Genomic DNA, 57671 nt, shown 5'->3' with positions numbered 1-57671 from the left:
CACTTACATAAATTTTAACTGGCCATTTTACTACTAATAATAAAACATATTTATAAATGCCGTGCTTCACTTCAGCAACTCGACCAAGACCTAATATTAATCCCCAAAGTGTACCAAACACCACACAAACTATCGTACAGGTGATAGTCATTATTGCTCCATCAATAAACAGAGGCAAATAATCACTAATCACTTCCCAATTAAACTGCATAAATAAAATGATCCTGTAATTGTCGATTAATTAATGGGTAGAGTTGGTACATTTTCATCAAACCATTTAGCATAAATGGTTGCATAAGTACCATTGGCAATAATTTTTTTAAGACCCTCGTTAATACTATTAAGTAATTTATCATTACCTTTAGCAACAGCTATACCAAAATATTGAGGCTCGAAATTTTGATCAGCAATTAGATTGAAATCTTTTCCGGGATGCATTTTAATATAGAACTTAACCACCCCAACATCACTAACCGCAGCATCAATCCCTTCTTCATAAAGATCTTGTAATAAAAGAGGCGTATTATCAAAACGCTTTATCGCTTTGCTATTCATTCCTAAAACTTTTGAAACAACCACATCTGCTGTACTACCATTTACAACGCCTACTGTTTTGGTTTTTAAATCTTCCAATGAAGTAATACTGGAGTGTGCTTGCGTTACAACAACTTGTTCAGCAGGAAAGTAAGGTAACGAGAAATCAACCGATTTTTTGCGTTTATCGGTAATAGTAATACCTGAAATAATAATGTCTCGTTCACCATTGCTCAAACTGGCAAAAATACTGTCCCAAGGTGTATTAATCAATTTGATATTAAAATTTTCCACATTAGCAATTGCTTGGATGATATCAATATCAAATCCTTCTAACTGGCGTTGAGTATTTTCATATTCAAACGGACGATATGTACCACCCGCACCGACGACATAAGTTATATCTTTATCAGCATAACTAAAATGACTAGTGAGTAATAAAAAAGTGGATAAAATTAACGAAAAACAAGACTTAATCATGGTTATTCCTATCTTTAAATAAATGTGAAAACCATAATAGCTTTTGAGAGAAATAAAGCAAATTAATATTAGGATTTTATTATACTATTTACTTTTTAAAGTGCATTAAATGATTAAAAAGTAGAAGGGAATCTTAGCGTGAGATCTTTTTTAAACTCAACAATAAAAAATCAGGACTTTACTTAGCACTTTGTAAAGTTACTATCTCGGAGTTTTATTGCTTCATTGTTTGGATAAAAAAGGTTAATATCGAGGATGCAATAAGTAATATCACTATAAACATAAATGAATTATTATAGCTTCATTATAACTTCCTCCAGATTGGTCAGCTATAAAGCCGATTAATTTCTTATGTATAATTATAATATTATCTCTAACAAGCTGACACCAAGGGTGCTAAGCTTTTCAGTGTTCTAAAACACTATGCTTTGCCATGTAATTTTGCGATCAATAACGTTTTATGTTACGCAATGTGTTACACTATGGTTACATCCATCGCTTAGGTTGCAATGGATGTAAGGTTAACTCAAATAGATGAGCGTTTATTATCAATAGTACAATTTTACTTTTGATAAATATCCCAAGCAGCTTGTAATCCAGCGCCTTGAACGGTTTTAAAACCAACACGATTTAATACCGCTTCAAAGGCGGTTAATGTTTGTAAAACACACGGTTTTCTAGCGTTATAACCCATGGAGCCAATACGCCAAACATTACCTTTAAGAGGACCAAAAGATGCACCTATTTCAATACCAAAATCATTAAGCATTAAGTTACGCACTTCTTGATCGTTAATATGTTCTGGACGTATCACCCCAACCACATTATTCATTTTATGGTTAATATCGCCAAACAATTCAAGTCCCATTGCTTGTAAACCAGCCACCATAGCCGCACCATTTATGCGATGACGTTCTATAACATTATCCAAACCTTCTTGTAATACAATGCGAGCACACTCTCTAGCAGCATAAAGCATAGAAGTAGCTTCAGTATGATGGTTAATTCGTTCTGATCCCCAATAACGAATGATCATATCAATATCGAAATAGTTGGAATAAATCATTTCATCACTGCCACTACTATCGCCTTCAGCGCGAATACCAAGTTCAACACATTTGCGTGCTTGGATGATTTCAACCATTTTTGGACTTAACGTTAAAGGAGCCACACCCGGAGGTCCACTCAAACATTTTTGCAAACTAACAGATACCCCATCAAGTTGCCATTTATCAACTTCTAAAACGTTACCGACAATTGAAGCGGTTGCATCTACGTAAGACAGCACACCATGTCTACGACAAATTTCACCAATTTTATCTAATGGTTGAAGTAATGTAGTTGATGTATCACCTTGCACACAAAGTAGCAAACGTGGCTTAATTTTTTTAATGGCATCTTCAATTACATTAGGATCGAATATTTCACCCCATGGTACTTCGATAGTATGCACATCAGCTCGGCAGCGGTGAGCGATTTCACAAAGTAATAAACCAAATCGACCAAATATTGGCACTAACACTTTATCACCAGGACGAATAGTTGACACAAGAACGGCTTCAATCCCTGCTCTAGCTGTACCATCAATAACAAAAGTTTGTTCATTTTTGGTTTTAAAAATGTCACGATAAAGCGCCATCGTTTGGTTCATATAATCAGTCATAACAGGATCGAATTGACCAATTAAAGGCGCAGCCATTGCTCGCGTTACACGTGGATCAGCATTAATTGGACCCGGTCCCATCAATAATCGTGCTGGCGGATTAATTTGATCATATTTGTCTAAATCTAACATGTGATTTTCCTTTAGTTATTTCTTGTTTATTTGTTAACAATCACGTTTAGTTGTGATGAATTATTTATCTTTTTATATCAATATTTTTTAAGAAACTATTGGCTAATGGATGGTGAAATTTAAATAAATTAACAATTTCACTCATCACTTTTCCCATATGTGACTTTTTCCAAGCTAAGGATAGAGGCGATGGTTTACGTTCATTAATCACTTGGCATTCAATTAAATCACCCGAATCCAAATAGTTTTGACAAACCGAACGCGGTAAAAAACCTATCCCCAGTCCTTTTAAATGACACGATAATTTGGTTGTGATGTTAGGCACAATAATTTCGGATTGGCTTGGCAGTAACCATGCTACGCGTTTATTCATATGAACTGATGTATCTTCTATATTGATTGCGGGATATTTGCGTAACGTTTCGTTCGATAACGGCCCTTCTAAATGAGTGATAGGATGATTTTTTGCGGCGACAAAAACCCAATTAATTTCACCTAATGGGAAAATATTAATCATATTATCTAATGACTCCGTTCCCGTTGCGCCAATAGCAAGATGATATTCACCATGCAATAACGAATCCCAAACGCCCATATATACCTGCCGATTAAATGTAAAATTAGTAAATGGAAATTTTTCTTGCAAATAACTCAACAGATCAGTGACAGCATCAACATCATAGAGCAAATTATTGATGGTCAGATTGATTTTGCGTTCAACACCATCGCGGATTTGATGCAGTTCTTCTGGCATGGTGGTTAACCATAGTAGCCATTGGCTACAATGTTCATAAAGATGTTGACCGGCAAGTGTTAACGATACAGTACGTGTTGTGCGTTCAAACAATTGAGTATTAAGATCAGTTTCCAATGATTTGATGCGATAGCTAATGGCAGCGGGTGTTTTAAATAACAATTTGGCTGCTTTGGAAAAACTTTTACACTCAGCAACTTTTGTGAAAGTTCGCATAGTTTCTGTATCTAACATTATTCAGTCCTTTATAACAAAACGATCAATACCCAACCAAATCCCCAATAAAAGATCGGCGCCCGATGTGTGTCCATAATTTAAAAGATTATGAATAGCACAATGGTCATAGTTATGCTGATTAAGCCGTTCAATAACATCCAAAACAGATAATGAGAATTGACCTTGTAACGCATATTTTAAAAACGTAGCACTAATTGTTGTTGTCAACGTCTCTAACGGTAAAGCCAGCATTGCTGTTTTTAATTGTTGTATTTTGGGCTTAAAACGATGATCACTGACCAGTACCGCAATCATCCCAACTATAATATCATCAAAGCTAGGCGTTAAGCCGGGACCTAAACCAATAAATTGAGTAATATCCGCATGTTGCCCCAACATTAACTGATTCAACCTTTCACACAAAATCACCAGTTCTGGCGCGGGTTTATCGACAACATTTTCTCTAAGAAAACCAAATAAACCCGTTGGATAATCTAGCTGCATGAATCGTTGCCTAATCGCGGTTTTATCTAATTGGGTGTGTAATCTGCACTTTACCGTCATATTGCAAATATGTGTGTTATAACTTAACAGAACATCACCCAGTATTAAATCACCATTAGTCTGTTGTATTATGGTTAAATGACCATTAGCTAGCCTAGATTTAATTACATCAAAATCATTAGTCTTAAGAACCCAGCCCATAGGCGATAAGCCACTGCCATAACGATGTAAAGTGAGCAATTGTTGCTCTTGATTAATTAAATTAATGGTATGTTGATGCAAACTAAATAGTGATAAGTTGCTTTTTACGGTTGGTGCATGAGCACTAATAATTAAAGGTTTAATTTGCAGTAAGCCATTTTGGGTTAATGACAAGCAATACTGCCGATCCGTATCGGCAGCAAATGACGTTGCTGTAAGTGAAGTACTTATCGCTTTTTTTAGTAATTCATTTTCTGCATAACTACATTTCATAAATTAAACTTTAAGTTTTTTAGCTAATGCCTCAAGTGCTTTTTCAAAACAGGCTAATGGAGCACGTACCGTTCCTGCACCAATTTGACCCACACCTGCCTGTTTGTGGGCAATACCCGTATTAATCAAAGGAGTGATTCCCGTTTCAACAACACGGCGAACATCAAGCCCCAAACAACATCCTTGGAAGTTCCAAGATGGAATTTGTAACAGCATGTTATGGTCAAGATAGATTTCACTCATCTCTTCAGATACTTCATATGCAACATCCGCGCCACCAGCACCCACGAAGCGAGTTACCCCGGGCGCTGCTACCATGGCAGCACCACCGATCCCAAAGGTTTCAGTAATCGCACTATCACCAATATCTGGATTGGCTTCGTTTTGTGAATAACCCGTGAAAAATAGTCCTTGCGGAGTATTAACTGGGGCTGTAAACCATTCATCACCTAAGCCACTCACTTTAATACCAAAGTCTTTACCATTACGTGTCATAACAGTAACAATAGTACCTTCTTGAATTTTTGCTGCACTGTCCATAACCGATTTACAATACGCCATCGCTAGGTTTAAAAAGAATTGATCAGTGACACTTAAAAAGTCGAAAATTTTCGCCATTTCTGTTTTATTGCGATCAAGTAGAACTAATTTGGGTGACAAGGTTCTAAGCAATAAAGCTGAAGCTGCAATATTACGTTGGTGAAACTCATCACCCATAGTAATGGCTTGCGCCATTAATGCGGTAAGATCAATACCATTTTCAAATAATTTAAGGGCATCATTCAATACTGGTCCTAAGGACTCTTTCATCCAATGATGACGATTAAGCACTTCCTCACCATAGGCACCAAAGCGCATGACTTTACCAATGCCCTCGTTTAAATTGCAGTATGCTCGATTACCATGAGTGATGTTTTCGACAACCAACATTGGCATATTTGCCGAAGTTATCCCTCCCATTGGTCCAACTGCATTAAAGCTGTGACATGGAATGAATTCAACCTTACCATTTGCTAGTAAATCTAAAGCCTGTTTTTCATCGCTCGCCCAATTTTCAAACAAACATGCACCAATGCAAGCCCCCTGCATTGGACCAGTCATATCTTGCCAAGTAATGGGAGGGCCTGCATGTAATAATTTATAACCTTGTGCTAAAGTTGGTACAGCTTCTTTCGCAGCAACTACCCCAATCCAATGTGGTCTAGCGGCTCTAATTCGCTCAATAATGGCTTGGTTTGCTTCATTAATTGCTCTATTCATACGTCAAAACCTCTTAATTTAATTTTTTTAAAATAGCCGCTAATTTTTGATTTCCGCCAGCTATTGGTGCCCATTGATAATGCACAACAGGCACATTGGATGATTGAAGATCTTCCGCAAAACTGCGCAGTCCAGCATTGATTACACTTATATGATTAAGCAATGGATATGTTTTAAGTGAACCCGTTGATTTTGTTGGCGTAATTAATTTTTTAGCTAATAATACCGCTTCTGGCAAGTTGTCCATTACCACAATGTTATTTTCAGTTAAGGCATCAATTTGTTGGCTACGGCATTGTGGATCTTGCTGTGAGCCGGTTACTGTTGCAATAGCGATTAATGGATTATCGCTTGAACGCTGTGCGCAGGCCGCTTTATAACCGGCAATCATTGATTCAGCAGGATTAGGATTAGCACCATAACCAATCACCAAATCGAGTAATACTACGCCAACTGTCTTTAGTGCCCCTAACTTACTAATTTCTTGTTCACGAATTGATGGGTCGATCATTGGATGAGGACGCCCAACAGTATAAAAATCATCACCAAGATCAATAATTTTATGACCATTTTCGTCAAGCATTATGCCTTTATCATGATTTTCATTGATTGATAAATGCAACTCCTGTGCAAGTAACATCGCGGCTTCTGACGCCAACGTTCCACCGGTATAAAGTCCTGAAATCGTTTGCTTGGTTACTTTTGGTAATGCGTGTGCTGCCACTTCTACTTTGGCTAGCAAACAAGCTAAACGTGCTGCTTGATCTAATGTTTTAGCAAAATAGATATTCTCATCTTGTACTTTGTCGATAGTTGATCCTAAAAACAGCGCCACGATAGGCTTATTAATCAGCTTCATGGCAGTAATAACTTTTTCTCGCACACTTTCAGCAGGTGGTTTTGAAATAAAAGTAATGACTTGACTTTGCTCATCTGCAGCGAGCATCTTTAATGCAGTCAGAGCACTTATTCCCCCTACCTCTTGTGATAAATCGCGCCCGCCCAAACCAATAGCTTGCGTAATACCTTGGTTTAATAAAGCAATTTGAGAGATGACTTCTTGAATACCTGTACCCGATGCACCAATTACACCAATATTCCCCTTGGGAATTACATTTGCAAAAGCTAGCGGTGCACCAGCAATAATAGCCGTACCACAATCAGGCCCCATTACAATCAAATCTTTACTCGAAGCCTTAGTTTTTAGGCGAATTTCATCATTCACAGGCACATTATCTGAAAATATCATGACATTTTTATTATCATCTATGGCTTGTTCGGCAAGTTCTGCTGCGTATTCACCAGCAATCGATATCAGAACCAAATTAGCATCAGGTAATTTTTGGGTCGCACTAGCATAACGCCTTGCTTTAAGTAATTTACTGCCACCTTGTTGTTGCTGGGCGATATTTTTTAAAGCATCTTCAAGCTCTGTACTGATTAAATCCACAACATTAATTGAATCGTTATGCGTTTTAATAGCAACGCAAATATCATTGGGTGTTGCATCATTAAACTTATCACTCCAAAAACCCGTTGCTGTAAGCAAGGATTTATTGGCTGGAGTCCCCATCATGACAGAAACCTCATCAACTTCATCAAGATTACTCAGTTTTTTTGAAATTAACATTAAACTGACTGAATCTTGAAAGCTCCCTTTTTTTATGAAAGATTGAATCATGAGAATTGCCTCTCAATTATTTAGTAATTATTTATTTTTAAATATGCAATAAATCTAAAATGATAGATATCGATTACAAATGGTATTTACTATACGCCGATAGATCGTTATACCTTTATCTATCAAATTTAAAATCACACGCTATTTATATATTACGAAAAAAACTGCGAATAAATAGGTTAGATGTCACAATTCAATAACTTATTATCAGAAAAAATTTACATAAAAATCATAATGATACTTGATTATTAAAAAATTTTTTATAATAGTAACTTATTAATTTAATTAAATTTTATAAAACTAAAAAAGAGTGTTTGATCACATTATTATTTGCTATTAATAGTATGTTACTTAGCAAACATAACCAGAATAATTCTTAAGAATAGAAAGATTAAAAACAGGTAGATGCTTATGAAAATCTTATATGATGATGTGGCAAACGCAGTGGAATGGATATCAAGTTTTGGGGGACTAGAACAAGGTGGAACCACACGTTTACTTTATACGCCTCAATGGCTGGCAGCACAAAATGCATTGAAAGAACGCATGACCAATATCGGTATGCAAAGCTATTTTGATGATGTTGGCAATTTATATGGTCGCTTTGAAGGTAGTAAATATAAAGATCAGATCATTATGTCAGGTTCGCATGTTGATACAGTTGTCAATGGTGGAAAGTTAGATGGGCAACTCGGTATTATTGCCGCCTTACTTGCCATGCAATACCTAAAAGAAAACTATGGTCAACCTCTTCGTACACTTGAGATTATCTCAATGGCTGAAGAAGAAGGCAGCCGTTTTCCATATGTATTTTGGGGCAGTAAAAATGTTTTTGCGATTGCAAACAAAAAAGATGTTGAAAATATCACTGATGTGGAAGGCGTCAGATTTGTTGATGCCATGCAAGCCTGCGGATTTCAATTCAGTACTCAACCTGCACGCAGCGATATCAAAGCTTTTCTAGAAATTCATATAGAGCAAGGCGGCGTACTTGAAAAAGAACAAAAAAGCATTGGAGTTGTGACCAGTATTGTCGGTCAGCGCCGTTATAACATCAGACTGATTGGAGAAGCCAACCATGCAGGCACGACTCCAATGGGATACCGTAAAGATGCGGTGTATGCCTTTAGTCGTATATGTCATGAATCCATTAATAAAGCACTAAAAATAGGTGATCCACTCGTGCTTACTTTTGGTCATGTTGAACCAAAACCCAATGTGGTTAACGTTGTACCAGGTGAAGTGCTATTTACCATGGATTGTCGCCATACCAATAAATCCGAATTAATTGGATTTACTGAAGAAATCGAAGCCGATATGGTGCGTATTGCCAAAGAGCTAGGGCTTGAAATTGAAATAAATTGCTGGATGGATGAAGATCCCATTCCAATGAACGACAAATTAATCCATATGTTAGAAGACATCTGCAAAGAAGAAAAGCTCAGCTATCGTGTAATGCACAGCGGTGCAGGTCATGATTCACAAATTTTTGCGCCACGAGTACCTACCGCCATGCTGTTTGTACCAAGTATCAAAGGCATTAGCCATAATACCGCCGAAGATACCAAAACTGAAGATTTAGTCGAAGGTATCAAAGCGTTAACCTATGCCCTTTATAAATTAGCTTACCAAGAGTAATGAGGAGTTGACATGACAACCGTTGACACAACAGCCAAAACAGGTGGTATCCAATTCTGGCATAAAATCGTGGTATTATTATGCCTTGGTTGGACAGTGATGTGGATCTATCGTCCTGTTCTAACCGCTATCTTTCCAGAAGTTCAACAAACTATAGGTCCGCAATCCAATACTGAGTTAGGTTTAATTGCTAGTTGCTATTTTTTTGCTTATACCGCTATGCAAATCCCAGCAGGGATGTTAGTTGATAAGTTTGGTAAAAAAGCAGTGGTGATTCCTGGTTTCTTATTATTTACCATCGCCGCTTTAATCATTGGTAATGCACATTCTATTATGATGATTTATGTTGGTAGTTTATTAGCTGGCTTAGGTTGTGGCTCTTATTATGGTTCGGCTTGGTCACTTTCAGCTGAAAATATCCCATCTGAACATCGTGGCTTTGCTTCAGCTATAATCAATACTGGCTCAGCTTTAGGGATGGGTATAAGTTTACTGGCAACCAGCTTTTTAGTTAAATCATGGGGTATGCCATGGGAATACATGCTCTATATTATTGCTGCGCTGTTACTTTGTTTAGTTGCAGGCTTTGCTATTATCATCAAAGAACAACCAAAGCTTAAACAAGCAGTTCAAAATGACACAACGAATAACCAAACGACAACATCGCCAATTAAATCTGACCAAAAACATAGTTTCTTTAGTATTGAAATGATTGCCTCTTACATTATGTATTTTGCAACATGTTATGGCTACTACATGATTGTCAGTTGGTTACCAAACTTTTTAGAAACTGAACGCGGCTTTACGGGGGGGAGTATTGGCTCAGCATCATCATTGGTCGCTTTTGCAGCTATTCCGGGAGCATTAATCATCAGTAAAATATCCGATAAATTTAGAAGTAAACGTCTATTGTTTATTATCGTATTAGAACTGATTGCTGCTGGAACCTTATTTATTACCGTACAATCTGCAACCATCACTTTTTTACTTGCGGGATTAATCTTTTATGGGTTATTTGGCAAACTGACTGTCGAACCAATATTGATTTCACATGTTGCCGAAACCGCACCAAAAACCAATTATGGTACCTCCTTTGGTGTCTTTAATTTCTTTGGCATGAGTTCGTCAGTGATTGCACCACCGCTAACGGGTTATTTAGCCGATCTTACTGGCACTAAAATCACTGGTTTTTACGTCGCCATAGTTATATTGATCGTTGCTACGCTGATCTTCACGCTGATTAACTCGAAAAAAAAGGCTAACAACCAATAAACACCATTACCGGTCAGATGCCTATGACCGGTTAAACCAATATAAAAAATGACTGCTTTTTACAAGTTGGGATTGCTATTACCTAAATAACGATAAACAGATAGTTTAATAACCAAAAAGTTACGTAAAAACAGCAGTATGTTACAAGGAGAATAAAAATGGGGTATATCAATAATAATACTGGTTATCCAAAAGATCTGCTTGCATCCAGAGCCATTATTAAACGCCATAACTACGCATTGATACCGCCAGATGGGTTAGTCAAAAATATCATTCCAGGTTTTGAAAACTGTGATATCACAATTCTATCCACACCCAAATTAGGGGCATCATTTGTCGATTACCTTGTCACTATGTATCAAGACGGCAAAAATCAACAAGGTTTTGGTGGTAAAGATATCGAAGTATTTGTCTATGTGATCAGTGGCGAAGTAACGGCAAAAGCTGACGATCAAGTCTTTAGTCTAAAAACGGGTGGTTATGTTTATTGTCCAGCAGGAATTAAATTGTATTTGCAAAATGACACTGTTTTATCTCGATTATTTTTGTATAAACGTCGTTATATACCGCTCTCTGGTTATCAAGCACGTATAGTAAGCAATCATGTCGAAAAACTAGATTGTATCTGTTATGAAGATATGGATAACGTCTTTGTGCAAGATCTCCTGCCTAAAGAACTTGGTTTTGACATGAACTTTCATATATTAACTTTCAAACCTGGTGCGAGCCATGGTTATATTGAAACCCATGTCCAAGAACATGGCGCGTATTTGCTTAGTGGCGAAGGCATGTATTTGCTTGATAATGAGTGGATACCTGTCAAAAAAGATGATTATATTTTTATGGGCGCTTATGCACTGCAAGCTTGTTATTCGGTTGGTAAAGAACCATTGAGCTATATCTATTCTAAAGATTGCCATCGAGATATTGAAATATAAACAAAATACAAGACACTAAAAAACATTATCAAGGAAACAAAATGGAACTTATTGTCATTGCGTTAGGTGGTAATGCCATTGCCAAACGCAATCAACCTTTAACCGTCGATAATCAATATGAAAATATTGATGCAACAACAAAAATTATTGCCAAACTTGCGGGTAAATACCGCTTAGTTGTCGTACATGGTAATGGACCACAAGTAGGATTATTGGCTTTGCAAAATCAAGCTTATTCTCAAGTACCAGCCTATCCCCTAGATATTTTAGTTGCCCAAACCCAAGGCATGCTAGGTTATATGATTGGGCGAAGTTTGCAACAACACAACAATATTAATAAAGTTGTGACGGTATTAACACAAGTCGAAGTGGATGAGCATGATCCCTCGTTTAGTCAACCAACTAAATATATCGGGCCTGTTTATCAATCCGATCAACAGCAACAATTACAAGCACAATATGGTTGGACATTTAAAAGAGATGGTCAATATATTCGCCGAGTTGTTCCATCACCAAAACCAAAAACAATACTCGAAATTGACACCATACAACAACTGCTGACCGATGATGCCATTGTGATATGTAACGGTGGTGGTGGTATACCAGTAATTAAAGATGTGAATGGTTACAAAGGTGTTGAAGCAGTGATCGATAAAGATCACTCAGCTGCAATACTTGCAACTCAGCTTAAAGCCGATCATCTGATGATCTTAACAGATGCCGATGCCATTTATGAAAACTGGGGCACACCTGATCAAACCGCATTACGCCATGTCACCCCTGAACGACTAAAACCGTTAGCGGTTGACGATGGTGCAATGGGTCCAAAAGTAAAATCGGTAATCGAATTTGTCGAAAAGACCGGCAACAGGGCTTATATTGGTACATTAACCGATATTGAAGCGTTATTAGATACCACTAAAGGCACCATTGTCAGCCCATCAAATCAACAAAGTAATGAGTGAATAGACATATCTGCAAAAGATAGGAGTTTTAATATGAGAGTTGATAGACAAACCTTACATCATTTAATCGCCAAAAAATTACATAAAGCGGGTTTAACAAGCGAACACGCGGATATTGCTGCTGATGCCCTAACTTTCGCTGATGCTCGTGGCATCCATTCGCATGGCGCGGTGCGCGTTGAATATTATGCTGAACGTATTGCCAAAGGTGGAATGACACATAACCCTAATGTCACGTACCAAGAGACAGGCCCAGCCAGTGGCATATTAGATTTTGACAATGGTTGTGGTTTAGTGGCTGCTAAAGTAGGTATGGATAAAGCGATTGCTATGGCGAAAAAAAATGGTATTGCAGTGGTAGGTATTCGTCGCATGTCACACAGTGGTTCACTTTGTTATTTTACCGAAATGGCCGCTGAACAAAATTTAATTGCGGTATCGATGTGCCAATCCGATCCAATGGCGGTACCTTATGGCGGCGCAGAAGAATTTTTTGGTACGAACCCTATCGCCTTTGCGGCTCCAACAGAAGATAATCGTCTTGTTTCGTTTGATATGGCTACTACAGTACAAGCTTGGGGAAAAATATTGTATGCCAAATCCAAAGGTGTGCCAATTCCACCGACTTGGGCAGTTGACGAACAAGGTGAACCAACAACCGATCCACACAAAGTCAACGCTCTATTACCAATAGCGGATGCCAAAGGTTATGGGCTAATGATGATGGTGGATGTGTTGTCAGGCATTTTATTAGGTGTACCATTTGGCAAAAACGTCTCATCCATGTATGCCGACTTGTCCAAAGGACGCGATCTTGGACATTTGCATATTGTTATCAACCCCGATTATTTTATCGGTCTTGAAACGTTCAAAAAGAACATGTCAGCCATGCTGGATCAACTAAAACACGTTAAACCCGCCAAAGGAAATAGTGAAGTCTTTTTTTCTGGTGAACGTGGCAAAAAACGTGAAGCGGATTACTTAAAAAATGGGATAGAAATTGTAGATGAAATTTACAACTACTTAATAAGTGATACTATCCACCATAATCGATATGATCACAAAAATAAGTTTGCAGAATAAAAAATCCCCCTGAGTAGGCATGAGATATGAAGATTGACTGGCCAGAACTTTCTTAATAAAGAATCCCTGTGCATACAGGGAACACATATTCCACAGATTCATTTAGATAAACTGGAACGGTTTATCCCTGTGCATACAGGGAACACCAGTAATTGCAGTGTTATCAGTTAAATCTTGCCGGTTTATCCCTGTGCATACAGGGAACACTATAACAGTTTGTCTTAAACCTTGTTTCCTGACGGTTTATCCCTGTGCATACAGGGAACACATTTTGAGGCATGTCATCAATTACTGATTTCTCGGTTTATCCCTGTGCATACAGGGAACACACAATGATTCAAATAATGAATACTGGTAATTACGGTTTATCCCTGTGCATACAGGGAACACAGCATTAGTTGCGCTCATTTCATTAATGAAATCGGTTTATCCCTGTGCATACAGGGAACACTAGCTGACGTTAAAAACCACGAATTAACTATTCGGTTTATCCCTGTGCATACAGGGAACACGGTGTGATCATTGAGCATATGGAAACATCTAAGCGGTTTATCCCTGTGCATACAGGGAACACCCGTCAGATATAAATACATCGTAACGTTTTTCCGGTTTATCCCTGTGCATACAGGGAACACGGTTAATTCGAATTTCTCGCGTTTTAGACGCTCGGTTTATCCCTGTGCATACAGGGAACACCCCAATTATAACATACTGTTTTATAATTAAAATATTAACCACCAAATTTCTACCAATTTTTTAGGCTATTTTTTATCAAAATTAGAATTTATAACACTATGTTTTTATTTAATTAATTAAAATTGATGGAAATTAAAATTTGATTCTACGGAATTCTACCGATAAATTTATATTTTTCATTAAATTAAATAAATGGTAAACAATGAAATATAGAATTGCAATTATTTGAATAGCAAAAAATTCTATGTAATATTGACGCATCCCCGATTTATCCCTGTGCATACAGGGAACACCTATCCAACAATAAAAGATAAATTAGTTATTGCGGTTTATCCCTGTGCATACAGGGAACACAATTAGATAAAAATAAAAAAGGAGAATATTCCGCGGTTTATCCCTGTGCATACAGGGAACACTAATGTCTTTTTCTGTTTTATCTGTCATATCTCGGTTTATCCCTGTGCATACAGGGAACACATTGTAAATTTTTATGCATTTTCGGCCGCGTACGGTTTATCCCTGTGCATACAGGGAACACTAAAGAAATGCCAAACATAAGTTATAATGTTACGGTTTATCCCTGTGCATACAGGGAACACCAAAAATGGACAATCCTCTTATTATCCATTCTCGGTTTATCCCTGTGCATACAGGGAACACGCATTCTATTGCAACCCAACTTAAGCAGTGAACGGTTTATCCCTGTGCATACAGGGAACACAATGACCTAAAACCATGTCCCGTCATCCTGCCCGGTTTATCCCTGTGCATACAGGGAACACCCCAATTATAACATACTGTTTTATAATTAAAATATTGACCACCAAATTTTTACCGATTTTTTAGGCTATTTTTTACCAAAATCTGTATTTATAACACTATGTTTTTATTTAATTAATTAAAATTGATGGGAATTAAAATTCGATTCTACGGAATTCTACCAATAGATTTATATTTTTCATGTAATTAAATAAATGGTAAACAATGAAATATAGAATTGCGATTATTTGTATAGTAAAAAATGCTATGTAATATTGACGCATCCCCCGATTTATCCCTGTGTGTAGGGAACATCAGACATGTGACGATGGGGGAATAACATGGCGCGGTTTATCCCTGTGAATACAGGGAACACACAAACATCTGGTGATGTATTTGTATTGATGCCGGTTTATCCCTGTGCATACAGGGAACACGTTTAGATCGCCAACGGGTATTAATTGAATCGCCGGTTTATCCCTGTGCATACAGGGAACACCAATTATAACATACTGTTTTATAATTAAAATATTTACCAACAAATTTCTACCGATTTTTTAGGCTATTTTTTACCAAAATCTGTATTTATAACACTATGTTTTTATTTAATTAATTAAAATTGATGAAAATTAAAATTAGATTCTACGGAATTCTACCAATAAATTTATATTTTTCATATAATTACAAATTGGCAAACAATGAAATATAGAATTGCGATTATTTGAATAGCAAAAAATGCTATGTAATATTGACGCATCCCCGATTTATCCCTGTGTGTAGGGAACATCAGGCATGGGACGATGGGGGAATAGCATGGCGCGGTTTATCCCTGTGAATACAGGGAATACAAAAAACCGTATATTATTATAGATAAGTGATAAATTAATGCATATGCCAAGAACCTAAATTAAGTTAATTTACAAATAAAGCTGTTTTATCTATATGGAAATAAGAAATACTTTTCTAGACTAATCTAACCTAGAAATTAGTCTGTTTATAATTAACCGTTTCAAGCTTTTCTATGGATTAGGCATTGTAAATACTTTGCATACTTCATTATATTTTTCTGTGTATTCTTTTAAGAAAGACAGCACAGGGTAAAAAGTCTCACGCACATAATCTGGATCATCATTATCTAATTCTATTTCATCTAACTTACCAGGATTTTTAATATCAAATTCTTTAAGTGCCAAGTAACTACATTCTAAAATATCTTTTGGAGTGTCCTCTTCCTTTAGTTGACTCATGTTATTCATTGTCATTTCAAAATACTTCTGGAAATAACTGTCAGCAGTCACACAATCTTTTAACACAGGAAATTTAACATTATCTTTTGTACCTAAACAGATCAGGTCTAATTTACTTCCCTTTTTGATATTCGCAGCATCATCTTTATTTTTTAATTCGATGGAAACTAATTCAGATTGACTATCACCATTTACAACAATATACGGATTGCCATTTAAATCCGTTTTTACTTCTGATGCTTGTGTTTTAATATTAACCAGTTGTTTATCGTATTTTTTTTCGTATTTAGTCTGATCTTTACTGAATTCTCCATTTAGAATTGATGCAGATACCCATAATATTTCATCGCCAATCATTGATTCATTGGGTGTTCTAAAAGCAGCAATATCTTCATTTATAAACCCCTCAATAAATTTTTTTGCATTATCATTAGCAAATGCGTTGAAACCGATCAAAGTTAATATTGAAATAGCAATTAAATTTTTCATTCCTTACTTCCATTGATTTTTAAATAATAACAGATGATAAAATAATTAAATTTTTTTCATACTTTAAATTTTATTTTGGGTAATAGTATTTTATTTAGATAATTTGGGCAATAAAAAACCACCAAAGCAGTTAAGTGAATAAATTATTAATTCCTTTTGAAAAGAAGACTTTTCATAAACTATTTTATGGAAAGAGATCGTAATATTCAGTTATAAACAAAAACAAACTCTGTAATCGTTATTTAGCATTATCAGTGAAATAACTAGGTATTTATGAGGTTAATTGCTTCTTCATATTAATAAGTGAAAATTCATTTACTTTATACTTTTACCATGCAATCCTTAAAAAACTCATTAATCAGTCAAATCTGTGTCGTATAAATAATACTTAAAATCCATCCTATTCTTAGAAAATTAACAACTTCTAATCTAATATGATTTATCCCTGTGTGTACAGGGAACACGATTTTTTCAGCTTCAGATGATTCAGTTACTAGCGGTTTATCCCTGTGCATACAGGGAACATGCAATATGCGGATTAAAAATATATTTTAATTTCGGTTTATCCCTGTGCATACAGGGAACATGGTTCAAGTCCAGTAGGGGCCACCATTAACAGCGGTTTATCCCTGTGCATACAGGGAACATTAATTGCAAACATTTGTAAATCTATTCATACGCGGTTTATCCCTGTGCATACAGGGAACATAGCACAGGCAGAATTATAGAGGGAGCAGACAACGGTTTATCCCTGTGCATACAGGGAACATACCAATTATAACATACTGTTTTATAATTAAAATATTGGTCACCAAATTTCTACCGATTTTTTAGGCTATTTTTTACCAAAATCTATATTTATAACACTATGTTTTTATTTAATTAATTAAAATTGATGGAAATTGAAATTAGATTCTACGGAATTCTACCGATAAATTTATATTTTTCATGTAGTTAAAAAACAGTAATTTTTATTGAGATGTTTTTAATACTTTACTGTTATCAAAATAACTCTACTTTTTAAGTTGTTTGCTGATTTAGCTTGGTTATAAAATTTTCACAAATTAATCTCAAGTACTCGTTTTTTGTAAGTGCATTTCTGTAATTTGGAGTAATCGAATATTTTTTTTTGAATTGAAATAATTTTATAAGCGCTGTTATTTATGATCTATTACTCAATATGAAAAGTAAACATTTATGTTAGCTCAACATGGTATTTTGTTTATAAACATGAATTTAAAATAAATTGTTTATTGATTTTTTATACTAAAACGTATAGTTAACCTGAAACTTTTTGACAAAGTTTAGACTTGTTTTTTTAGGGAATTCATATTACAAATTTAATTTAAATAAGATTTAAAAACGATAATAATCATAATAAGCTTTTTAATTTTTGCCATTCATTCTTAAATTCAAACTTAAAATAGACAGCAAAAATATGCATTTTGATTTTATTAATAAAACGATTTTCATGTTTTTTGATGTTATTAACCGCATGAATTATAGAAGTTGAATCAAAAGCCATACAATAAGAAGTGATAACATTATAATGGCAAATAGGAGCAATATAATTAAATAAAACATATTCAACGTGCTTTATGGGGAATTGTCTAGCTACTGAGGCAATGTTTTCATAGTTAATATTACTTGCCGCGAAAAGATCTGAAAGAGCTACATAAAGATCTTCTTCATCTAACGTATGTTCCACCTAGTAAACTCCTCTATTTCATCATCAAGGCTATCTGCGACTGCTGAACCAATCATTGATCCTCCAATACTGCCAGCTAAAACAACAGCAATAGCACAAATTGGAGCGCCTGGACCACATATTGTTGATGCACCTAACCCTGCCAACCAGCCTCCTGCCATCGCTCCCCCAATTCCCATTCCTTGCTTTATAGTTTCTTTCGGTTTATTTTCAGCATTAATAATTTCATAGGTAGCAAGCGATGCCGTCACTAAAATACCAACTTTACCTATAATTTTTAATCGTTTATTTATTGTTGTAAACTTTGGATAATCACGACCAGAAGATTCAATCAGTTCATAGTACACACGACTTCGTTGTTTAGATGAAAGATTTTTAAAGTTTAATTTAAACTTTTCCTGTGAATATTTTTCTAATAAATCTTCAAATGATTTAGGTTTTAATTTATGTTTTTCAGCTATCGCTAATCCAGAGGCTGATGTGTATTTTCTATGCTCTGCCATAATTTGATTTCTCATTTCGTAACAAAATGTAGCAGCCTCTTTCACTGATACTTTCTTTGCGTCAACTAATCCTTTAATTTCTACGCTCATTCTTTTTATATTACTTGCATAACTCTCTCTTACTTTTGCATCGTTGATTACATCTTTTGCAAATTTCATTGCAGTATCATTTAGTGCAAACAAAGCATTGTCTAATATTTGATTTGGATCTTCGATTAAATTGTCAGTTTCCGTAGGAAATTGACCTCCCACCATAAGTGTAACCACCATAATTATCAACCTATTATTGTTTTTAATAAATTTTCAGTTATGCTTGATATATTATTATCATCCCCTAAATTCTCTAAGCTTTCTATCTCTATTCTTGCACTATCACATTGCGTATCAATAGTTAGTCTTGCTTTATTATTTTGATCAAAAGTTCCTTTTAATAATTGACCATTATTTAAAGTAACAATGAAGTTCAAACCAGAATAATCTCTATTTGAAGCTATTTGAAATCCAATCCAGTTATCAGCTATTTTTTGGTTGATTTCTTGTTTATTTATAATGGAATTTGGTTGAGATAAATTCGATAGACTATTATTAGAGATATTAATATACATAGTACTTTTTAATGCAATAATTCTATGATTACCAACTGGAGAACATCTACACGCAACAATACAACCATCATAAGCAACGGGTTTTCCGTCGATAACAAAATCGTTTGCTCCCTCTATGATTCTGCCTGTACTTCTACATTTAGGGCAAGATGCTAAATCACCCAATAAGGCGATACCATCAATACCACAATAACCGTTCCCTGAGGCTGTAATAATCCTTCCGTCATAATTGGTTACATCACCCAAAACAGCTATTTGTTGAATCATGCTATATTCTCAAGTGCTTTATATTCATTTTTAATATGGAAATATTTTATACAATATAACTATATAAATCCTATTTTTTATATTAATGAATGTAAATAGATATTTGGTTATGAACGGATATCTGAGAAAGTAAGAGTTTTGACGAATCACATTTGTGCGCCTGTAATTCTTTAATGGTGATAAAGCATAACCGTTTTAATACTGGCGATTCTGTTTTTTCTCGCAAATCATTAAACGGGTCTATGGCAATGGCTAATGTTTGTTTACAAATACGAAACAACTGTAACTCAGTAAGGTTAAAGTTCATGTCTACAATTGATTAATCTCTGTGAATACAGGGTTCATGATGAATCAGCTTAAATCCTTGCGCGAGCAATCGGTTTATCCCTGTGTATACAGGGAACACTCCCGAACCGCCTCCTGAACCTAAAAAACCGTCGGTTTATCCCTGTGTATACAGGGAACACATATCACTCCAAGTTGTATTTTTTTCTTTTAGCGGTTTATCCCTGTGTATACAGGGAACACGCATTATTTTTAATTTCTCTGACATAATTAATCGGTTTATCCCTGTGTATACAGGGAACACCCGCGCTATTATCGGTGATAGTCAGAGTAACGCGGTTTATCCCTGTGTATACAGGGAACACATGTGTCTAATTCTTTTTCCATTTTAATCACCTCGGTTTATCCCTGTGTATACAGGGAACACGGAATTACCCAACCTGTCATTATTTTTTTTGCCGGTTTATCCCTGTGTATACAGGGAACACGTGATAGTTTTAAACATTTATTTGAACAATTATGGTTTATCCCTGTGTATACAGGGAACACAATGCGAGATTTAGGCTATAGTACTAATGACACGGTTTATCCCTGTGTATACAGGGAACACAGCTATATAACGCTCCCTCAGCTAATGTTTGTCGGTTTATCCCTGTGTATACAGGGAACACGCCCTCTTCATACGTCATAGCGCCACTGTCTACGGTTTATCCCTGTGTATACAGGGAACACCCCAATTATAACATACTGTTTTATAATTAAAATATTGGTAACCAAATTTCTACCGATTTTTTAGGCTATTTTTTACCAAAATCTATATTTATAACACTATGTTTTTATTTAATTAATTAAAATTGATGGAAATTAAAATTCGATTCTACGGAATTATACCAATAAATTCATATTTTTCATGCAATTAAATAAATGGTAAACAATGAAATATAGAATTGCGATTATTTGAATAGTAAAAAATGCTATGTAATATTGACGCATCGCCGATTTATCCCTGTGTGTACAGGGAACACAGCAAAACATTAATATTGATTCTAGAATTTATCGGTTTATCCCTGTGTGTACAGGGAACACAATAATATTAACTTTTTTATTACTAGAATTTTCGGTTTATCCCTGTGTGTACAGGGAACACAGAGGGTGAAAAAATTGACGTTTCGACTCTATCGGTTTATCCCTGTGTGTACAGGGAACATGTTTCAAGCTTCTCTTTAGCCTCTCGGTGAGACGGTTTATCCCTGTGCATACAGGGAACACACCAATTATAACATACTGTTTTATAATTAAAATATTGACCACCAAATTTCTACCGATTTTTTAGGCTATTTTTTATCAAAATCATTATTTTATAACACTATGTTTTTATTTAATTAATTAAAATTGATGAAAATTAAAAATCGATTCTACAGAATTCTACCGATAAATTTATATTTTTCATGTAGTTAAAAAACAGTAATTTTTATTGAGATGTTTTTAATACTTTACTGTTATCAAAATAACTCTACTTTTTAAGTTATTTGCTGATTTAGCTTGGTTTTAAAATTTTCACAAATTAATCTCAAGTACTCGTTTTTTGTAGGTACATTTCTATGATTTTGAGTAATCCAATATATTTTTTTGAATGAAAATAATTTTATAAGCACTGTTATTTATGATCTATTACTCAATATGAAAAGTAAACATTTATGTTAGCTCAACATGGTATTTTGTTTATCACCATAGAGTTAAAATAAATTATTTATTGATTTTTATACTGAAACGTATAGTTAACCTGAAACTTTTTGACAAAATATTATCCCTGTGTTTATAGGGAACTCATATTATCAATTTGATTCAAATAAGATTTAAAAACGATAATAATCATAATAAGCTTTTTAATTTTTGCCATGCATAGTTAAATCTAACCTTAAGATAAAAAGCTAAAATGCGCATTTTAATTTTACTAATGGGGCGATTTTCTTTTTTTTTGATATCATCAATTGCACTTAATAATTCATCTTCATCAAAAAAGTAGTAGACAGATGGAACTGGTGTGAGCGCATTGTGGTAACAATAAGGTGCGACATAATTAAATAAAGCATGTTCAACATAGGATGTTGGAAATAATTTTGCTACAGGGGCTATATGGTTGTAATCTACTTCATTATCTACAAATAGATCTGAAAGAGCAATATAAAGATCTTCTTCATTTAAAGTATGTTCCACTTTGTAAACTCCTCTATTTCATCATCAAGACTATCTGCGACTACAGAACCAATAATCTATCCTCCAAAATTTAATCCTGTATATACAGAGACACTTGCTATCGTTCATTCAATCCGTAAAAAGCCCCGGTTTATCCCTGTGCATACAGGGAAAACACAAAGCCGACATATATAATCAATCTTATTAATTTAAACTTTAAATAAACAATTTAATTTTTTAAAGCTATAAAATTATTCAACTTTTTTATAAACTCTTCCTTTGTTGTCTACAAGGTCTTTGTTTTCTTTAAATTCACCTAAATAAGTTTCGTGTGAATCAAAAAGTTGATTACTATTTTTTATTTTTACAACAATTGTAGCTGGCTTACCTGTATTAAGGACTTTATCAAGTTCATTAGGCTCTTCAGTGAGTTTATACTCAACATCATTTATTTTTTCTAGTTTTATAACTCTTAGGGTTGTTTTTTGTGGTACATACTTCCCTTGAAAATTGGTTTTTTCATTACATGCAGCTAGCATAAAAAATAAAACAAAACAAAATATTATCTTTTTCATTGTTACTTTATCCCTTCTTTTAATTTAAACTTTAAATAAACAATTTAATTTTTTGGCGCTTTAAAATTATTCAACTTTTTTATAAACTCTTCCTCTGTTGTCCACAAAGTCTTTGTTTTCTTTAAATTCACCTAAATAAGTTTCTTTTGAATCAAAAAGTTGATTACTATTTTTTATTTTTACGGCATGTATACATTTCTTACCGTAACATTTAGTAGTAGCTTTATAATCAACATCGTTTACTTTTTCTAATACTAGCCACAGTTCACCTTTAGTTTCTATTTCTTCATATTTTCCTTGAAAATTAGTTTTTTCACCGCATGCGGCTAACATAAAAAATAAAACAAAACAGAATATTATCTTTTTCATCATTACTTTACCTCTTCTTTTTTATAAACTCTTGTGTTATCTGTTCTAACGTCTCGTTATTTAAATGCCTATCAAGAATAAAATTGATAATTTCACTAACTCTTACTATTCTTCTGCACTTATTACTTATATTTAAAGCGATTGTTGTTGCTATTTTGGTTTATCTCTGTGTATCTCCTTACTCTTAAAAGACTTTAAAAGGCCGGTTTATTCCTGTTTATAAAGGGAACATGATAGTGTATACGTTATATGTTGTACCGCTAACCGGCTTATCCTTATGTATACAGGGAAACGTATTATAACTTATTGTTTATTAATTAAAATGATTTGTTGAAAATTTCCATCAACTTTTTTGCTGTTTTTTTATATAATTTTATTGAGATGTTTTTGATGCTTTGTTGTTATTAAAATTACTCTATTTTTAGAGTGATTTGTTTGTATATCTTAGTTACAAAATTTTCATAATTTATGATTCATATACTCGTTTTTAGTTAACATGATTTCAGCAATCTTAAAGTAATCAACTATATTTTTTTAGTAAAAACCATTATGTAAGGCTGTTATTTCATATCTATTACTTAATTTTAAAAGTAAATACTTATATTGACCTAATATTATGTTTTCTTTATAAACATAAAGTTAATTTAAATTTTTTATTGTTTTTATACTGAAACGTATAGTTAACCTGAAACTTTTTGACAAAATAGAAATACCTATCATTTGTTAGTAAACTGACTATAAATTGTTGATCACTATTGTCACTATTTGTGATTTGGCTGATTGTGTCTTGCAAATTTTTATTTTCTAGTTTAATTTACCTGCACAAATTACAAATAATTAGAGATGAAACATGCAGATATCATTTAAAGAACAACAGCAGCGAATTAGCTTTGTAAAACAATTTTTTGCCGATAAGTTAGCGGAAAATTTATCATTAATCGAAGTTCAAGCCCCTCTACTGAGTAAAGTTGGTGATGGTGTTCAAGATAATTTATCCGGAACTGAAAATGCAGTGCAAGTTAAAGTAAAAACGATTAATGATGCCCAATTTGAGGTGGTGCATTCACTTGCTAAATGGAAACGTAAAATTTTAAGTGCTCACCATTTTGCTGTTGGTGAAGGCTTATATGCTAACATGAAAGCACTGCGTCCTGATGAAGATCGCTTATCGCCTATTCATTCTGTCTACGTTGATCAATGGGATTGGGAAAAAGTAATTCGACCAGAAGATCGTAATCTAACTTATTTAAAACAGACGGTTGAAAAAATTTATTCAGCCATTAAAGCGACTGAAAAAGCAGTATCCGAAAAATATCATCTTTCCCGTTTTTTACCTGAATCAATTACCTTTATGGACAGTGAGCAACTGTTAAAACGTTATCCAAATTTATCCCCTAAAGAGCGTGAAAATGCGATAACTAAGGAACTTGGCGCTGTATTTTTAATTGGTATTGGCGGTAAGTTGGCAAATAACGAAAAACATGATGTGCGTGCTCCAGATTATGATGATTGGAGTAGCGATAATGAAATGGGTTCTAAAGGGTTAAATGGTGATATTTTAGTTTGGAATCCTGTTTTAAACAGTGCCTTTGAAATTTCATCTATGGGTATTCGTGTCGACCCTGAAACATTAAAACGTCAATTGAAAATCACTGGTGATGAAGATCGTTTGCAATTTGCTTGGCACCAAGCTTTAGTCAATGGAGAACTATTACAAACCATAGGTGGTGGAATTGGTCAATCCCGTTTAGTTATGTTACTTCTACAACAAAAGCATATTGGTCAAGTTCAAGCTAGCGTTTGGGATGATTCAACCAAACAAAATTATTCAGAATTGCTTTAGTTAGCAGTCAACATACTTTACCTTAAATGGTAAAGTATGATTTTTACTAAAAACTTCTATCTAATCCCATTTGCCAAAAATTAGCTTCAAGTTGAGTAGCCTGCTTAAATATTGTCGTTAACTGTTCAAATCGGCTCGTATCGATATTTATTAAACGTTGATCAATCCATGCAATTTCATTTTGCATTGTCTGTTGAAACGCCTTACTTCCATACATTTTAATCCAACTGGTATATGGGTTATTTTTAGCATCATACCAAAGTTGTTTTCTCAACCATTTGGCAATCATACCATAACCGATTAAACAAGGAGACAATACAATATGTAAGTCTAAAATATCACCTTGCAATCCAACATCAAGCACATACTGCGTGTATGCCTTATTTGCTTTGGCTTCGGTTAGCGTGTTGAGTTCATTTTCATTTATTCGCCATCTTTTACAATATTCAATATGTAAATCGAGTTCGACTTCAACAATCGTTTTTAAGCTATTTAAGGATTGCTTAATTTCTAAAATATCATGACTTTTATAAACAGCAAGTCCCCAAACGCGTGAAAAATTGATTAAAAATAGATAGTCTTGTTTTAAATAGTGCTGGAAACAGGCTATATCTAATATTCCTTTACCTAATCGTTGAATAAATTCATGTTGAATATAGTGATCCCAATCAGTTTGACAGGATTGGATAAGTGAGTAAAACGATGACATAACAGCTCCTTTCTTTTACAACTCAGCTACTGATGAGTAAAGCAGACTTGCAGAAAAAGCCTGTTTTAACTCCTTTTCTTCGGTATTAAACGAATCAGGTTCTGCTGGTATAATTTCAGCCTATAGCACCCCTATTAAATAGATATCCAGAATAATAAACAAAACTTTTACATGAGTAATTATTTATTATTAGGTTTTACTTGCTATTTATTCATTTATTTTTAACTAAAAATTAATCTTTATTTTTCTTATTGCCGTTGAGTAAGCTTATTCAGTCACGTTGCAGATATTACTTATTGAGCCTACTCAATCTATTTTATTAAAAGTGGTTATCTGTTTTCTGACTCAATTTGGGGTTCCTGATTTTCTGTAGCGAGTGGAGCTGCTTCTTGTTGCTCTGATGTATCAGATTGAGTTTTTGGGTTCTGGTTTTGGGTTGTTGGTGTTTGTTCGGTTGTTTCAGTCGCTACGGGTATATCTTTAAAGCGTACATAAACAATCTTTTGTTGACCACGATCACAAGATCCGACAATTTTACCTTCAGTTTGTTGATCGGCTTGTTCGACTGGAATGAGTTTCAATTGGAATTTAGAAGGATCAACACCATTATTTTTTATTTTTTCAGCTATATTGTTACTAATGTCCTCACAATTAGACGCTACAGCCATCATTGGTAAACTTAATAAAAGAACCAAGACTAACTTTTTCATTTCCTTTCCTTTTAGTATAAAACTACTAACATTATAAAACTATTGGTGAATCTGTCTACATCTGTTGTAAGTAATTACTTCATAAAAGTGAATGAAGATAAACCGAATTTAGGAAAAAATGAAATAATGATTACTGGTGTTGGTTTTCCAATAATTTTAATCGATTCAGAATCCAAGAACGAATATCGTTTAATTCATCTTCCGATAAACTATTCACAAAATCTCTTTTTTCATGCAATTTTTTACGGTCAGCTTCAGTTAATACTACTCCTTCTAAATTTAACAATACTTCTTTACGGTATACGGAGTAGATAAATTCTTTTATTAAGTCATCTGAAAAATTTATCTCAGTCATAATATTCATTCCTTTTGTCTCATCATTACCTACTTCACAACTATTTAATCAAAATGGCTGGTCTTTTCAGGTAAGTATCATCAACTACATCGGATAAAAATGCCATCTTTTCTAAACTTCAAATCATTATCAAAATATCACTGGCATTTTTACTATAATATTATATTAAAGCCTTTACAATGGACAAATATCACTCATTCATAAAAATTTTTTAATTTTATATCGCCAAAATTATTCACTATACTATTTGATAAGTATTTAACAAACCTGTTGATAACTCTTTACTAAATTGATTTATATTATTATTTTTGCTAGGTTAAAAATTAACCAGTTCATTTTTTAATTTTATTCCCTTAAAAAAAGCAAGTGTTTTTTTACTTTTTTCTTGTACAAAAAAAGCTTTTTATCGTCTAAATTTCAACAAAAAAGCAACAGCCCAATATTAATATTGTGATTGTTGCTTTAACATGATTGGTATTTAAAACGCAGTAAAATTCCAAATAGTAAATAAGAAATCTAAATAGTTAATACATGCAATTGATAAACTTTATACCTTTTAAAATCGGTAGGTTTAAAGTAAACAAATTACTGCGATGATTCCGTTATGTTGTTATTTATTGAAATTGTTAGAATAAGTTTTTCTAATTAAACAGCGAAAATCAAATACCAAGATTGATTGTCACATTATCATTATTAGAATTTATAATGCGGTTAGAAATGCGATAAAACCAAATATGACACCAGGAGAATTAGCGATTGCAATTGGCCAATCTTTCTTTTCTCGTAATAATCCATAAAACACCCAAAGCAAACAGTTGATTGCAGCCGCTAATGGTTGAGTTGGATTAGATTTTAACCCATGAAGATTATCAATAATTTGTGGAATATAAGAAATATACATACATAACGAAGCTGCTGTTGCAATAATACCTAAATAATGGAAAGCTTTTTTTGATAGTTTCAAAATTGTCCCCTTTTAAATTTCTAAAGATATCTAAATGATTATAATCAGATGTGGAATTACCTGCAATTACACGATCTTGCCCCAAAGTATTCATTATCGTTAAGACAAATCAATGAAATAATAAGGAATGTATGTGTTAAAAAACGATATTATAGTTATTCATCAGGTTATAAAACGCACTGTGTAGTTTATTAGCCAGTAAGATAAAAACCACACAATGCAATTTATTTCTAGGATTGGTGATATTGTTATAAATTACCTGTAATTATTTAAGTTCAGTCTGTTTTGTTTCATAACCTAAAAATATAATACTGATAATTGCAACTAAGATCGATAAACTAAAAAGCCCGAAAATAGTACTGATTGATACATTATTTGCCATTAATAACCCAACCATTAATGGACCTAAGATACCGCCAATACGGCCAATTGATGCCGCCATGCCGGCACCCGTTGCCCGAATATTGGTGGTGTATTGTTCTGGTGTGTAAGCATACATCGCACCCCATGCACCTAAATTAAAGAACGAAAGTAATGCACCAAAGAATAATAACTGGTTAGCGGATTCAGACAAACCAAACAAATATGCGCTTATTAATGTACCAAGTAAATAGGTAACTAACACCCATTTGCGCCCAACACGTTCAATTAGCCAAGCCACCGTGAAATAACCAGGTAACTGGGCAAGAGTCATTAACAAAATATACTCAAAGCTTTTAACCATACCAAAGCCTTTCATCATCATAACGCTAGGCAACCATAAAAACATGCCATAATAGGAAAACACTACGCAAAACCAAACAATCCATAGCATTAATGTTTGACGACGAAACTTTGTTGATAATAATGACTGTACTTTATTAAGAATGGAATCTTTTTTGGCATTGGAATTTAACTGTATGTAGGTCGGTGAATCCGGTAAGCTAAATCGTAAATAGAGCGCATAAAAAGCAGGAGCTGCGCAAATTATCATAGCGCCACGCCAACCAATGGCTGGAAGCGGGATAAGAAAATAAGCAATCAATGCCGCAAGTACCCAACCTACAGCCCAAAAGCTTTCCAATAATACCACCACCCTACCACGTACCTCTGGTGCAACGCTTTCACTAACTAATGTAGATGCAACGGGCAATTCGCCACCTAATCCCATACCAATAAAAAAACGTAATACAAGTAAGCTACCCAGTCCCCATGCAAAGGCACTTAAGCCACTGGCAATACTAAACATGAGTAAGGTAAATAAAAAAGCCGATTTACGTCCTTTTTGATCAGCATAAATACCAAATACAAATGCACCCACCGCCATGCCGATAGAGTTAACACTACCTATCCATCCCAGTTGAGCAGGTGAAAGCCCCCAATCTTGCTTTAACGCAGCTAAAATAAAAGATAATAACCCAACGTCCATTGCATCAAACAACCAACCTGTGCCGGCAACAAGTAATAATTTATTAATCGATAATGATGATACTTTTAAATTTTCCATAATAACTAACAAATAAAATAACTTGAGTTTGTTCATCAAATCAGATTCTGAATGAAATGTCCATAACTTAATCTGACTTTACCCAAACTATCCCCAAAATCTGAGCCTTGTGCAACAATAATACCTTGAGACAATAGGTGATTTAAAAACATTAGTTCTTGAGCCGTATTTGTCACAGGTAAGTTTGCATACAAATGAAAACCACCTAAGGACGGTTGATAAGTTATCTCACCATTAAATTTGGTGTTTAGCCAATTCATTAATTGCTCTGATCTGTATTTTAGTTTTTCACGTAGCAGTTGTTGATGTGCCAAATAGTGGTTTTGTAAATATTGTTCTGCTAATAATTGAGGTAAAATGCTTAACCCTGAATCAATATGTTGACGGATTTTAGCTAAGTTTTCGATAACTGCTCGAGGCGCAATCATCCAACCAATTCGAATATTTCGACCAATATATTTAGATAATGAACCTAAATAAATAACCTGATCATTACTATCAAACTTTTTAATCGGTGAGATTGCTAAATTATCGCTAAAGGCTAAATTACTATAAGCATCATCCTCGACGATTCCAATACATTGTGATCGACAAAAATCAAGTATCCTTTTTTTTCGTTTATCACTCATAACAAATCCCATCGGATTTTGAAAAACAGGATTTAAAAACAACCATTTAACTTGATGTTGTTCTACCACTTTTTTTAAACTCTCCAGCATGATGCCTTGAGCATCACACTCTATGCCATATAAACGTAATCCCGCCGCTTGAAATAAGGGTAACGAATAAAAGTAAGAAGGAGACTCAATGCCAATCGCATCTCCGGGTTTGAGTAAACCTTGCGTAATTAAAAACAATGATTGCTGAGTACCTGAAGTAATTAAGATTTCATCACTGTCAACTTGCGTAGCAAAACATGCTTTCATATAGTGCACAATCTGTTCTTTAAGTGAGGGTAAACCCAACTGTAACTGATCACTCTGTTTTTCGTGCATCACTAATTCGTGGGAGGATATATTAGGTAATTGTAATTTGGGAATTAAATCAGTGGGTAAATCTCCATTAGCAAGATCATATATTTGAGTTTTACTGTTCCGTAGTTTATCAATTTTTTGTTGATACAATGTTTGTTTGTTTTGATAGAAGAAATGCCCAGGTAAACGCCAATTAATCGTTGAGTAAACTTGCATCCCCCATTTCTGATTATTTACATAAGTACCACTACCACGTTTACGAATTAATACACCGCGTTCAGTTAAAAAATCCAGTGCATGTACGATTGTCGAACGATTTACTTGCAATTGTTTAGCCAATTCACGCTCTGAAAGTAACTTTTCACCCGAAATCAAAATCCCTTGTTCGATATAGTACTCAATCAGTTGGATAACTTTTTTGAAAATTGGCCCTTCAAAGGGAACAAGTTTTTGTTTATGCCACATGTATTTACTCTTTTTATATCGGAGTGATAACTTTAATGTTTTTAAAATTGGTATTAAATGGTTAAGTCTTTTAATGCCATCGCAATTTTGTGTGATTAGGGTTCGACTTTTTTAATATACATTTGTTACCATTAAAAAATTATGTCCTAAGAAATAAATTTTATAATTTTATTTTGTTTGCCATTTATCTCATTGATAATATTCGCTTTATTGCATTAAATATTGCAAAACAAAGATGATCTATTGAAATAATGGCATTATAAGCAATGTCTAAAAATATACTTAATGCTGCCTAAATTTAACCGAATACAAAATAAAATTGGATGGTTTGATTATAGTCCAATTGGCCGTTTATTCCACTCTTATATTTCTGAATAATAGATACCTAATCTCACATTTTATTATTAAGAACTTTACTAGGAGCAAGCATGAATCAAGTTACAGGAACGCAAACCGTTAAACGTGGTATGGCGCAAATGCAAAAAGGTGGTGTTATTATGGATGTCGTTAATGCCGAACAAGCAAAAATTGCCGAGCAAGCGGGGGCGGTTGCAGTTATGGCTTTAGAGCGTGTACCATCGGATATTCGAGCAGCTGGAGGCGTTGCCCGAATGGCAGATCCAACAATAGTAGAACAGGTAATGAATGCAGTGACAATTCCTGTCATGGCAAAAGCACGTATTGGGCATATTGTTGAAGCTCGCATCTTAGAATCAATGGGCGTTGATTATATCGATGAAAGTGAAGTATTAACCCCTGCCGATGAACAATATCATCTACTTAAAAGTAATTTTACCGTACCATTTGTGTGTGGTTGTCGTGATTTAGGCGAAGCATTACGTCGTATTGGTGAAGGTGCATCAATGTTACGAACCAAAGGAGAGCCTGGTACAGGTAATATTGTTGAAGCGGTGCGCCATATGCGTAAAGTCAATGAACAAATTCGTATGGTTGTCAGTAAATCTGATGATGAGTTGATGACTTTTGCTAAAGAAATTGGTGCACCTTTTGAACTGGTAAAACAAATTAAGCAACTCGGTAAATTACCCGTCGTCAATTTTGCTGCGGGTGGCGTAGCTACTCCTGCCGATGCAGCTTTGATGATGCAACTTGGTGCGGATGGCGTATTTGTCGGTTCTGGTATTTTTAAATCACAAAATCCTGAAAAATTTGCTAAGGCAATTGTGCAAGCTACAACCTATTATGATGATTACCCACGTCTAGTGGAATTATCGAAAGGCTTAGGTGAAGCAATGAAAGGAATAGAAATCAGTAAACTTACCGAATCCGAACGCATGCAAGAACGAGGTTGGTAATGACGCAATCGTTAACTTCCAAGCGGTTAAAAAAAGTTGGTGTGCTCAATTTACAAGGAGCAGTTAGTGAACACATCACTATGCTAAATAGTTTAGATAACGTGCAAGCTATCGCAGTAAAACATCCCGAGCAATTAGCTGAACTAGATGGTCTGATTATTCCTGGTGGAGAATCAACAACCATTAGCCGTTTGATAAGACAAAATGGACTGTTTGAACCAATTAGACAATTTGCTCAACAAGGTAAAGGTATTTTAGGGACTTGTGCAGGATTAGTTTTATGCGGAAAAACCACTACCCATAATGAAGTTGAACAGCTTGCTTTAATCGATATTCATGTTGAGCGTAATGGTTTTGGTCGGCAAATTAACAGCTTTGAAACAAAGTTAGATGTTAAGTTAATCGGTCAGCAAATCCCTGCTGTTTTTATTCGTGCTCCCTATATCGCCAAAGCAGGTGAGCATGTAGAACAACTCGCTTTCATTGATGAACATTGCGTAATGGCTAAACAAAATAATATTTTAGTCTGTTCATTTCATCCTGAATTAACACAAGATAATCGCATTATGCACTATTTTGTAGAGAGCTGTTAATCAGTTTTAGTAAAATAGACCATTAATTTAATCAACTAGACATTAAGCAATAAACTAACAGATTATTATGATCTGTTAGTTTATAGTTTATATGTTAATAGCACTTTTAAAGTTGGGTTATATAGACCTGATGATTCAAAATGTTATTAGGATCAAATTGCTGTTTTATTCGCTGCATTAATTGACGGTTTTCTTGGGCAATGGCATTGTTAAAATATTTTACTTTTGCAGTGCCAATACCATGTTCAGCCGAAGGTAGTCCACCTAACTCATGACATTTTTGATATAAGGCATTATGGATTTGCTCGAGTGCTTCTGACCATTGCTTTTCGTCTCGTCCGTCACGCAATATGCATAAGTGAATATTGCCGTCTCCTGCGTGACCAAAAGCGAGCATACGAACACCTGATTGGGATTGTAACTGTTTCGTGTAATTAATAAAATCGGCAATACGATTAATCGGAACGACAATATCAATCGGATCTTGTTCTGTAACTGCCTCAACAGCACGAACCAATGATCCGCGAACGGTCCAAATTTGATTGGCTTGTTCGATCGTTTCGGCAATAAAATAGTTGCAATCGCCTAAATTCGCTAATAACTGTTGGCGTTGCTGAACAATGTGTTGCTTGTTGGCGCCATCAAGCATAATGATTAAATAGGCCTTAGAATCTGGCAGTGGAAATTGGAACCCTGAATAGCGTTCTCCCCACTGCGCCACTTGACGTTCAACAAATTCCAGTGCAGTGGGTGTTAATGTCTGTAATATTGTCGTGATATTGGTAACGGCTTGTTCAATGGTGTTAAATCCAATAATTAATGTTTCAAAGACACTTGGTTTAGCAATCAATTTTAATGTACATTGGGTAATAATACCTAAAGTCCCTTCGCTGCCGATAAAAAGATGTTTTAATGACAGGCCGGTATTATCTTTGATATTTTTACTACCAACATTTAATACTGTGCCATCTGCCATAACGACTTCAAGCGCTTGCACATAATCTCGCGTAACACCATATTTAACTGCACGCATGCCACCCGCATTAGTACTAATGTTGCCACCAACGGTCGCATTTTTTGCACCAGGATCCGGTGGATAAAAAAGATCCTGCTTTTCAACAAACTGTTGCAAATCTTGCAATAAGATGCCTGATTGTACCGTTACCGTAAAGGTAGATTTATCTAGTTCGATAATGGCGTTCATTAACGATAAGTCGATAATCATACCACCATTAGGAATAGTTGAGCCAACTAGATTGGTACCCGCTCCACGTGTTGTAATTTTTAGATTATTTTGATTGGCATATTTGACAAGTTGTGCAACTTCATCCGTAGTTTTAGGATAAACCAAAATTTCAGCTTGCCCATAATGTGATTTAAGCCCATCAGTTAAGTGAGATTGAGGTATATGATCTTTAGTAATGATTCGATCTGAATCAACAATTATATCCGTTAATTTTTTCATGTTGCTTTACCAATTATTTGTGACTTCTATCAAAGTGGTTAGCTAATTTATCACCTAGATACTGTATTAACATGACAACAATAATTAAAATGATAATACAGATAATAAGAACTTCGGTGACATAACGCTGATAACCAAACCGAATCGCTAAATCGCCGATACCTCCGCCACCAACGACACCCGCCATTGAACTAAAACCTATGAGTGATATGGTCGTGACTGTAGCATGGCGGATTAGCTGTGCTAACGCTTCAGGAAACAATATGCCAAAGATGATTCGAGTGTGTGAGGCACCACTAGCAATGGCTGCTTCAATAACACCTTTGTCAATTTGGCTAAAGGCGTTTTCCGCCAATCTAGCATAAAATGCTATTGCAGCTATTGCCAACGGGACAATTACCGCTTTTGGACCAACGGTAGTACCGACAATATACGTTCCAAGTGGTAGAACGGCTACCATCAAAATTAAAAAAGGAATGGAGCGCGTTGCATTAATAATAAAATTAGCCACATTCCCTATCACCCTGTTTTTTAGAAAAAATGGATTGGATAATAAAAATAGAAGTAATCCAATTAGGGTACCAAAAATAAGCCCAGCTAGTAATGACCAACTCACCATAATGAACGTTTCTTCTGCGGCTTTCCATAGCATTTCCATTATTTCAGCGATTGTCAGTTTTACCATTATTTTATTTCCTCAATGATCACACTTTGATGTTCCAGTTTTGCAATAAGCTGTTGGATATTATTGGGTTCACCAATTAACTCTATAACTAGATTGCCTAGCGCTTGTTGGTCAAAATATTCGATAAAACCATGCAATATATTAAAAGCCACACCCGTTTCATAAGCAGATTGATACAAAATAGGTTGAGTGGTGTTTTCGTTGATATAGCGAAGTCGAACCAATTTACCTTTGACATTTTGTCTTATAGGTTCAGGCAAATGAGTATTTTCATCAATGTTAAGAAAATTTTGGGTGAATTGCTGTTTGGGATTGGCGAACAAATTGAAAGTGTTATCCATTTCAACGATTTCACCTTGAGACATCACAGCAACTCGATCGCAGATTTTTTTTACGACATCAATTTCATGGGTAATCAGTACGATGGTTAAGGAAAATTTTTGGTTAAGCTGTTTAAGTAGTTCCAAAATGGCACTGGTTGTAGTCGGATCGAGTGCGCTGGTAGCTTCATCACACAAGAGTATTTTTGCTTCATTAGCTAATGCACGGGCAATGCCGACTCGTTGTTTTTGTCCACCACTCAGTTCAGCAGGATAAGCTTTGGCTTTGTCGCTTAATCCCACTAATGCAAGTAACTCCTCTACTCTATTTTTGACAGCCTCCCCTTTTTTACCTGCAGCTTTTAGTACAAAGGCAATGTTTTCATAAACCGTTTTTGATGAAGCTAGATTAAAATTTTGGAAGATCATGCCGACTTGAAAACGAAAGGCCATTAATTGTCGCCCTTTTAACGTCTGAATATCTGTGCCACCAACAATAATCTGTCCAGAGCTAGGATCAACAAGTCGATTAAGAGTGCGAACTAAGGTACTTTTACCTGCACCACTGGAGCCAATAATACCAAATATCTCGCCATGATTAACCTCAAACGAAACATTTTTTACTGCATCAATGATCTGATCTTTGGCCTCAAAACGCACAGATACATTTTTTACTTGAATCAATGGTGTATTTTTCAGTGGTGTATTTTGCATAGTTAAAATAATTGATAATCAGGTTTTTGGAAAGTATAGAAAATACCGTTTTTGTCTTCGATCACTTGTAAATATTCGTCTGATTTCAGGACATCTATAATGTCTTTACCTAAAGTATCTTTTGATTCAGTGCGAATGGCAATGACGTTTTTATGATCTTTATCAAGGATTTCTGTGTAAAGTGCTTTAGATAGATCTAAACCTGCACCGATCGCATAATTTCCATTTACAACGGATAAAACAACATTATCCAGTGATCTAGGCGTTTGTGGCGCTTCGATGGGTACAATTTCTAATTCATATGGATTTTCGATAATGTTTTTTGGTGTTAGATTATTTTTATCAACCGCAGGATCGAGCTTAATTAAACCTGCTGCTTGTAAGATTCTTAGCGCTCTTGCTTCGTTAGTAACATCATTTGAAATGGTGACTTGATCACCTTTTTTTAATTGCGAAAAATCGGTGATCTTGTTCGAAAAAATACCCGCCCCAGCTGTTGGTACAAAACCAACAGCTAAGAGATCTAAATTACGTGCTTGTTTGAAATTTTCAAGATAGCTCAAATGTTGGAATAAATTAATATCAATATCTTTATTGGCTAAAGCCAGATTAGGTTGTACATAATCACTGAATTCTCGGATTTCAATTTTGTAACCTTTTTTTTCTAATCCTGGTGCAATCGCTTGTTTAAACATATCACCATATGGACCTGCTGCTACGCCCACGGTGAGTTGATTTTCCTTTTTAGCTTCGCCACAACTTGTTAATAACAACATGGCCGAAAATATGGCTATTGTTGCCGTGATTAGTTTTTTAAACATGTTAATTTTTCCTTAATTTTTGATAATCTATCTAAAGCTGCAATCAAGGTTTGTTCTTGTTTTGCAAAATGAAAACGAATATAGCGATATTCTGGATGTTTAAAAAAAGCCGATCCAGGAACAGCCGCTACTCCAACTTCTTTTATTAACCATTCACAAAATTCAAAATCGGTGGTAAATGGATTCAATCCAGAAATATCAACCAATACATAATAAGCACCTTGCGGTTCATAATAAGATAAGCCTATCTGATCTAAACCTTGTAAAAATAAGCGACGTTTAGCCATATAAGTCTCGGTGAGTTGCTGATAATATTCCTCACTTAATGATAGACCTGCACAAGCAGCTTTTTGTAATGGCGCAGCAGCACCAACGGTAAGAAAATCATGAATCATTTTGCAGCCATCAATGATGCGTTTGTCCGCAATGATATAGCCTAGACGCCAACCTGTAATAGAATAAGTTTTAGATAATGAACTGCAACTAATCGTGCGCTGTTGCATGTCAGGAAAACTCGCTAAATAGAGATGCTTATGCGGTGGATAGACCATGTGTTCATACACTTCGTCAGTGATAACATAAGCATCGAATTCAATTGCTAATTGACTGATATATTCAAGCTCATCTTGAGTAAATACCTTACCACAAGGATTACTCGGATTACATAAAATTAATGCTTTAGCACCTTGCTCGAACGCTTCGCGGAGCTGCTTTTTATCAAACTCGAAAGTCGGTGGAATAAGTGGTACATAGATGGGCGTTGCATCCGACAGTATTGCATCCGCACCATAGTTTTCATAAAAAGGCGAAAAGATGATAACTTTATCTTTTGGGTTACATACCGTCATCACCGCACACATCATTGCCTCAGTACTGCCACACGTAACTAATACGTTTTCATCTGGGTTTATATCGATATTCATTAATTTTTGCTGTTTTTTGGCTAACAGTTGCCTAAATTCTTGTGATCCCCATGTGATTTCATATTGGTGAGGCCCGTTATCAGCGGCTTGCTTAAGCGCATCAATAAGCTGTTTTGGTGGGTCAAAATCAGGAAAACCTTGTGATAAATTGATAGCCTGATATTTATTAGCAATTCGCGTCATCCTACGAATAACTGAATCAGAAAAATGATCGAGTCGATTGGCTAGTTTATGCATTGTTTTTTTAGATAATAGAATAATAAGGTTGGTAAGTATAATACAAAACTCTATTTTTTCTGTTAAATAATATATTTATATATCGATATAGTTTTTATTTATAACGTAAAGTTAGCAAAAACAATGATTGATTAGGTGTTTTTATTCCATCATTTCAGAAGTGAAACAAAATAGTCTGCAAAATTTATATAAAACATACCAAGAAAAAAGTTTATTCAAATTTAATATTGAGCAATTAAGATTTCATTAGTAATTTATCAGCTTTTACTTTCGTTGCCAATGCGTTTTATGGGCAAAGCCTAAAAGATTGTTCGTCATTTTTATCTGTTGTAGCTGTAACGACCAGATGGGTGCTTTCATTACTCTGGCAAAAGGAAAGGCACGATAGTATTGATTATAAGCATCTTTAGCTTGCTCACCTTGCAACTGTGTTGCTTGAGCCTGAAATTGTATGCCTTGAATCTGAGCGACGGTTTTAGGTGTAACGGCAATTGTACCCGCTACTTGCGGTTGAATTAGCATTGCCTTGGCATGCTCCGTTTTTAACTCAGTTAAAAAATAGAGATTTAACCGCTTTTCATCCAATACATAAAACACATTACACGCCCACGGCAAGTTATCCGATGTAATGACACTCAGCGATAATACATGGTTTTTTCTAATAAACTTAAGAATTTTGGGATCGATTGACATACATTATTCTGGCTTAACATTTAAATGCATATCTTCGCCCCAGCGAGGTAGTGACGGTATATCAATATCAAACAGATCAAGCACTCGTGCGACACTGTGGGTAATCATATCATCGATACTGTCAATATGCTGATAAAGTGCAGGTACTGGTGGAAAAATTACACCTCCCATAAGAGTCACCATTTCCATATTTTTTATATGGCTTAAATGCAGTGGGGATTCCCTTATCATTAATACCAATCGGCGACGCTCTTTTAGTACGACATCGGCAGCACGAGTTAATAAATTATCCGATAAACTCTGAGCAATTGCAGCTAAAGAACGCATTGAGCAAGGTGCGACCAGCATGCCCATAGTCTTGAAAGAACCACTGGCAATCGCTGCGCCAACATTATTGACGGAATAAACTTTATCTGCCAATGATTCAATCTGAGCCAAACTCATATTAGGGATTTCGTAAGAGCGCGTTAGTTGTGCTGCTTTTGAAATTACTAAATGTGTTTCAATATCCAATGGTTTTAAAAGCTCTAAAGCTTTAATACCATAAGCAAAACCTGTTGCACCACTAATTCCAATTACTAGTCGCTTTACGGTCATATTCATTCCTATTTTATTCAAAATCTGGCAGAAAACGTTTTATATCAACTTCTTTAAAATGGGCTCGTTCAAATTCTGCTTTTAAAGCAAAAGGCACCGTGCAATCAAAAATTACTTTTGCCGAACTACCAAATTGCCTAATAAACGGGCTATATTCTGGACGTTGAGATGGATCAAGCGGATGGCATCTAACGCCTGATATTGTTGAGATATCAATATCGCCTTGAAAACGAGTATTCATCGCCCACAGTACATCATCAGTATCATAAATATCAACATCTTCATCAACAAGTATCACATGTTTTAATTCGGAAAATGCCGCAAAAGCTAAAATAGCTGCTTGCTTATGTTTACCTTCATCAGAAGGAACAGATTTTTTAAATTGTAATATGGCTAAATATTTTCCTCCACCAGAACGATGTGCGTAAACATTTAATAGTTTACCTGGCATGGCAGCTTCGACCATTTGTAAAATACTGGCTTCGGTAGGAATACCCGCCATATTAACATGTTCCTCACTTGGTCCGATGCAAGTTTGATAAATTGGATTTTTTCGATAAGTAACTGCTTTCACTTTGATAACAGGTAGTGATTGATTCGCAGGACCTGTATAACCCGGGAATTCAGGCATTGCTTTACCTGTGTGAGAGTTTTGATCTTCAGCGACTCGTACATTCGGTAAGATTTCACCTTCAATGACGACTTCGGCATTAGCAATCGCTTTTGCATTAACTGTTAAACAATCAACTAATTCAACTGCACGTCCACGTATGCCACCAGCAATAGAAAGTTCATCAAAACCAATTGGTGTAGTTGGTGGTTCAAAGCATGCAGACACTTCAATCACGGGGTCGACACCAATACTAATTGAGACAGGTAAAGGTTTTCCTGCCTTTTCGGCTTTTTCACGAAACACATCTATATGCCGTCCGGGGACAAAGTAGATCGAAATTTCGTCTTTACTTTGATAGCACATTCGATGAATAGTTATATCGCTTTCACCTGTTTCTGGATCGCTCGCATAGAGCATGCCAAGGGTAATGTATGGGCCGGCATCTTCTTCGGTATTAGTGGGTGCGGGTACGAGTTTACGAATATCAAAATCAGGATCAGTCGCTTTATGCACGATTTCTTGACAAACTGCTTGTTCACGAGGAATTGTTATCGGAGCTATGGGATTATTTACTGCATCTTTTAGTAAAAAAGCGAGTTTGTCTGGCTCACAACCAAATAAATGTGCAACTCGTTTACGCGAGGCAAGTAATCCAATTAAGACTTTAAAATTATCAAATCCCTTTACTTTATTAAAAATCATTGCAGGACCAATTCGAGTAGGTCTTTTAACCGTTCCCCCTGCCCCAACAAAACGATAAACACCCGCTAACTCAGCCATAGGATCAACCGGAGTGTCAGTGGTAACCAGTTGATTTGGGATTTGTGCAAGTTGATTAATTGCATCACGCAAATCATAAGATCCAGTTGGATTTGCCATAATAATCTCTTCCATTTTAATCAATGTTAAATCAGACAACTTTTGCTAACAATTCAAGCTGCATTCAACGGTTATTAATCTCAAAATTGATTTTAAATAATCGAATGTCACTAATCATACCGATATAACACCTAGCTATCAAGCAAGTATCTGTGTGGTTCACTGGATTTGAGCATTAATGAGATAATTTATGCTATTTAACAGTATTAAACACCGTTTTTATAAAAAAATAGCAAAATCTGTCAGTAAAAAAGATGAGTTATTTGACACACAATAATAGATTACGAAATAATCAACAAGAATATAACAACCAACTTCCCTGTTAGTTGCATTACAAGACTTATTCTTTTGCCATTGGTCGTTCAACAACTTTGGTTTCTTGGTCGCCCTGTATAGACTTAATTTGAGCTTCATATTGTTCAACGGCTTGTTTATCCGATAACAAACTATACACCAAAGTAAATTCGGTACTTTGTCCTGGTTCTAATTGGCGTACACGTTTTTGTTCACGCTCAATTGTAACTGGGTAGGCAAAACTGGTTCCAGGTTCTAAACCTGTTACATAGCCTTGTTTAAGAGTATCGGTATTTTTCCATAAAGTAAAAACAGGTAATTGACTGGTATTAAATGAGATACCCGCCCCTTTGTCACCTGCTTGGTTAGTAACCATCACTTGAGTCTGTCCTTGATCATCGGCATAAGGATAAATATTAAAGACCATCTCATCAAAGTTTTTAGTTGGACCTAAATACGTTTGCCATGTTTTTAAGCCTTTTTTAGCATAATCATTAAATGGTGAAATTTCTTTAACTGGTGCAACAAAACGAGCACCCTCTTCTAGAATCGGCGTACCATAATTGCTGTGATAAATAATTTGGTAATCACGAGTATAATCACCTTTATTGGTTACAACATCATGAACAATGAAATCTTTACTACCGGGTACGTAGCTAAGCGATACCCAAGTTTCGAGATTGCTTTTCTTGAAAGTATTTTCTTTAATTAATCCTTTCACTGTTATGGTATAAGGTGCTTTATCTAATACATTAACGATCAATTTTGATACAGGGGTATTTTGTGCTCGACCATGAAGCGTATATATCATGCCATCGGCTTGTACCGCATGACCTGTCCACTCAAAACCACAACGAACCATTAATTCATTAAAACCATCTAACCAACCCAATCCACCACGACTTTCTAAATTAATGTATTTAGGGTTGACAACTTCATCTACCGGAGAGTCCCATCCCAGACGGATGCCATCACCATCAACAGATAAAATACCGAGTCCTCTTGTAGGACTTAATTTAATTGTAAGATTATCACTAGCTATCGTTAAAAGCTCTGCACCATCTTGTTTACCACCTTTAAGAACTGTGTTTTTGATGGTAAATTTATGCTCTTTTACACCTAAATCTTTACTCGAAATTGACCAGTTACCTTTAGCAAGACCTTTATCAACATCTGTTAATATAAATTCTTTTGCATCGGCACTATAACTCGCCAAACTAAGTATTGTAGCTAATGAAACTAATTGAACTTTCATGGTAATTCCTCTCATGATTAATAAAACAACACTGAATCGTTTCAGTCAATATGACATAAATAACCAAAAATCGACAAAGAAAAATCATTAAAATGAGAGGTTATTCACACTTTTACAAAACCAAATAATAAATGTAGCAAAATGATTTGATTGAATAAGTGTGAAATATTAAGAAGATTATTGTTTAGGTCTTATTTGTCCCGCTTTCCAATGTTTGCGACAAACTGAATGGAACTCGCTGTCTCCTAAATGAATTGAATTGCCATATTTAACAATTTGCCCATCTTTTCCTTCTAGTAAATTCATGGTTGCTTTTTTTCCACACCAGCAAACTGTTTTTAGTTCTCTAAAGTTATCGGCAATTTCTAATAATGTTTTTGAACCTTCAAATAAATGTCCCATATAATCCGTTTTTAAACCAAAAAACATCATCGGTACACCATATTCATCACACACATCAGACAACTTCCAGATAGTGCTTTGCGATAAAAATTGGCTTTCATCAATTAATACACAAGCGTAATTATTTTTCTTAATCAATTCAATGATTTCATCAACACTATTATCATCAAGCTGTAATGCTTTTTTTCGCAATCCTAAACGTGAGACAATTTCAACCGCCGAATCACGGGTATCGACCGAAGATTTAAGCAGTAAAGTTTGCATATTATTACTTAAATAATTGTGGTCAATTTGTAATAACTCGGTTGATTTACCTGCGTTCATTACGGCATAAATATAGTAAATTTTCGACAAAATAAGACTCTCAGAAATAAAGTTAATGGATAAAAGAGATAGTTCAGATAGTAAAAAGGTAAGTTACTTAACTTACCTTTTTTAAAGCTTAAAGATTAATTATTTCGCTTTACCTTGATTAGCAACCGCGGCTTGTTTTGCTGCGATTTCATCAGCATTACCTAAGTAATAATGTTTGATAACTTTCATGTTGTCATCAAATTCATACACTAATGGTACACCAGTTGGGATGTTTAGTTCGATAATATCATCGTCACTGATGTTGTCTAAATGCTTAACTAAAGCACGAAGAGAGTTACCATGAGCAGCGATAATTACACGTTCACCTTTAGCAACACGTGGCGCAATTGTTGATTCCCAATAAGGAAGTACACGTTTAATGGTTAACGCTAGGCTTTCTGTTAATGGTAATTCTGATTCAGGTAAATTGCTGTAACGTGAATCATGACCAGGGAAACGTTCATCTGATTTTTCAAGCGCAGGAGGTGTAATTGCAAAACCACGGCGCCATAATTTTACTTGCTCATCACCATATTTAGCCGCAGTTTCTGCTTTATTTAGACCTTGCAGTGCACCATAGTGACGTTCATTTAGTTTCCAACATTTTTCAACAGGTAACCAAGCTTGATCAACTTCGTCAAGAACATGCCATAAAGTATGAATCGCACGTTTTAATACAGAAGTATAAGCGTAATCAAATTGGAAACCTTCTTGTTTAAGTAGTTTACCTGCTTCGGCTGCTTCTTTATTACCTTTGTCAGATAAATCTACATCAGTCCAACCACAAAAACGGTTTTCTTGATTCCAAACACTTTCTCCATGTCGAATAAGAACTAATTTTTTTACTGCCATGAGTCTAACTCCTTTGTTACGTAGAATAAAACTGGTTAAATTAAATAATCTTTATAATACTCGTAAATTCCATACATTAACTGTTTTGCAATTAATAAATACTAATTTTTTGAAAGATATTTTAATGGATCAACGGATTTTGCTTTATAACGAATTTCAAAATGCAATCTTACTGAAGAGGTACCCGTTGCTCCCATAGTTGCAATTTGTTCTCCAGCTCGAACGGCTTGTTGCTCTTTTACTAAAATCGACTGGTTATGTGCATATGCAGTTAAGTAATCATCATTATGTTTTATAATAATTAAATTACCATAACCCGGTAATGCATTACCTGAGTAAACCACGCGACCATCTGCAGCAGCCATCACTTTATTACCTAATCCACCAGCGATATCAATACCTTTACTTGCATTAGAAAATTTTTCAATAATTTTGCCTTTTGCTGGCCACTGCCATGTAATATTTGCAACTTTAGTCTTGGAAGTTCCAGTATCTGACGAATTTGTTTTTCCATTATTTGTAGTATCATTCACAGAGTCGGTTACCGTTTGAGTTGTCTGAACAACACTCGATGTTTTATTATTTTTTCCTGATGTTGTAGTGGTTGTTGTAGTGGTAGTAGTTAAAACCGGTGTCGGTACTGGTGTAGGAGTTTTAGTTGTAGTTGTAGTTGTAGTTGAAGTTGTTGGCGTAGTTTTAGTATCCGGTACTTTAGATTTTTGATTGGTAACCGCCACTTGTTGGGTTGTTTGATTGCTCGTTACTTGTTGTGTAACAACAGTGGTTCCCCCACTTACATCTAATACTTGTCCAATCGAAACAGAGTAAGGTTTCTTAATATTATTTTTAGCCGCTAAAGAGCGATAATCATTACCCGTTACCCAAGCTATATAATATAATGTGTCGCCTCGGCTTACAGTATAAGTATCTCCTTGATACCCCCCCTTAGGAATTTCGTCATAATTACGGTTATATGAAACACGATCGTTAGTAATAATTACACCGTTATTGCTGTTTACATTACTGTTTGTATTGTTGTTTGCATCACCATTATTTGAACTTGACGTCGTTACTGGTTTAGGTACCTGTGTTGAATTGGTATTTGATGGTACTGAAGATGGAGAAACACCACTTCCAGTAGAAATATTAACAGGAGGTTTAGAGTAACCTGTTTTTGATGAACCACCAGAAAAATCCGAAATATCTTCAATTTGGGCAGGATTGGATTGAGTACAGGCAGTAATGACCAAGCTTAAACAAGTTAGCGTAAGAATCTTTTTCAAAGCAACACCTTTCATTCGTTAATATTGTTTTAAGAGCATATTCTATCGTTTCTGATATAAAAAGCTATTATATCGGTTCCTTATTATGCTAGCTATAATAAAATAGTTAAGGATACAATTTAAATCAATTACAATCCACTGAATTTCTACTAAATTCGCACAAATATACCCTCTGTTTTTCGATTATTAATAGATTGCACAACAAATAGTCAACATCTAATTAGCAATATGTTTATTTATTATAACTATTATAATAAATAGCGGAAAATAGAATTTATTTTTGAAAGTGGTGAGTATATACAATAAAATGCTTGTTCGTACAGTAGATTTATTCTATTTTCTGTGAAATTTTAATGTGACTCAAATTAATGACTCTATATATTGTTGCAACACCCATTGGAAATTTAGATGATATTACCCTTAGAGCAATTGACACACTTAAACGTGTTGATTTGATAGCTGCTGAAGATACGCGCCATAGCGGTTTATTATTACAGCATTTGGGTATTAAAGCTAAGCTTTTTTCCTTACATGATCATAATGAACAAGAAAAAGCACACGTTCTGATTGAAAAACTTCAATCAGGTCTCTCTATTGCCTTGGTTTCAGATGCCGGAACGCCATTAATCAATGATCCTGGCTACCATTTAGTAAAAACTTGCCGTGAAAATGATATAAAAGTAGTTCCGATTCCAGGAGCTTGTGCCGCCATTGCAGCCTTATCAGTAGCTGGATTACCATCCGACAAATTTATTTATGAAGGATTTTTACCTGCTAAAAGCAAAGCACGGCAAGATAGTTTAGCCTCATTAATTACTGAGCCTCGCACCATGATTTTTTATGAATCAACGCATCGCTTATTAGAGACCCTTAAGGATATGCAAACTATTTTTGGTGCCAATAAGCAGATCGTGTTGGCTAAAGAACTGACTAAAACATGGGAAACCATTGTTAGTTTTCCAGTCAATGAACTTATCGACTGGTTAAATCAAGATGCATCTCGTCAGAAAGGTGAATTTGTCTTAATTGTGGCTGGGTATACAGAAAGTAATAAGGATATTGATCCAAAAGCCATAAATACTCTTAAATTATTACAAAAAGAGCTACCATTAAAAAAAGCAGCTGCGATTACTGCTGAAATTTATGGACTTAAAAAGAATCAACTCTATCAAATTGGTTTAAATTTGGAAGAATAAATTAACAAGTCATGCGTTACTTGTCACTTTTAATAAATTTAAGCAAAGTAACAAGTTAAAACCGATATCAACATTTGATATAGATCTATTACCAACACGTCAATAAGAACATTGGCATAAATAGCATGATTTAGTATATAATTACCTCTTATATTTAAGACATTTATTGATAAAAGGTAACAAACAGTATGGGATTTAAATGTGGTATCGTCGGACTACCAAATGTTGGCAAGTCAACTCTTTTTAACGCACTAACCAAAGCAGGCATTGAAGCAGCTAACTTTCCATTTTGTACTATCGAACCAAATACTGGTGTAGTACCAATGCCCGATCCACGTTTAGATGAGCTGGCTAAAATTGTCAAACCTCAACGCACCTTACCTACTACTATGGAATTTGTTGATATTGCTGGTTTAGTAAAAGGTGCCTCAAAAGGTGAAGGTTTAGGTAATCAATTTTTAGCCAACATTCGTGAAACTGAAGCCATTGGCCATGTTGTTCGTTGTTTTGAAAATGAAAATATCATTCATGTTGCAGGCAAAATTGACCCAGCTGAAGATATTGAAATTATTAATACTGAACTTGCGTTAGCCGATCTAGAAGCTTGTGAAAGAGCAATGACACGTTTACAAAAACGTGCTAAAGGTGGCGATAAAGATGCTAAATTTGAACTCGAAATTCTTGAAAAATGCTTACCACATTTAGAACAAGGTAAAAAACTATTACTATTGGATTTAAGTAAAGAAGAGCTTGATGCGGTTAAATACTTGAGCTTTTTAACATTAAAACCAACCATGTATATTGCTAATGTTAATGAAGATGGATTTGAAAATAATCCTTATTTGGAAAAGGTAAAAGCCATCGCCGCTCAAGAAAAATCTGTTGTTGTTCCTGTATGTGCAGCCATAGAAGCAGAACTGGCTGAACTAGATGATGCTGATCGTGATGAGTTCATGCAAGATCTAGGATTAACTGAACCAGGCTTAAATCGCGTTATTCGTGCTGGTTACAGTTTACTTAATTTACAAACCTATTTTACCGCAGGTGTTAAAGAAGTTCGCGCATGGACTATATCAGTTGGAGATACTGCCCCACAAGCAGCAGGTAAAATTCATACCGACTTTGAAAAAGGCTTTATTCGAGCACAGACCATTGCTTTTGATGATTTTATCAAATATGGTGGTGAACAAGGTGCTAAAGAAGCAGGAAAAATGCGTTCTGAAGGAAAAGATTATATCGTACAAGATGGCGATATCATGAACTTTTTATTTAATGTATAACCATCTACTTTACGTCGCCTTTTGGCGACGTTGTTATATTTACTGTTATATTTACTGTTATATTAAGTTCTCATTAAGATTTAATATAATAATAATTTTTACACAAACGTATACCTTACCTGAAACTTCTTGTCAAAACTAATGGACTATTCACATAAGGAAAGCACTCGTCAATGTTACTTACTTTTAATCAAGCTAAACAAAATATATTAGAAATCGCGACTAAAGCAAAACCTCTGACTAACCAAAAGGTTTCATTATTTGACGCTTTAGATAGAATTGCTGCCATACCAATTATTTCGCCAATTAATGTTCCAGGATTTGATAATTCAGCAATGGATGGGTACGCAGTCAGACTATCAGATATTCAACAAACAAAAACATTACCTTTAGCCAGTGCAATATTTGCGGGTGACGATATTAGTAATTTACAATGGTCTGAAGGTACTTGTTTACGCATTATGACAGGTGCCCCTGTCCCGATTGACGCAGATGCGGTTGTAATGCAAGAGCATACAGAACAATCCGATTTAGGTATTCGTTTTTTAAAGGAAATTAAAGCGGGTGATAACATACGTCGGTGTGGTGAAGATGTAAAAAAAGATTCGATAACGGTTACCACAGGTACTAAATTAACATTACCAACCCTATCAACCCTTGCAACATTAGGCATTAGCGAAGTCACCGTTTTTAACAAATTGAAAGTAGCTATCTTTTCAACGGGTAATGAACTAACACCAATTGGAATGCCCTTATCAGGCAATGGCGCAATTTATGATAGTAATCGCTTTACTTTAAAATTGTTATTAACAAAACTCAACTGTGAAATCATTGATCTTGGAATTATTCCTGATGATCCGACTCAAATTAAACAAGCTTTAGTAACCGCATCAAACCAAGCAAATCTTGTCATAACCAGTGGTGGCGTTTCGGTGGGCGATGCCGATTATACGAAAACAGCCTTAGAAGATTTAGGACAGATCAATTTCTGGAAAATTGCCATGAAACCAGGTAAACCTTTTGCTTTTGGACAAATTGGTCATGCATTATTTTGTGGTTTGCCGGGCAACCCAGTATCAACCTTGGTAACTTTTTATCAACTCGTTCAGCCTTTGATTTTGACACTTTCTGGGCTTAAAACAACCGATATTGATTTTTGTTTCCAAGTAAAAGCAGCCACCAACCTTAAAAAGAGTATTGGTCGGGTAGATTTTCAACGAGGAAGATTGCAAATTGATGCTCAAGGAGAATTAGAAGTTGTTTCTACTGGCCAACAAGGATCACATATTACACAGTCGTTTAATCAGGCTAACTGTTTTATTATTCTCGAACAAGAACGCGGTAATGTAAACAAAGGCGAACTGGTGACGATTGAACTATTTAATACTCTACTTAAGTAATTTCACCAATCTAATATAGAAGTTAACTTATTAACAAAAATCATACACTTTTTAAATAGTGTATGATTAATGTTATTTAGTCATTAAAAGAGTGCAACTAAAATAGCACCAGCAGCAATCATTGCCACACCAATTCCAGCTAACAATGAGATTTTTTCACCAAATAAAATTGCTGCAAATACGACTGCAAAAACCACACTTAATTTATCAATTGGCGCAACTTGCGATACTTTACCTTCTTTAATTGCCATAAAATAAAACAACCAAGATAGAGCGCCAGCAATACCACTTAGTGCTATGATTAACAATGCTTTTTTATCATTTAAAAAGGTGCTAACAAGATTAAGTTTTCCTTGTACTACAACCACACCAACCAAAAAAATGGCCATAACAACGGCACGAATCGCTGTGGCTGTATTGGCATCAAGCTGTTGTAAACCGATTTTACCTAAAATCGCAACACCCGCTGCGGTAATTGCTGAGAGTAAAGCATAAATAAGCCATGCACTCATACTAATACCTATCTACTTGAAAAAGGAACTGCTGATTATTTGAATTATTTTCACATTGTTGTGATTTACTCATCATACCTTTGCAATCTTCTAATACGCCATGTGCCTTTGACCAATGATATTTTTTCCCTTGATCATTTTTCCCGCCACATGCAACTAAAGTTAAACTTAAGATGATGCAAGTTAATCCAAGCGTTGCTAATTTCATTATGCCCCCTTTTTTTCAATCAAAAACTGAATTACAGTTTCGAATTCAAACATTTGAAAATCATTTTAATCCAGAATTATGATGATTAATAGCTAAACTGCCACCTATTTTTAATAGATGAAAATAACGATCAGCTCGATGCTCACATAATTGTTGCGCAGGCTCATCTAACGATTCATCAGATAATTCAAATGTTCCCCAGTGAATAGCAATCGCTTCATGACAATTGAGTTCGTCATACAACTGCACAGCCTGCGCAGGATCGATATGTTGCGATTGTAACAATCTACGGGGAGCATAAGCACCTATTGGAATTAATGCCAGATCAATACAAGTAAAACGTTGACCTATCTCTTTTAAACGCGGTGAATAGCCAGTATCTCCCATAAAATAAACGGTTTTAGTTTTATTGGGAATATCTACATTTGATTGCACTATCCAACCGCACCATAACGATTTGTTAATATCAAAAAGACCTCGATTACTCCAGTGTCTAGCGGGTGTTGCGGTAAAAGTTAGACAATCAAAAGTGATTGAATAATACCAATTAAGTTCAAAAACCTGCTTAGCACCCCATTTCAAAAGCTTATCTTTTAATCCTAAAGGAGCAACCAAGACGATTTTAGGAAAACGCTTGACCAATTGACGAATACTATATTCATCCAAATGGTCATAATGATTATGCGAAATCATTATAAAATCAATGTTAGGCAATTGATCGATACTAAGTGCTGGTGAATTATATCGTTTAGGTCCAGTAAATTGTGAAGGTGAAGCTCGCTTAGAAAAAATAGGATCGGTTAAAATCATCTTATCATTTAAACGAATTAAATTGGTTGAATGACCTATCCACCAAACTCTATCGTTAGGTAAAGTGAGATCGATAGACTCACACCAAGCCTGATTAAATGCTTCATACCCTCCTTTTGGCTCAAGCACTTTACGTCTTTGATACCACCACCATGTTTTAACAAAATTGATGGTAAACGGTTCATGATTCTCAAATTTTTTGGTTGAACGATGTACTTTTTTATTAGCTTCTTGCTTGTTTATCATCGATTAAAATCCTAGATTAATTAGCGGAGCGTTCTATCACCACGGCCACATTACTCGCATTAGCAATTGCGCCAGGTTTTGAAACTTTCACTTTTAACCATTGCACTGAAAACGTTTGTATCACCAATTGCGCTACACGTTCAGCGACACATTCTATAAGTTCAAATTGAGTCGATTGAATAAAATTGGTTATCGATTGACTTACCAAAAAATAATCTAAACACAGTGTAACATCATCACTCTCACCCGCAGGCTGGTTGTCCCATGACATTTCAAGATCCAGTATTAACTTTTGTTTTATGGTCTTTTCCCATTCATAAACACCGATGGTTGTTAGGACAGTAAGACCTTCTATTAACACTCTGTCTTTATTATTAATTTTCATAGTTAGTTCCGATTGCTGCTCTGTATTAAATAGAGATTACCGAATATTGATAAATTACGCTATAATTTATTGCAATATATTATAAGAAATTAGTAATTATGACTCGTATATATCAACCTTTTACCATCAATCAAAATAGCCTTATTACTTTAAATGATGATGCCTTTAATCATCTTATACGGGTGTTGAGAATGAAAACAGGTGAAGAAATCATCTTATTTGATGGTTCAAACCACATCACCCCAGCAGTTATTCATGAAATAAATAAAAAATCCGTCACAGTAAAAACGGCCACAACATTTTTAGATAATCGTGAATCGCCTTTAAATATTCATTTAGGTCAAGTGATTTCGCGCGGGGAAAAAATGGAATTTACCATTCAAAAATCCGTAGAATTAGGCGTCAACACTATCACTCCCCTTTTATCGGAACGCTGTGGTGTTAAGTTGGATGACGAAAGAATGAATAAGAAAGTCCAACAATGGCAGAAAATTGTGATTTCAGCCTGTGAGCAGTGCGGTCGTAACGTGATACCTATCGTTAATCCCGTGATGAAACTGGAAAATTGGTGTGCAAGTTTAACAAGTCAATTAAGATTAAATTTACATCCTAAAGCGCAACATGGTATTAAGCATTTACCTTATGATAAAAAAGATATTAGTCTACTAATTGGTCCCGAAGGCGGTCTGTCCGATGCTGAAATCAATATGACACATCAATATGATTTTACTGATATACTACTTGGTCCACGTATATTACGCACTGAAACAGCAGCACTTACCGCTATTACAGCCTTACAAGTACATTTAGGTGATTTAGGCTAATGAAATAGAAATAAGGTAATAAATGTTTATTTGCATCTAGACCAGTAACGAGTATGATAGTTACCAATTTACTTATAATAATGGGTAATACTCTATCATAATGTTTCAAATATACTTTTTAACAAGTATTACTTTAATATATGTTATCATCATAAATGTCGATAAAACCAATAACGTCAGTAAGGAGTTACCATGATTAAGCTTGGTATAGTAATGGATCTAATTAGTCATATCAAAATTAAGAAAGACACAAGTTTTGCTATGCTACATGAGGCACAAAAACGTGGATACCAACTTTTTTATATGGAAATGAATGATCTTTTTTTACGTAATGGCGAAGCGTACGCAACAACAAAGACATTAAAGGTTTATAACGACCATTCCCATTGGTTTGATTTTACCGAAGAACAAACTATACCGTTAAGTGATCTTGATGTAATTTTAATGCGTAAAGATCCACCCTTTGATACAGAATTTATATACGCAACGTACATTCTTGAACGTGCTGAAGCAAAAGGTGTATTAGTGGTTAATAAACCACAAAGCTTACGTGATTGTAATGAAAAACTATTTACTGCTTGGTTTGCACAATTTACACCTGAAACATTAGTTACTCGGCAAACACAACATATTAAAGAGTTTCATCAACAATATTCTGATATCATCTTAAAACCTTTGGATGGTATGGGAGGCGCCTCAATTTTTAGGATTAAACAAGGCGATCCAAATGTATCCGTGATTATTGAAACATTAACCGAACATAATACACGTTACTGCATGGCGCAAACCTATATACCCGCTATCACAGATGGTGATAAACGAGTTTTAGTGGTCGATGGCGAACCTGTCCCTTTTTGCCTAGCTAGAATTCCACAGAAAGGTGAAACACGAGGTAACCTAGCGGCAGGTGGTCATGGTGAAGTCAGAGCACTCAGTGAAAGTGATTGGCATATTGCTAAAAGTGTTGCTCCAACTTTAAAAGAAAAAGGGTTATTATTTGTAGGACTGGATATCATTGGTGATAAACTAACTGAAATTAATGTTACTAGCCCTACATGTGTTCGTGAAATTGAAGCAGAAAATCCAAATCTTTCAATTACTGGCATGCTTATGGATGCCATTGAACGTCGATTAAATAAGTTGAGTTAAAAATGATTAGAGAATTTAAAAGTACCGATTTAGATAAAGTTATGGAAATATGGTTACAAGGTAATGAACAAGCACATAACTTTATTGATAGTAATTTTTTCAAACAAAATTTTGATATCGTAGAAATGTTGATCCCAATGTCAACTGTTTATGTTCAAGATCTTGATGGTATAAAAGGCTTTATTGGCATAACTGAAAATTATATTTCAGGTTTGTTTGTTGAACAAGATTATCGTCGACAAGGTACAGGCAAAGCTTTAGTTAATAAAGCTAAACAACGCTATAATGAACTTTTTGTGCATGTTTATAAGAAAAATACTGATGCGATTAACTTTTTTCTTTCACAAAACTTCGAAATCATATCCGAATCAATCAATGAAGAAAGTAATGAATCAGAACTTTTATTGCGTTGCGATATTGAGCATAATGTTAAAATTGGTAAATGTGCTTTATAAACAATTAAAGATGTGAGCATATGAATTTAAAAAATCATTTTATAATCGCTATGCCGACCATGAGCGATGTATTGTTTAGCCGTTCTGTAGTATATATTTGTGAGCATAACCGCGATGGTGCTATGGGAATTATTATCAATAAACCTATCATTGAACTGAATGTTTCAACGATACTAAGTCGCCTTGAAATTACTGCATCAAAAAATTGCGCAGAACTTGAATATCCTGTTTTTGCAGGAGGTCCTATTGCAGAAGAACAAGGCTTTATATTACACACACCGCAAACCGGTTTTTCATCAAGTATTCAAATTTCTGACGATGTAATGATAACCACTTCCCTTGATTTATTAAAATCAATTGGCACAAGTCAACAACCCAAAGATCTTTTATTAGCATTAGGTTACTCTAGTTGGCAGTCGTTACAACTTGAAAATGAAGTTGCCAGAAACGACTGGTTAGTTGCTGATGCTGACGCTAAGATTATTTTTGAAGTTCCTTTTGAAAATCGCTGGCAAAAAGCAGCCGAATCTTTGGGTGTCAATATGAACACAATTTCGCACCAAATGGGTAATGCATAACCCATGGCGACAGTAATTGCATTTGATTTTGGCACCTTTAGTATTGGTGCTGCTATTGGTCAGGATGTGACTAGAACCGCCAGTCCTCTTTGCTCATTCAAAGCTCGTGACGGTATACCTAATTGGCAAGCTATTGAAAAAATCTTAAATGAGTGGCAACCTGATTTATTAGTAGTAGGTTTACCGTTAAATATGGATGGTACAGAACAACCGTTAACCGCCAGAGCCCGTAAGTTCGCTAATCGATTACATGGACGGTTTGGTTATCAAGTTCAATTGCAAGATGAACGCTTATCGACGGTTGAAGCAAAATCACGAATTTTTGCTTCTCGTGGCTATCGTGCCCTTGAAAAAGGGCATGTTGATGCTACTTCTGCTGTCATTATTTTAGAAAGCTGGTTTGAAAATAATTAGCAAACTGAATTAATTCGTTATTTTTTAAATAATTCATCGCCAACAAATTTCATCCTTGCTAAAATAAAAAGCAATTTTTCTACTGTAAGGATTGCTCACTGTGTCAAATAATAAATCTCTCAGTTATAAAGATGCTGGTGTCGATATCGATGCTGGCAATGAACTGGTTAATCGCATCAAATCAGTTGTTAAAGAAACTAAACGTCCAGAAGTGATGGGGGGACTAGGTGGCTTTGGCGCACTGTGTGCTATTCCACAAAAATACAAAGAACCCATTTTAGTATCTGGTACAGATGGCGTTGGTACTAAATTACGTTTGGCAATGGATTTGAACCGCCATGAATCAATCGGTATTGATCTGGTTGCCATGTGTGTCAATGACCTCATCGTTCAAGGTGCTGAACCCTTATTTTTCCTCGACTATTACGCAACGGGCAAACTTAATGTCGATGTTGCCACAACGGTAGTTACAGGCATTGCCGAGGGGTGTAAACAATCAGGTTGTGCCTTAGTCGGAGGTGAAACAGCTGAAATGCCAGGCATGTATCATGGCAACGACTACGATTTAGCAGGATTTTGTGTGGGTGTCGTTGAAAAATCGCAAATGATTGATGGTACTAAAGTTCAAGATGGTGATGTATTAATTGCATTAGCATCAAGTGGTGCACACTCCAATGGCTATTCATTAGTACGAAAAATTATTGAAGTGAGTGGTGTTAATCCTGCTGTTGAACAACTCGACGGGAAACCACTTGCTGATCATTTACTTGCACCAACTAAAATCTATGTCAAATCTGTTCTTGATTTAATTGCTCAGATTAAAGATGTACATGCAATCGCGCATATTACTGGTGGTGGATTTTGGGAAAATATTCCACGCGTTCTGCCCGATAATACTCAAGCAATAATAAATGAAGCAAGTTGGCAATGGCCAGCAATATTTGATTGGCTACAAAAAGCAGGCAATGTAAGTCGTCATGAAATGTACCGCACATTTAACTGTGGTGTTGGTTTAATTATTGCTTTACCAAAATCACTGGCAGATAAAGCTATTTCTATACTTAATCAGCACGGTGAAAAGGCGTGGTTATTAGGTGAAATTAAACATTCAACATCGGCTGATCGTGTTGTGATTGAATAAGTTAACTTTTATGTTATCCATCAAAATTATTATGATGGATAACACTTATATCGAATCATACACAAAAAGTATTAATCGCCCTATTCATTTAAATAAAAGGAGTTGATATTAGGTTAAAAATTTCATTGTTTATAGTGTGATTTAATTGCCTAACTAATCTTATCAAACAAATTTTTAATTAATTATTCCTCTTTTATCAAATCTTTAACTATTTCTTTTTTAATGCTAAACTGCTTAAAAATAATATAAAAAAGTTTGGTTTTTAGGATGTTTACTCGCGCGCCATTATCATTGTTATTTATTCCACTTCTGTGTTTACCTTTTTGTCATGCTTATGCTAAAACTCAATCCAATTGTTTACCGTTAAATAAAACACCAGAAAATATTGTTATCTGCACACAACTTGCCGATAAAGGCAATGCATCAGCGCAAGATAAGTTGGGAGAAATTTATTATCAAGATGCGCTATGGCATAAAGGTTATCACACTAAAGCCAGATTATTGTTCGAAAAAGCAGCCGAACAAGGTTTGGCAAGTGCACAATACCATTTAGGTGCCATGTACCGTGATGAGTTTAATAACTTTCCGATTGCCTTAAGTTGGTTTGAAAAAGCCGCTGCACAAGGTAATTTAGATGCACAAAATAGTATTGGTTATATTTATGAAAATGGCTCAGGTGGTAAACCGCCTCGCAATTACTATTTTGATGAAAATGGTAAAAATACCGACCCTGACCTACCTTATATTGAAGCAAAATTTGCCCCTTACGAATTTCAGTTACCGTCTGACCCTTATTCACGCGCTGTTTATCCCATGAGTGAATATGGACAAGGGGTTGAGCCTGATTTGACCAAAGCCATTGAATGGTATCAAAAAGCAGCCGATAAAGGACATGCTCTTGCGCAAACTAATCTAGCTTATTTTTATCTTTTTGGCATCGGTGTTACAAAAGACGAAAAACAGGCGTTTGAGCTTTATCAAAAGGCGGCAAAACAAAACTGCGCACCGGCATTAAAATCATTGGCTTTTATGTATATGCAAGGATTAGGGACGAATCCAGATGTACCCAAAGCTTTTGCTAGTTTAGAACAAGCTTATCGTATTTTACCTGACGATAATTTATGGGAAATAATAACTATTAAAATGTATAATCATCATTCTTTAAAAACTACACTCGAAGATAATCCAAGACCTCATAGGGAACAATTTGAAATAGAGAACTCAAGTGATGAGGACTATATAACTGAAAAATTCCAATTCTTTAATAATATTTATAAATTAAATTTTCACAATGATACTGGACCCATTGATATCTGGCCAAGACCGACTTGGTCAATTGTTTTAGGCGAAACCATTGGTGAAATTACTCCGTTAAAAGAACGTTTTTTAATTAAACAATCGATACAAGGTTATTATAAAATGATGACTTTTCTTAGTCATTTCTATAAAGGTGAAATACAGGATATAGAAAAAGCCCAACTATGGCGAAAATATGCTATTAAAATGGGTGAATTATCCTTTGATGAATATTGGACAGATTATCCACCGCTGGAAGATAAATAAAAAGGCACATGGTGCCTTTATTTTTATATTAACCATTTCAGTAAATTATTTTGACTAATTAATATGATATCTTCATAATCCTGTTTAATATTTTCTATGGCTTTTTTATCCACTTTTGACAGGTTAATGCCTGTTTCTTGTTGGATCCTATCAACCAACTGTTCAATTTATTAAAATGGCTTTCTTTATTTATAACTTATTTTAAAATTTAACCGTTATTATCTACCAGATATAAAACTACTGTTCCCTGTTTGGATTAAGTTGGTATTAAATGATTATTGGCGTTTAACAGAATGTGATTAATCTAATATTTATTTTAAATAATTGTTTATTTGAAATTTAAATTCACAATATGTTTAATTATTATTCTTTTAATGCTAAACTGCTTAAAAATAATATAAAAAGTTTGGTTTTT

At 34.9% G+C, this 57671-nt stretch carries 54 protein-coding genes and 4 CRISPR repeat arrays (1 of these 58 only partly in view); of the genes, 18 read left to right on the top strand and 36 right to left on the bottom strand.

What is annotated here, in order from left to right:
• The 7 genes from H3T96_RS10150 to fdrA form a co-directional block, all read right to left on the bottom strand.
• Positions 1-211, bottom strand: the 5' end (the start) of a protein-coding gene (locus H3T96_RS10150; RefSeq protein WP_144091075.1) for an amino acid ABC transporter permease. It extends 551 nt beyond the left edge of the window; the window shows 211 of its 762 coding nt (coding positions 1-211); the start codon lies at positions 209-211; its stop codon lies off the left edge, out of view.
• Positions 212-237: 26 nt separating this feature from the next.
• Entirely contained in the window at positions 238-1014 is a 777-nt protein-coding gene (locus H3T96_RS10145) for a basic amino acid ABC transporter substrate-binding protein (protein WP_144091073.1), read from the bottom strand.
• A 562-nt stretch (positions 1015-1576) separates the two neighbouring features.
• Positions 1577-2809 (bottom strand): alanine--glyoxylate aminotransferase family protein, encoded by a 1233-nt coding sequence (locus H3T96_RS10140; protein WP_144091072.1) that lies wholly within the window; start codon positions 2807-2809, stop codon positions 1577-1579.
• A gap of 64 nt (positions 2810-2873) precedes the next feature.
• Positions 2874-3797, bottom strand: a complete 924-nt coding sequence (gene allS / locus H3T96_RS10135) for an HTH-type transcriptional activator AllS (protein WP_144091070.1) — start codon at positions 3795-3797, stop codon at positions 2874-2876.
• A 3-nt stretch (positions 3798-3800) separates the two neighbouring features.
• Positions 3801-4757 carry a DUF2877 domain-containing protein gene (locus H3T96_RS10130; RefSeq protein ID WP_144091068.1) on the bottom strand — a complete coding sequence of 319 codons (957 nt, stop codon included), beginning with the start codon at positions 4755-4757 and terminating at the stop codon, positions 3801-3803.
• A gap of 3 nt (positions 4758-4760) precedes the next feature.
• Positions 4761-6017: a DUF1116 domain-containing protein gene (locus tag H3T96_RS10125; protein ID WP_144091066.1), complete on the bottom strand. Its 1257-nt coding sequence runs from the start codon at positions 6015-6017 to the stop codon at positions 4761-4763.
• Positions 6018-6030: 13 nt separating this feature from the next.
• Positions 6031-7698: an acyl-CoA synthetase FdrA gene (gene fdrA, locus H3T96_RS10120; protein ID WP_144091064.1), complete on the bottom strand. Its 1668-nt coding sequence runs from the start codon at positions 7696-7698 to the stop codon at positions 6031-6033.
• Between the two features lie 411 nt (positions 7699-8109).
• On the opposite strand from fdrA, the gene allC reads away from it, so the two are divergent.
• From allC to allD, 5 genes are all read left to right on the top strand, one after another.
• On the top strand, positions 8110-9336 hold the full coding sequence (gene allC, locus H3T96_RS10115; protein WP_144091062.1) for an allantoate deiminase: 1227 nt from the start codon (positions 8110-8112) through the stop codon (positions 9334-9336).
• A gap of 12 nt (positions 9337-9348) precedes the next feature.
• Positions 9349-10608, top strand: coding sequence for an MFS transporter (locus H3T96_RS10110; protein ID WP_144091060.1), 1260 nt, complete (start codon positions 9349-9351; stop codon positions 10606-10608).
• Between the two features lie 158 nt (positions 10609-10766).
• Positions 10767-11546, top strand: a complete 780-nt coding sequence (gene allE / locus H3T96_RS10105; protein WP_144091058.1) for a (S)-ureidoglycine aminohydrolase — start codon at positions 10767-10769, stop codon at positions 11544-11546.
• A 41-nt stretch (positions 11547-11587) separates the two neighbouring features.
• On the top strand, positions 11588-12511 hold the full coding sequence (locus H3T96_RS10100) for a carbamate kinase (RefSeq protein ID WP_144091056.1): 924 nt from the start codon (positions 11588-11590) through the stop codon (positions 12509-12511).
• A gap of 33 nt (positions 12512-12544) precedes the next feature.
• Positions 12545-13594: an ureidoglycolate dehydrogenase gene (gene allD, locus H3T96_RS10095; protein ID WP_144091055.1), complete on the top strand. Its 1050-nt coding sequence runs from the start codon at positions 12545-12547 to the stop codon at positions 13592-13594.
• A gap of 56 nt (positions 13595-13650) precedes the next feature.
• Positions 13651-14290: direct repeats of the CRISPR family, unit length 29 nt; unit sequence CGGTTTATCCCTGTGCATACAGGGAACAC.
• A 264-nt stretch (positions 14291-14554) separates the two neighbouring features.
• A CRISPR array of direct repeats spans positions 14555-15072; the repeat unit is 29 nt; unit sequence CGGTTTATCCCTGTGCATACAGGGAACAC.
• A 996-nt stretch (positions 15073-16068) separates the two neighbouring features.
• Here allD and H3T96_RS10090 read toward each other — a convergent pair.
• The 7 genes from H3T96_RS10090 to H3T96_RS10060 form a co-directional block, all read right to left on the bottom strand.
• A complete protein-coding gene (locus H3T96_RS10090) occupies positions 16069-16785 on the bottom strand; it encodes a hypothetical protein (RefSeq protein ID WP_039130029.1) in 717 nt (238 codons plus the stop codon).
• 435 nt (positions 16786-17220) lie between these two features.
• A CRISPR array of direct repeats spans positions 17221-17555; the repeat unit is 29 nt; unit sequence CGGTTTATCCCTGTGCATACAGGGAACAT.
• A 602-nt stretch (positions 17556-18157) separates the two neighbouring features.
• Positions 18158-18493 carry a hypothetical protein gene (locus H3T96_RS10085; RefSeq protein ID WP_144091053.1) on the bottom strand — a complete coding sequence of 112 codons (336 nt, stop codon included), beginning with the start codon at positions 18491-18493 and terminating at the stop codon, positions 18158-18160.
• Positions 18478-19266, bottom strand: coding sequence for a hypothetical protein (locus H3T96_RS10080; protein ID WP_198248642.1), 789 nt, complete (start codon positions 19264-19266; stop codon positions 18478-18480). Before H3T96_RS10080 ends, H3T96_RS10085 begins: the two co-directional genes overlap by 16 nt.
• A 5-nt stretch (positions 19267-19271) precedes the next feature.
• Entirely contained in the window at positions 19272-19868 is a 597-nt protein-coding gene (locus H3T96_RS10075; RefSeq protein WP_144091051.1) for a PAAR domain-containing protein, read from the bottom strand.
• A gap of 316 nt (positions 19869-20184) precedes the next feature.
• Positions 20185-20885: direct repeats of the CRISPR family, unit length 29 nt; unit sequence CGGTTTATCCCTGTGTATACAGGGAACAC.
• Positions 20886-22025: 1140 nt separating this feature from the next.
• The gene (locus H3T96_RS10070) at positions 22026-22370 is read right to left on the bottom strand and encodes a hypothetical protein (RefSeq protein WP_144091050.1); all 345 of its coding nucleotides are present in this window, start codon (positions 22368-22370) and stop codon (positions 22026-22028) included.
• A 230-nt stretch (positions 22371-22600) separates the two neighbouring features.
• The gene (locus H3T96_RS10065) at positions 22601-22924 is read right to left on the bottom strand and encodes a membrane lipoprotein lipid attachment site-containing protein (protein WP_144091048.1); all 324 of its coding nucleotides are present in this window, start codon (positions 22922-22924) and stop codon (positions 22601-22603) included.
• A 66-nt stretch (positions 22925-22990) separates the two neighbouring features.
• The gene (locus H3T96_RS10060) at positions 22991-23296 is read right to left on the bottom strand and encodes a hypothetical protein (protein ID WP_144091046.1); all 306 of its coding nucleotides are present in this window, start codon (positions 23294-23296) and stop codon (positions 22991-22993) included.
• Between the two features lie 847 nt (positions 23297-24143).
• Between H3T96_RS10060 and asnA the strand changes: the two genes are divergently transcribed.
• The gene (gene asnA / locus H3T96_RS10055) at positions 24144-25136 is read left to right on the top strand and encodes an aspartate--ammonia ligase (protein ID WP_144091044.1); all 993 of its coding nucleotides are present in this window, start codon (positions 24144-24146) and stop codon (positions 25134-25136) included.
• 46 nt (positions 25137-25182) lie between these two features.
• Here the strand turns inward: asnA and tenA are convergent, their stop codons facing one another.
• From tenA to H3T96_RS10025, 6 genes are all read right to left on the bottom strand, one after another.
• Complete coding sequence (gene tenA, locus H3T96_RS10050; RefSeq protein ID WP_144091042.1) at positions 25183-25845, bottom strand: thiaminase II; 663 nt, start codon at positions 25843-25845, stop codon at positions 25183-25185.
• Positions 25846-26174: 329 nt separating this feature from the next.
• Entirely contained in the window at positions 26175-26555 is a 381-nt protein-coding gene (locus tag H3T96_RS10045) for a DUF1161 domain-containing protein (protein ID WP_086327451.1), read from the bottom strand.
• Between the two features lie 130 nt (positions 26556-26685).
• Positions 26686-26910 carry a hypothetical protein gene (locus tag H3T96_RS10040; RefSeq protein ID WP_086327450.1) on the bottom strand — a complete coding sequence of 75 codons (225 nt, stop codon included), beginning with the start codon at positions 26908-26910 and terminating at the stop codon, positions 26686-26688.
• A gap of 700 nt (positions 26911-27610) precedes the next feature.
• Complete coding sequence (locus H3T96_RS10035; RefSeq protein WP_081301762.1) at positions 27611-27874, bottom strand: SemiSWEET family transporter; 264 nt, start codon at positions 27872-27874, stop codon at positions 27611-27613.
• A gap of 265 nt (positions 27875-28139) precedes the next feature.
• Positions 28140-29360, bottom strand: coding sequence for an MFS transporter (locus H3T96_RS10030; RefSeq protein ID WP_144091041.1), 1221 nt, complete (start codon positions 29358-29360; stop codon positions 28140-28142).
• A gap of 35 nt (positions 29361-29395) precedes the next feature.
• A complete protein-coding gene (locus H3T96_RS10025; protein WP_144091039.1) occupies positions 29396-30799 on the bottom strand; it encodes a PLP-dependent aminotransferase family protein in 1404 nt (467 codons plus the stop codon).
• A gap of 428 nt (positions 30800-31227) precedes the next feature.
• Here H3T96_RS10025 and pdxS point away from each other — a divergent pair, with 428 nt between their 5' ends.
• A complete protein-coding gene (pdxS, locus tag H3T96_RS10020; protein WP_086327403.1) occupies positions 31228-32115 on the top strand; it encodes a pyridoxal 5'-phosphate synthase lyase subunit PdxS in 888 nt (295 codons plus the stop codon).
• On the top strand, positions 32115-32708 hold the full coding sequence (pdxT, locus tag H3T96_RS10015; protein WP_144091037.1) for a pyridoxal 5'-phosphate synthase glutaminase subunit PdxT: 594 nt from the start codon (positions 32115-32117) through the stop codon (positions 32706-32708). The genes pdxS and pdxT overlap by 1 nt, the downstream gene beginning before the upstream one ends.
• A gap of 106 nt (positions 32709-32814) precedes the next feature.
• On the opposite strand, the gene H3T96_RS10010 is transcribed toward pdxT, so the two are convergent.
• The 12 genes from H3T96_RS10010 to nlpD all read right to left on the bottom strand — a co-directional run bounded on the left by H3T96_RS10010 (position 32815) and on the right by nlpD (position 45095).
• Positions 32815-34173: an FAD-binding oxidoreductase gene (locus tag H3T96_RS10010; protein WP_144091035.1), complete on the bottom strand. Its 1359-nt coding sequence runs from the start codon at positions 34171-34173 to the stop codon at positions 32815-32817.
• A gap of 13 nt (positions 34174-34186) precedes the next feature.
• The gene (locus tag H3T96_RS10005) at positions 34187-34858 is read right to left on the bottom strand and encodes a methionine ABC transporter permease (protein WP_086351456.1); all 672 of its coding nucleotides are present in this window, start codon (positions 34856-34858) and stop codon (positions 34187-34189) included.
• Positions 34858-35892: a methionine ABC transporter ATP-binding protein gene (locus tag H3T96_RS10000; RefSeq protein WP_232356448.1), complete on the bottom strand. Its 1035-nt coding sequence runs from the start codon at positions 35890-35892 to the stop codon at positions 34858-34860. Before H3T96_RS10000 ends, H3T96_RS10005 begins: the two co-directional genes overlap by 1 nt.
• Before the next feature lie 2 nt (positions 35893-35894).
• Complete coding sequence (locus tag H3T96_RS09995) at positions 35895-36713, bottom strand: MetQ/NlpA family ABC transporter substrate-binding protein (RefSeq protein WP_144091033.1); 819 nt, start codon at positions 36711-36713, stop codon at positions 35895-35897.
• Positions 36698-37873: a pyridoxal phosphate-dependent aminotransferase gene (locus tag H3T96_RS09990; protein WP_144091031.1), complete on the bottom strand. Its 1176-nt coding sequence runs from the start codon at positions 37871-37873 to the stop codon at positions 36698-36700. The genes H3T96_RS09995 and H3T96_RS09990 overlap by 16 nt, the downstream gene beginning before the upstream one ends.
• Positions 37874-38137: 264 nt before the next feature.
• Positions 38138-38566 (bottom strand): pyridoxamine 5'-phosphate oxidase family protein, encoded by a 429-nt coding sequence (locus H3T96_RS09985; RefSeq protein ID WP_144091030.1) that lies wholly within the window; start codon positions 38564-38566, stop codon positions 38138-38140.
• Positions 38567-38569: 3 nt separating this feature from the next.
• Positions 38570-39163 carry a UbiX family flavin prenyltransferase gene (locus tag H3T96_RS09980; RefSeq protein WP_144091028.1) on the bottom strand — a complete coding sequence of 198 codons (594 nt, stop codon included), beginning with the start codon at positions 39161-39163 and terminating at the stop codon, positions 38570-38572.
• Between the two features lie 13 nt (positions 39164-39176).
• Entirely contained in the window at positions 39177-40655 is a 1479-nt protein-coding gene (locus H3T96_RS09975; RefSeq protein WP_086326536.1) for a UbiD family decarboxylase, read from the bottom strand.
• A 340-nt stretch (positions 40656-40995) separates the two neighbouring features.
• Positions 40996-42204 carry an aldose 1-epimerase family protein gene (locus H3T96_RS09970; protein WP_144091026.1) on the bottom strand — a complete coding sequence of 403 codons (1209 nt, stop codon included), beginning with the start codon at positions 42202-42204 and terminating at the stop codon, positions 40996-40998.
• A gap of 177 nt (positions 42205-42381) precedes the next feature.
• A complete protein-coding gene (locus tag H3T96_RS09965; RefSeq protein ID WP_065738901.1) occupies positions 42382-42960 on the bottom strand; it encodes a thymidine kinase in 579 nt (192 codons plus the stop codon).
• A 99-nt stretch (positions 42961-43059) separates the two neighbouring features.
• Positions 43060-43812 (bottom strand): 2,3-diphosphoglycerate-dependent phosphoglycerate mutase, encoded by a 753-nt coding sequence (gene gpmA, locus H3T96_RS09960; RefSeq protein WP_065602620.1) that lies wholly within the window; start codon positions 43810-43812, stop codon positions 43060-43062.
• Positions 43813-43913: 101 nt separating this feature from the next.
• Positions 43914-45095: a murein hydrolase activator NlpD gene (gene nlpD, locus H3T96_RS09955; RefSeq protein WP_186279193.1), complete on the bottom strand. Its 1182-nt coding sequence runs from the start codon at positions 45093-45095 to the stop codon at positions 43914-43916.
• 368 nt (positions 45096-45463) lie between these two features.
• Between nlpD and rsmI the strand changes: the two genes are divergently transcribed.
• From rsmI to moeA, 3 genes are all read left to right on the top strand, one after another.
• A complete protein-coding gene (gene rsmI, locus H3T96_RS09950; protein ID WP_144091022.1) occupies positions 45464-46291 on the top strand; it encodes a 16S rRNA (cytidine(1402)-2'-O)-methyltransferase in 828 nt (275 codons plus the stop codon).
• 188 nt (positions 46292-46479) lie between these two features.
• A complete protein-coding gene (gene ychF / locus H3T96_RS09945) occupies positions 46480-47571 on the top strand; it encodes a redox-regulated ATPase YchF (RefSeq protein WP_065602623.1) in 1092 nt (363 codons plus the stop codon).
• A 173-nt stretch (positions 47572-47744) separates the two neighbouring features.
• Positions 47745-48971: a molybdopterin molybdotransferase MoeA gene (gene moeA, locus H3T96_RS09940; protein WP_144091020.1), complete on the top strand. Its 1227-nt coding sequence runs from the start codon at positions 47745-47747 to the stop codon at positions 48969-48971.
• A gap of 83 nt (positions 48972-49054) precedes the next feature.
• On the opposite strand, the gene H3T96_RS09935 is transcribed toward moeA, so the two are convergent.
• From H3T96_RS09935 to folB, 4 genes are read right to left on the bottom strand one after another with little or no spacing between them, the layout of a single operon-like run.
• Complete coding sequence (locus tag H3T96_RS09935) at positions 49055-49483, bottom strand: EamA family transporter (RefSeq protein WP_065738897.1); 429 nt, start codon at positions 49481-49483, stop codon at positions 49055-49057.
• A gap of 1 nt (position 49484) precedes the next feature.
• On the bottom strand, positions 49485-49691 hold the full coding sequence (locus tag H3T96_RS09930) for a hypothetical protein (protein ID WP_065738896.1): 207 nt from the start codon (positions 49689-49691) through the stop codon (positions 49485-49487).
• A 60-nt stretch (positions 49692-49751) separates the two neighbouring features.
• Entirely contained in the window at positions 49752-50747 is a 996-nt protein-coding gene (locus tag H3T96_RS09925; RefSeq protein WP_144091018.1) for an MBL fold metallo-hydrolase, read from the bottom strand.
• 16 nt (positions 50748-50763) lie between these two features.
• Entirely contained in the window at positions 50764-51132 is a 369-nt protein-coding gene (folB, locus tag H3T96_RS09920) for a dihydroneopterin aldolase (protein WP_144091016.1), read from the bottom strand.
• 98 nt (positions 51133-51230) lie between these two features.
• Here folB and rsmE point away from each other — a divergent pair, with 98 nt between their 5' ends.
• The 7 genes from rsmE to H3T96_RS09885 all read left to right on the top strand — a co-directional run bounded on the left by rsmE (position 51231) and on the right by H3T96_RS09885 (position 57256).
• Positions 51231-51956 (top strand): 16S rRNA (uracil(1498)-N(3))-methyltransferase, encoded by a 726-nt coding sequence (rsmE, locus tag H3T96_RS09915; RefSeq protein WP_144091013.1) that lies wholly within the window; start codon positions 51231-51233, stop codon positions 51954-51956.
• A 192-nt stretch (positions 51957-52148) separates the two neighbouring features.
• Positions 52149-53105 carry a glutathione synthase gene (gshB, locus tag H3T96_RS09910; RefSeq protein ID WP_144091011.1) on the top strand — a complete coding sequence of 319 codons (957 nt, stop codon included), beginning with the start codon at positions 52149-52151 and terminating at the stop codon, positions 53103-53105.
• A gap of 2 nt (positions 53106-53107) precedes the next feature.
• Positions 53108-53560 (top strand): GNAT family N-acetyltransferase, encoded by a 453-nt coding sequence (locus H3T96_RS09905; protein WP_144091009.1) that lies wholly within the window; start codon positions 53108-53110, stop codon positions 53558-53560.
• A 20-nt stretch (positions 53561-53580) separates the two neighbouring features.
• On the top strand, positions 53581-54138 hold the full coding sequence (locus H3T96_RS09900; protein WP_186279192.1) for a YqgE/AlgH family protein: 558 nt from the start codon (positions 53581-53583) through the stop codon (positions 54136-54138).
• A gap of 3 nt (positions 54139-54141) precedes the next feature.
• Positions 54142-54552: a Holliday junction resolvase RuvX gene (gene ruvX, locus H3T96_RS09895; protein WP_186279191.1), complete on the top strand. Its 411-nt coding sequence runs from the start codon at positions 54142-54144 to the stop codon at positions 54550-54552.
• A 100-nt stretch (positions 54553-54652) separates the two neighbouring features.
• Positions 54653-55693 carry a phosphoribosylformylglycinamidine cyclo-ligase gene (purM, locus tag H3T96_RS09890; RefSeq protein ID WP_144091007.1) on the top strand — a complete coding sequence of 347 codons (1041 nt, stop codon included), beginning with the start codon at positions 54653-54655 and terminating at the stop codon, positions 55691-55693.
• A 267-nt stretch (positions 55694-55960) separates the two neighbouring features.
• Positions 55961-57256, top strand: a complete 1296-nt coding sequence (locus H3T96_RS09885; RefSeq protein ID WP_144091006.1) for a tetratricopeptide repeat protein — start codon at positions 55961-55963, stop codon at positions 57254-57256.
• The last annotated feature ends 415 nt before the right edge of the window (positions 57257-57671 follow it).

Source organism: Gilliamella sp. W8136, assembly GCF_016101285.1.
Lineage (GTDB): Bacteria > Pseudomonadota > Gammaproteobacteria > Enterobacterales > Orbaceae > Gilliamella > Gilliamella apicola_N.
The sequence above is the reverse complement of the archived record's forward strand: the minus strand, read 5'-3'. Positions and strand labels throughout refer to the sequence as shown.

Coding starts and splice junctions, on each gene's coding strand:
- H3T96_RS10145 (WP_144091073.1), bottom strand. CDS start 1,014: ATGATTAAGTCTTGTTTTTCGTTAATTTTATCCACTTTTTTATTACTC.
- H3T96_RS10140 (WP_144091072.1), bottom strand. CDS start 2,809: ATGTTAGATTTAGACAAATATGATCAAATTAATCCGCCAGCACGATTA.
- allS (WP_144091070.1), bottom strand. CDS start 3,797: ATGTTAGATACAGAAACTATGCGAACTTTCACAAAAGTTGCTGAGTGT.
- H3T96_RS10130 (WP_144091068.1), bottom strand. CDS start 4,757: ATGAAATGTAGTTATGCAGAAAATGAATTACTAAAAAAAGCGATAAGT.
- H3T96_RS10125 (WP_144091066.1), bottom strand. CDS start 6,017: ATGAATAGAGCAATTAATGAAGCAAACCAAGCCATTATTGAGCGAATT.
- fdrA (WP_144091064.1), bottom strand. CDS start 7,698: ATGATTCAATCTTTCATAAAAAAAGGGAGCTTTCAAGATTCAGTCAGT.
- allC (WP_144091062.1), top strand. CDS start 8,110: ATGAAAATCTTATATGATGATGTGGCAAACGCAGTGGAATGGATATCA.
- H3T96_RS10110 (WP_144091060.1), top strand. CDS start 9,349: ATGACAACCGTTGACACAACAGCCAAAACAGGTGGTATCCAATTCTGG.
- allE (WP_144091058.1), top strand. CDS start 10,767: ATGGGGTATATCAATAATAATACTGGTTATCCAAAAGATCTGCTTGCA.
- H3T96_RS10100 (WP_144091056.1), top strand. CDS start 11,588: ATGGAACTTATTGTCATTGCGTTAGGTGGTAATGCCATTGCCAAACGC.
- allD (WP_144091055.1), top strand. CDS start 12,545: ATGAGAGTTGATAGACAAACCTTACATCATTTAATCGCCAAAAAATTA.
- H3T96_RS10090 (WP_039130029.1), bottom strand. CDS start 16,785: ATGAAAAATTTAATTGCTATTTCAATATTAACTTTGATCGGTTTCAAC.
- H3T96_RS10080 (WP_198248642.1), bottom strand. CDS start 19,266: ATGGTGGTTACACTTATGGTGGGAGGTCAATTTCCTACGGAAACTGAC.
- H3T96_RS10075 (WP_144091051.1), bottom strand. CDS start 19,868: ATGATTCAACAAATAGCTGTTTTGGGTGATGTAACCAATTATGACGGA.
- H3T96_RS10065 (WP_144091048.1), bottom strand. CDS start 22,924: ATGAAAAAGATAATATTTTGTTTTGTTTTATTTTTTATGCTAGCTGCA.
- H3T96_RS10060 (WP_144091046.1), bottom strand. CDS start 23,296: ATGATGAAAAAGATAATATTCTGTTTTGTTTTATTTTTTATGTTAGCC.
- asnA (WP_144091044.1), top strand. CDS start 24,144: ATGCAGATATCATTTAAAGAACAACAGCAGCGAATTAGCTTTGTAAAA.
- tenA (WP_144091042.1), bottom strand. CDS start 25,845: ATGTCATCGTTTTACTCACTTATCCAATCCTGTCAAACTGATTGGGAT.
- H3T96_RS10045 (WP_086327451.1), bottom strand. CDS start 26,555: ATGAAAAAGTTAGTCTTGGTTCTTTTATTAAGTTTACCAATGATGGCT.
- H3T96_RS10040 (WP_086327450.1), bottom strand. CDS start 26,910: ATGACTGAGATAAATTTTTCAGATGACTTAATAAAAGAATTTATCTAC.
- H3T96_RS10030 (WP_144091041.1), bottom strand. CDS start 29,360: ATGGAAAATTTAAAAGTATCATCATTATCGATTAATAAATTATTACTT.
- H3T96_RS10025 (WP_144091039.1), bottom strand. CDS start 30,799: ATGTGGCATAAACAAAAACTTGTTCCCTTTGAAGGGCCAATTTTCAAA.
- pdxS (WP_086327403.1), top strand. CDS start 31,228: ATGAATCAAGTTACAGGAACGCAAACCGTTAAACGTGGTATGGCGCAA.
- pdxT (WP_144091037.1), top strand. CDS start 32,115: ATGACGCAATCGTTAACTTCCAAGCGGTTAAAAAAAGTTGGTGTGCTC.
- H3T96_RS10010 (WP_144091035.1), bottom strand. CDS start 34,173: ATGAAAAAATTAACGGATATAATTGTTGATTCAGATCGAATCATTACT.
- H3T96_RS10005 (WP_086351456.1), bottom strand. CDS start 34,858: ATGGTAAAACTGACAATCGCTGAAATAATGGAAATGCTATGGAAAGCC.
- H3T96_RS10000 (WP_232356448.1), bottom strand. CDS start 35,892: ATGCAAAATACACCACTGAAAAATACACCATTGATTCAAGTAAAAAAT.
- H3T96_RS09995 (WP_144091033.1), bottom strand. CDS start 36,713: ATGTTTAAAAAACTAATCACGGCAACAATAGCCATATTTTCGGCCATG.
- H3T96_RS09990 (WP_144091031.1), bottom strand. CDS start 37,873: ATGCATAAACTAGCCAATCGACTCGATCATTTTTCTGATTCAGTTATT.
- H3T96_RS09985 (WP_144091030.1), bottom strand. CDS start 38,566: ATGTCAATCGATCCCAAAATTCTTAAGTTTATTAGAAAAAACCATGTA.
- H3T96_RS09980 (WP_144091028.1), bottom strand. CDS start 39,163: ATGACCGTAAAGCGACTAGTAATTGGAATTAGTGGTGCAACAGGTTTT.
- H3T96_RS09975 (WP_086326536.1), bottom strand. CDS start 40,655: ATGGCAAATCCAACTGGATCTTATGATTTGCGTGATGCAATTAATCAA.
- H3T96_RS09970 (WP_144091026.1), bottom strand. CDS start 42,204: ATGAAAGTTCAATTAGTTTCATTAGCTACAATACTTAGTTTGGCGAGT.
- gpmA (WP_065602620.1), bottom strand. CDS start 43,812: ATGGCAGTAAAAAAATTAGTTCTTATTCGACATGGAGAAAGTGTTTGG.
- rsmI (WP_144091022.1), top strand. CDS start 45,464: ATGACTCTATATATTGTTGCAACACCCATTGGAAATTTAGATGATATT.
- ychF (WP_065602623.1), top strand. CDS start 46,480: ATGGGATTTAAATGTGGTATCGTCGGACTACCAAATGTTGGCAAGTCA.
- moeA (WP_144091020.1), top strand. CDS start 47,745: ATGTTACTTACTTTTAATCAAGCTAAACAAAATATATTAGAAATCGCG.
- H3T96_RS09935 (WP_065738897.1), bottom strand. CDS start 49,483: ATGAGTGCATGGCTTATTTATGCTTTACTCTCAGCAATTACCGCAGCG.
- H3T96_RS09930 (WP_065738896.1), bottom strand. CDS start 49,691: ATGAAATTAGCAACGCTTGGATTAACTTGCATCATCTTAAGTTTAACT.
- H3T96_RS09925 (WP_144091018.1), bottom strand. CDS start 50,747: ATGATAAACAAGCAAGAAGCTAATAAAAAAGTACATCGTTCAACCAAA.
- folB (WP_144091016.1), bottom strand. CDS start 51,132: ATGAAAATTAATAATAAAGACAGAGTGTTAATAGAAGGTCTTACTGTC.
- rsmE (WP_144091013.1), top strand. CDS start 51,231: ATGACTCGTATATATCAACCTTTTACCATCAATCAAAATAGCCTTATT.
- gshB (WP_144091011.1), top strand. CDS start 52,149: ATGATTAAGCTTGGTATAGTAATGGATCTAATTAGTCATATCAAAATT.
- H3T96_RS09905 (WP_144091009.1), top strand. CDS start 53,108: ATGATTAGAGAATTTAAAAGTACCGATTTAGATAAAGTTATGGAAATA.
- H3T96_RS09900 (WP_186279192.1), top strand. CDS start 53,581: ATGAATTTAAAAAATCATTTTATAATCGCTATGCCGACCATGAGCGAT.
- ruvX (WP_186279191.1), top strand. CDS start 54,142: ATGGCGACAGTAATTGCATTTGATTTTGGCACCTTTAGTATTGGTGCT.
- H3T96_RS09885 (WP_144091006.1), top strand. CDS start 55,961: ATGTTTACTCGCGCGCCATTATCATTGTTATTTATTCCACTTCTGTGT.